This window comes from Nostoc sp. UHCC 0251, from assembly GCF_034932245.1.
Classification (GTDB): Bacteria; Cyanobacteriota; Cyanobacteriia; order Cyanobacteriales; family Nostocaceae; genus Nostoc.
This window is the reverse complement of the sequence record NZ_JAYGHD010000003.1, coordinates 1-57671: the sequence shown is the minus strand read 5'-3', so window position 1 is coordinate 57671 and position 57671 is coordinate 1. Positions and strand designations below refer to the sequence as shown.

Below are 57671 nucleotides of genomic sequence, written 5' to 3'. Positions count from 1 at the left end.
TGGGGACTAAAGCGCGTGTTACCCGTGCGCCTCTCCAGCTTCAGCATTACCGAAGAAGCTTACGATACGCACCTCAATCCCATCCGCGCCAGCCTTAATCTGACGCTGCAAGTTCTGAGTTACTACGATTTAGAACGCAATAGCAAAGGTGCAAACCTATTTATGGTTCATCAACTTGCCAAAGAAGTTATGGCGACAAGCAATGTGTTCAACAGCGTTGCCAATATCGGATTTTCATTACCGCTTTGAGGTCTGCCATGTTCAACACCACTAGTCGTTATTACGATATTGAAACTGCTAAATTTCTTACATCAGATGAACGAGAAATCGCCTATGTGCGCCGTCGCTTTTTACCGATTGCAAACCCTACTGTCCTCACTACCCATACAGTGGCTGAGGGGGAACGCTTAGACAATATCACCGCCCGTTACTTAGGCGATCCCGAACAATTCTGGCGTTTATGCGATGCCAATAACGCCATGCACCCTCAAGAATTGACTGCCAAAATCGCTCGGCAACTGATTATTCCGCTCAGTTAAATTCAGGAGTTTGATGTATAATGCCCGACCCTGGTATCCGCCTGCAATTATTAATTGGCCCCACTATCCCGAAACCCGCTCCTTATCAAGTAGTCGAATCGTTAATTGACATAGAAATTCAACAACAAGACCGCGATCGCAGTGGCTTTCAAATCACCTTTAGTATCGGCAAAAACTTAAAAAAATCGTTTAAAGATTATGGGTTATTACTAGATGGAATTTTAGACCCTCCAAATCGTGTTATTTTTATGATAAATCTGGGGGTTCAACCCTACATATTGATGGATGGAATTATTACTCACCATCAGGTTATACCTAGCAGCCAACCCGGTGAATCAAGGCTGATCGTTACGGGCGAAGATATTAGCCTGAAGCTGGATTTGGAAGAAAAAAGTGAAACCTATGAAAACCAATCTGATTCTGCGATTGTTACCCGTCTATTGAATAAATACCGCATTGACGGACTCAGACCCAAGGTAACATCAACCATTTCCACTTATAGACCTACAGTACAAGACAAGATAACAACTCAACAGGAGACTGATTTAACCTTTATCCAACGTCTGGCTGAACGTAATAGTTTTATTTTTTACATCCAACCTACGAAAATTACTACTCAGAATATTGCTTACTGGGGGGAAGAAGAGGAGCAGATGGAGCCTATCCAGCCAGCACTGACAATGAACATGGGAGCGTATACTAATGTAGATACGCCCATAACCTTTGCTTTTGATGCGTTGGAAGCTATTAAACCTCAGGTCGAAATTGTCAATCCCTCCACTGGGGTACAGATTCCTGTTGCTGTTCCCACTTCCTCCGGTCAGCGTCTAGCAAGTAAGCCAGCAAAACCATTACGTCAGACGGTACTACGCAATACCGATAAACTTGACAAAATCCCAGCCAAGCGACTGGCTGAATCAGTTGCCAGTCGCTCTCAGAAAGATACCGTGATAGCTAGCGGCGAAGTGGATACCTTACGCTACGGTCATATCCTGCAAGTACGTCGATTGGTAGGAGTCCGGGGTGTGGGCAATACCTATGACGGCAACTACTACGTCAAACAGGTAACGCATCGGATTAAGCGCGGGGAATACAAACAAAGCTTCACCCTAATCCGCGAGGGGCAAGGTACGACAACTCAGAGAGTCAAAGTATGAATAAACAAGGCCCTCCTTTTTACGGTAAATACCGAGGTGTTGTCACCAATAACAGCGATCCTTGGAAAATCGGTCGATTGCGAGCCAAAGTGGAAGATGTATATGGCGATCGCGAAGGCGGTTGGGCATTGCCTTGTGTTCCCTATGCAGGAAAAGGCGTTGGGGTGTTTCTGATTCCGCCAGTGAAGTCTTTAGTATGGATTGAATTTGAAAACGGCGATCCAGATTATCCTATTTGGAGCGGCTGCTTTTGGGCAGATGAAAAAGTAGGGACAGATGTACTACCCGCTAAACCAGCCAACCCCGAAATTAAAGTACTCAAAACCGATATCGGCAAAATTGAGATCAATGATGCAAAGGGTAAGGAAAGCATCACCATTGAAGCGAAGATCGGCAAACAAACCCTGCGTCTGGTGATGGATAATTCGGGAATTGAGATTGACAACGGGCGTGGTGCAACTGTAAAGCTCAGTTCTAAGACGGTATCGATTAACAAAGACGGCTTGGAGGTGACGTGATGCCAAAATATCTCGAATATTCTTTAACTGACGGGAATGTTACGAACCTTGACTTTCCATTCCGCTTCGATAGATGGGGTCGCACTGCAAGTACTGACTATGAAAATCACATCCGCGATTTAATCGAACAACTCTTGTTTACCAATCCTGGCGAACGGGTTAACCGACCGGAGTTTGGTAGTGGCTTGTTAACTTACATATTTTCACCGAACAGCCCAGAACTGGCAACAGCCATACAAGCCATCGTTGCAGCTGCGATCGATCGCTGGTTGGGTGACTTAATCGAGTTACGCACGCTGGAAGTAACAAGTGAAGATGCTACCCTGCGTGTCGTAGTGCAGTATGTGCTACGAACTACAGGTGAGGCACAGACAACTACTTTTAGTACGACGGTACCATGAACAAGCAAACCTTTACTTGCCAAAACGAACAGCGCCGCCACGAAGTCCGCAGACAGGGAAAAAACGGTCTAGATTATTTGGAAGTTGGTGAGGACTTGCGATCGCTCTACGTCTACTTTTTAGGTTCAGTTCCAGAAAACTTAAGAAAAGAAAATCTACGTCTTGAAGGCGGTCAGCGCATCCGTAATCTCCAGGTCAGTGGTTTGCAAGTTGAACATCCTCAAAACTTGGAAGCTTACCTCAAAGTTATTGTTAACCAACCGGGTGATTTTTCCCCCTACACTTTGCACCTGGTGTCATTGGATGAACAAGGCAATCCCACAAACGAACCCTATCCCAATTTTGACCCGCGCTACTCCCAATTACAATTTAAATTCCGGGATGGCGATTGTAGCAGCGACCTAGATTGCTTGCAACAACCGCAAACTTGTCCCCCACAGCAACTGGTTGAACCAGATATTAACTATCTCGCCAAGGATTACGCCAGTTTTCGCCAGTTGATTTTAGACCGCCTGTCCCTAATTATGCCGGACTGGCAAGAACGCCACGTCCCCGATTTGGGTATTACTCTAGTAGAAGTTTTAGCTTATGTTGGAGATAATCTCAGCTACTACCAGGATGCGGTTGCAACCGAAGCTTATCTAGAAACTGCCCGCCAGCGTATCTCCGTTCGCCGTCATGCCCGTCTCATCGATTATCCAATGCACGAGGGCTGTAATGCCCGTACTTGGTTGTGGCTTGAGATAAAAGGTATAGATAGTTTTATCCTTGAATCCAATAATTTTTATTTTATTACTAGCTATAAAAATTCTCCTGCCCTTGCTACCATCCTTGAAGATGACAATCACTTGGATGACGTACCTCCTAACAGTTATGAAGTTTTCAAAACTCTAACGCCACTACCGATTCATCTCTACAACGCTCACAACCAAATACTATTCTATACATGGGGCGAACGCTCCTGCTGCATACCCCGTGGTTCCACAACCGCTACATTAGTGGATGAATTTATAGAACCCATAGAGGCAGAGGGGGAAAGATTGCCTAGTACCCAATGTTTAGAACCACAGCGAAAATTGCACCTCAAAGCTGGTGACATCTTAATTTTTGAAGAAATTAAAGATCCCAAAACAGGGATTCCAGAAAATGCCGATATTAACCATCGTCATCCTGTACGTCTCACCAGTGTCAAACCTAGTGTAGATGAACTTTACAACCAACCGATTGTAGAAATCGAATGGGCACAAGAGGATGCACTACCTTTTCCCCTTTGCATTTCGGCAATAGTACCACCAGAATGCGATTTAGCTGATATTAGCGTTGCTAGAGGCAATGTCATTCTAGTCGATCATGGTCGCAGTATTAATGAGGATTTGGGAGCTGTGCCAGGAAAAGAGGTGATACAGGAGTGTCAAGAGGAAGGCGAACCCATACAAACTTTAGTTATAGGCGATCGCTTCCGTCCCAGTTTGCAAAAAACATCACTAACCTTTAGCCAACCCCTTTCCATCAAAAACCTCACCCAAGACCCAGCCACGAGTCTACTAACTCAATATCCCCATGAAGCACTACCCGCGATCCAACTCGCAAGCACCGTCGTAACATATGGTACTGTAGAAAGTTCCACATGGACTCCCCAGTATGACTTGATAGACAGCGAAAGTGAAGACCAACATTTTCTCGTAGAAATGGACAATGATGGAAAAGCTCACTTGCGCTTCGGAGACGATGAGTTAGGAATGCGTCCAGCAATTAATACTCACTTCCAAGCAACTTACCGAGTAGGTAACGGGTTATCAGGTAATATCGGTGCAGAAATGATTTCTTATATTGTCTTTCGCAATATCTCAAATAGCGGTTGGACTTTACAGCCGCACCAGCCCTTCTGCGCTCAAGGTGGAACAGCACCCGAACCCTTATCTCAGGTAAAATTATATGCACCGCACCTATTTCACCAAAAACTAGAGCGTGCGATCACAGCAGATGACTACGCTCAATTAGTGATGCAACATTTCCCTACTAAAGTGCAAAGAGCAGCTGCAACTTTACGCTGGACGGGCAGTTGGTATGAAGTTTGGGTGGTCGTAGATCCGCTAAACTATGAATTTGCAGACGACAAATTGCTTCAAGATATTGCAGCAGACTTGGAACTCTACCGCCGCATTGGTCATGATGTCATAGTTAAGCAAGCAGTGCGTGTCTCTCTAGACATGGTTATGACAGTCTACGTCAAATTTGACTATCTGCGCGGTCATGTCAAAGCAGCTTTGCTTGATATTTTCAGCAACCGCAATTTACCAGATGGACGGCGTGGTTTCTTCCATCCCGATAATTTGACTTTTGGCAAAGGAATTGCCCTAAGTCAACTCGTTGCGATCGCCCATGCTGTTCCAGGAGTGGAAAGCGTTTCTCTGACAAAGTTAGAACGTCTGTTTGAAGGTTCCAATCGCGAGATTGAAGAAGGTTTTCTCCCTATCGGTTCTTTGGAAATTGCCCGACTCGACAACGATCCCAACTTCCCTGAAAACGGTAAATTCACACTCGATATGCGAGGTGGACGATGAAATTAACTTGTAGCTGTAGCTGTCACTCTAACTATAAACCAAGCGATAACTCAACCTGTGGCTGCTGTGAAGGTGTAGAAATTCTGACTCCAAAGTTGGTAGCAAATCAACCTGGTTTGTATACCCTAGCTTATCGAGTGGGTACCCATGCTAGCTTTTTAGAGACAATGAAAGCGCGTTTGGGCGACAGTAAATTTCCACCACTGAGAAATCTAAAAACACGCGATCCTAACGATCCGTCTCTTGCTCTGTTAGATGCCTGGGCTACTGTAGCGGATGTTCTGACATTTTATCAGGAACGCATTGCTAATGAAGGCTATTTACGCACAGCCATTGAGCGTCGTTCTGTAGTGGAATTAGCCCGTTTAGTAGACTACGCACCTAGTCCTGGCGTGAGTGCCAGTGTTTATTTAGCGTTTACCCTTGAAGACGGTTACAATTTGGAAATTCCTATTGGTCTGGGTACGCAAAGCCTACCGACTTCCGGTGAACTACCTCAATATTTTGAAACCTCTGAAAGACTAGCAGCCCGTGCAGAGTTGAATCAGCTTCAACCCCGGATAAGCCAACCGCAGCAAGTTACAACAACCACCGCTACTCAAATTGACAAGCTTTATTTAGAGGGTGTAGGCACAAATCTCAAACCTAACGATCCGCTTTTACTTATCTTTGGTGACGCTGAAGATGAGCAAGTTGTTCGCCGAGTTCAGATTGTTGAGCCTCAACCTGCTGAGATACGCACAAAAGTTACATTACAACCACTTACAAAAGTTACACCACAGCTAACTGTTGATGATTTGCAAGAAGGCACTCCAGCAAACACAACAGAACAAAGAATAGAACAAGCCTTAAAACCTCCATCAAAACAACCTGCTAATGCTCTAGAAATGGAGCGTACAAACCAGCAAATCTTCGAGCCGAACAAAATTGATATTAAACCGCGATTAATCAAAACTTTAGAGCCTGCTTTAAACAGAACAGTACATCAGATTTTGGCAAGCGATAAAGGTAATTCTTCCAATCAATTGAAGCGGATTGAGTCTCTAAGTACAAAAGCTGCCCCTTTCGGACATGACGTACCATTAAAGCCAATTTTTAACGACGATGGGAGAATTACTGGATACGAGGAATGGCAAATTGCAGACATAGATGAGTCAATATCAAGCCCTGTCGTTGAACTGCCAACTTCTGCACAACCCACAGAAACAACTGTTTCTGGCACACTGCCACCAGAATTACGAAATATATTGGCATTAGATACTTTGTATGACGGAATTGTACCTGGTAGTTGGGTAGCAATTGAGCGTGTAAATGATAGTGAAATCCCTATTTATCGAGTAGAAAAAGTCGAAAATATATCTAAAACAGACTATAATGCAGTAGCAAGAATTACCCAACTTACCTTAGATAAACCTTGGTTAAAAGAGACCGATACATCTTTAGATGTCATGCGTAAAACCACGGTCTACCTTCCCAGTGAGGTGGTGAATTTGGTAGAAAAACCAATTGACCTCAAAGATGTACCCAGCAATCAAGATAAAGCGATCGCTGCTCAAGATTCTATATGCGATCAGATGGAAATTGAACTGGACAATCTCTACGAAGGTTTACAGCCCGGTCGCTGGTTGATTATCTCAGGCGAACGCAGCGATATACTCAATGTCAACGGTGTTTGGGCTAGCGAAGTTGTTATGCTTGCAGGGGTCAGGCAGGATACATGTAAGGGTATGCTTAACGATCAACCCCACACATTCCTAAGGTTTGCTAGACCTTTAGCTTACTTTTACAAACGCGAGACTGTTACTATTTATGGCAACGTAGTAAAAGCTACGCATGGAGAGACGCGCACTGAGATACTAGGTAGTGGCGACGGCACTCAGGCAAACCAACAATTTACACTTTTGCAACCGCCCATCACCTACTTACCAGCACCTATCCCTGGTGGTGTTGTTAGCACCTTGGAGGTGTACGTCAACGATGTCCGGTGGCGAGAAGTCGAAAATTTAATCCAGTTAGGCCCAACAGACCATGCCTTTGTCACCCAAACTGACAATGATGGCAACACAACTATTATCTTTGGCAACGGTGAAAACGGGGCTAGGTTGCCTAGTGGTATTGAAAATGTTAAGGCTGTCTACCGGACTGGCATTGGCAAAGGTGGTAATGTTGCAGCACAACAAATCAACCAATTGGCGATGCAGCCTCTAGGTTTGAGTGGCGTACTCAACCCAATAGGAGCAACAGGTGGCGCAGATCCAGAAAGCCCTGATGAAATACGCCGCAATGCACCTGTGGGAGTAATATCTCTAAACCGAGCAGTTTCCGTGCGGGACTATGCTGATTTTGCCCGTTCTTTTACCGGAATTGGCAAAGCAAGCGCTCAACGTCTTTCAAACGGAGCGCGCCAAATCCTTCATATCACCATCGCTGGTGCTGATGATATCCCTATTGATAAAAATTCAGATTTATACCGCAGTTTCTTTCAAGCGTTACACCAGTTTGGTGACCCGTATCAGACACTGCAAGTAGCTATACGCGAACTGATGCTGTTGATTATTAGTGCCCGCGTGCGGATTTTACCAAACTATCAATGGGCATCCGTAGCATTGAAAATTCGTACTGCTTTGTTCGATAAGTTTAGCTTTGAACGTCGGGAACTGGGACAAGATGTTGTTTTTAGCGAAGTCATCAGCATAATTCAACAAGTGCCTGGGGTAGACTATGTGGATGTGGATATTTTGGATAGCGCCTCCGAAACTGAAGCTAAAAACCCAGACATTTTAGATGAAAAACTTAAATATCTGGCAAGCTTAGGTACAACTCGTTGGGGTAAACAACCGCCATCACAACCAAAACAACTTATTCCTGTTAACTTAGCTCATTTCGGCTCAATGGCTAACCAAGGGTCTTCCCGCGTTCTTCCCGCTCAGTTAGCTATTCTCAGCCCTAAAGTACCAGATATGCTGATTCTTAAGGAGGTGAAGTCATGAACAATTCCCCAGATCACCTTTACGAACTCTTGCCAACTATATACCGTGTGCGTGATGCAGAACAAGGGTATCCACTGCGGGATTTATTACGTGTCATTGCCGAACAGGTAGACGTTGTTGAAGCAGATGTCACTCAACTCTATGAGAACTGGTTTATTGAGACTTGTCAGGATTGGGTAGTGCCATACATTGGCGAGTTAATTGGTTACCAAAGTGTTCATAGCGCTGGTCAGTTGGGAAACCCGACTACGGCTGAAGGGCAGCAGCGCAACAAAATTTTAATTAAGCGTCGTGAGGTGGCAAACACTATTCGTTATCGGCGGCGCAAGGGTACGCTAGCGTTACTAGAATTGCTAGCTTATAAGGTGGCTGGTTGGCAAGCACGAGTTGTAGAGTTTTATAAGTTACTTAGCAGAACGCAGCATATCAATCACCTGCATTCGCCCAGTCGAACAACAGTGGATTTGCGTAAGCTTGCTGCACTGTCCATGTTAGATAGCCCATTTAATGAATTATTAGCTCATACAGTAGATGTACACAGAATTGCTTCACACTATGGTCTGGGAAGCCACAATATCCCCAGTATTGGTATTTTTGTTTGGCGATTAAAAGCTTATTCGGCGACTCGAACACCAGCTTTCTGTTTGGAGGAAGTTAGTTCTAACTGCTATACCTTTAGCATTACAGGCAACGATACTTCTCTCTACACTCGTCCGGAACCAGAAGAAGATGCAACGCAAATTGCTCGTGAGTTAAACTTACCTATTCCCATTCAACGGCGAGTTTTGCAGTCTCACATAAGCGACTATTACAACTCCAACCCAAATTTAGAAAAACTCACCAAAAGTTTGGAAATCTGGAAAGGTGTTGGATCACAATTGCAACTAGTCTCTCCAGATAAAATTATTGTTGCTGACCTCAGCGATTGGAATTACCAACCACCATCAGACCATATAGCTGTTGACCCAGAACTGGGTCGCATGGTCTTTCCGCTACGTCAGTTACCTAAAAATGGTGTCTGGGTTTCTTATCATTATGGGTTCAGTGCTGATATTGGGGGTGGTGAATATAATCGACTCTTGTTAAATTCTCCAGAACACTTGTTACTTGATGCTGATGATATTAAAGAACTAGCAAGTTTGGTCTCTCAACTGCAAGATTTCTCGACGTTATCTCAGTTTTTGCGATCGCAATTTTCTCAACCTACCCGAGAACTTTTAGATGCCTACACTAGCTCCTACTCTCCCGAACGACCTCTACTTACAGCTTTGATTAAAGAACTGAATCAACTGCTTTTAGGTAAAAGTCTTTATGAGGAACAACGTTTTGCATCTATCAGGTTGACAGAGAAAACCAATAAGTTGCTTCAGCAAAACCTGCAAGGTAAAGAACTGATTCGCCTTAATAGGTTGTTGTTGGAAGACGCTTTTCCCCATGCAATAGGAAAGCACTATGCACATTACAAGGTAAGCCAAACTTCATTCGAGTATTATCAAACCATTACTGAGGCAATCTTACAGTGGCAGCGAGAAAAACCACGTGATGCTGTTATTGAAATTACCGATAGCGGTGTTTATGTAGAGCGAATTAATATTGAATTGGAAAAAAACCAAAGCCTGCAATTGCGTGCAGCAAACCGCAAGCGTCCGGTGATTCGGATTCTGGATTGGAGAACTGCTTTCGGAGATGCATTAAATGTCACAGTCAAGCCAGGAAGTTGCTTTATTCTCGACGGCTTGCTGATTACTGGTCGGGGAGTGCATGTAGAAGGAGACCAGTCTGAAGGTTATCTAACCACAGGTGTGCAAAAACCGGCTTCGGTGCTTATCCGCCATTCTACATTGGTACCGGGTTGGTCATTACATTGCGACTGCGAACCTCGGCGCTCAACCGAACCAAGTTTGGAGTTATTTAATATAAATGCGTGCATTGCTATTGAACACAGCATTATTGGTTCGATTCAGGTCAACCAAGATGAGGTGGAGACCGACCCTTTGCCCATACATATTAGCGATAGCATTGTAGATGCTACGACTATTGAAGGGGAAGCTATTGGTGCAGTGGGTTACTCCATCGCCCATGCCCGTTTGACTATTGTACGCTGTACTGTATTTGGTCAGATTCAAGTACATGCCATCGACCTAGCAGAAAACAGTATTTTCAACGGTAGGATATTCGTTGCTCGTCGTCAACAAGGTTGTATCCGTTTCTGCTATGTGACGCCCAACTCGCACACACCACGTCGGTTTCATTGCCAACCTGACTTAGTGGAACAGAGTGTTGCACAAGAAGCTGAACAGCAGGAGGAACAAAATCGGGTGCGACCTCAGTTCAACAGTACACGATATGGCACACCCACCTACTGTCAGTTAGCGCAAACCTGTGCTGAAGAAATCAAACGTGGTGCTGATGACGAATCAGAAATGGGTGTTTTTCACAATCTATATCAACCCCTAAGAGAAGCTAACCTACGCATCCGTTTAGATGAATATATACCAGCTGGCATGGAGGTTGGTATTCTTTACGCTACCTAATGAGGAGAATATTATGCAAGGAGAATTTAGAGGTGATTTTACCCGCAACACCTACGACAAGAGCAAGCAGTTCCTACGGGTTCTCATGCAGCAGGGGCGAGTCCAACTGGATGCAGACTGGAACGAGCAAGCCTCTATACTTTTGGATCGCTTACAAAGCTTGGCAAAGGATATCATTGGACTGCACGGTGGTTCAGAAGATAATTGCGGTTTTGAGTTTATTGCCAATGAGGAGCAAATTAATAATCTTAGCGGTCTTAGTGATGAGGAAAAGATAAAATTAAAAAATAGGCTGCGCTCTCAAGGTTATCTCATTGGAAAGGGTAACTATTATGTAGAGGGCATACTTTGTGAAAATGATGACTATATACCCTTTGTGGAGCAGCCAGACTTTATTTCTAAATTAAGATTAGACGCTTGTGAAGTAGAAGTTGAGGGGGGTATTTATCTTGCCTATCTTGATGTCTGGGAACGCCATATCACTTATATTGAAGATGATAACGAGTTAAAAGCAGGCATTCTTGAAGTAGCTCTGGGAGGGGCAGATACAGCAACTCGTTCAAAGTTAGTATGGCAGGTAAAACTTAAAAAAATTAGCAACGAGCAAAATTTTGAAACTGTTGGGCAACAGGTAAAAAACGACTATAACTATTTCCGTAACTTATTTGGTAATAACTTCCTAAAGCCAGGAAATGGAAAGCTTAAAGCCAGAACGATAAAGCCAATGGCTGCTAACTCAAATAATTCCTGCATCATTCCTTTTAATTCCAAATACCGTGGAGCAGAAAACCAGCTTTATCGAGTGGAAATTTTCGATGTTGCCTACAACGGAAATTCTCACAATATTACGTTTGTTTGGTCACGAGATAATAGCTCAGTTGTTTTTCCTATTATAGAATTTTCGAGTTTAGACAACTCAACCTTAACGCTGAGAATTGAACATTTAGGACGCGACAACCGTTTTAGTTTATCCGTGGGCGATTGGGTTGAAGTTGTAGATGACGATTATGTCCTTCATGAGTTGTCTAGAAAACTGCTAAAAGTTGATAAAATTGACAGCATCGAAAACCAAATCACTCTCATAGAAGATACAGACCATAACGAAAAGCCCTCTTTACTCCATCACTGGAATGCAATTGGGCTAGAACAGCATCCTCTACTGCGCCGTTGGGATTCCCGTAAAATATGTGTAGAACTATCTGATATAAAAGAGCAATGGATTCAACTAGAGGATGGTGTTGAGGTTCAATTTGAGGAGGGTTTTTATCAGGTAGGCGACTATTGGTTAATTCCTGCCCGCACTGCTACTGGAGATGTAGAATGGCCTAAACAAAGAAATGGAAACAAACTCATACCAGTTGCCCAAAAACCTCATGGAGTGGCTCATTACTATGCTCCACTTGCAGTTATTTCAGTTGCTCTAAACCAAGTGCAAGTTTATGATTGCCGACACTACATAAGCACTCAAAAAAACTCTGTTGCACCAATACAAGAATCCAATAGTGACATACCAGACCTTAACCATGTACTCAATGCCAGTTGGCATCACGATCAAGTCTTTGAGATTAGCACTCCAGAAGAAGGAGCGTCAGAAAGTCCATCAGAAATTCAATTATTTGCTATTCAGTCACAAGATTTAACAAATTTATTTACTAAGTTAGGATTAGTGATTGAATTTCAAAAACCAGTACGAGTTGATAGTCTGCACCAACGAAGTTTATTTATTTCAGGTCAAAAAATAAATGCAACTGGTGCCATAGAATCTTATACATTGCCAATAGAAATTCAAGCAGTACAGGTTAAAACAAAAGAAAAAAAAGCTATTCGTTGGTTGATTGGCAATGAAATAGTAGAAAACCAATTCAATTTAATTACAGAAGTGGAAACTTTACTCAATCAAGATTTTACTAATGCTGTCCGCTTGATTTTATCAGAAAATTGGTCTACAAAAGAGATTTTTACAACAAATGATTTCTTCCAATTTACAGTAACAATGCATGGTGATTGGATTTTGAACGAAAAAACCTTATTTTATATCACAAATCCACTCTTGAACGATTTTGATAACAGTATTATTCCGGTTTTATGTAAAGAGTTTATACAACAAGGAATTACACTTTCGCCAAATGCTTTTCTTTTTGAAGAAAAACCTAATTTTAGATGGCAATTAATTGATGGAGAAAAAAAATATATCCTTAGGCGAGAGAACAATAAGGTAAGTATTAATGAGTTTCACTCATTAGATGGTAACCATATTTGGCCAGGGGTACCCAATCGTTCTAGTGGAAATGGTTCTGAGGGTGGTGACTGGATCAGTGTTATTAACATCAGGCAAGCACAAAAGCTTGAAACTCAACAGCCTGAGGTACAACCAAGAAGAGGTAAACGGCAAACATCGTAAGCCTTCTTCTTAGAACTTACGCATTGACACAAAAGAATAACCTTTCTTGTTTTAATTGGAAAAGTCCTTGAGCATGACCGGGCTTGTGAAAGCAAGGGTTAATTTTGAATACATCTTGAGTCTGCGGTTTTATGGAATATAGCTCAATATTTTCCCTAGAAGCGAGTAAATTATGGGCTGTACCAGAATTTCGATTGCTACCAGTTACTGTTATATGATTCACCATTGTGTGCAGTTGTGAATCTGGCTTCTACTGTGCAATCAAAAACGGCCCTAGAACACTGATTCAGTAGTCAAAATCATGACCAAAAACTAGGTTTATTGAGGCTGAAACAAGGAATTATTGGTTGTATAAGACGTTAAAACAGGGTTTATTTGCCTCGTGTTTTATTAATGAATCGTTGTTCTAGACACAAGCCAGAGCAGTTTTTGATAAAAATAAATTGTATAGGTTCAAGGGGCGACAAGCGAGCTAAAGTGGAATGGCACTAAGAAAAACAGCCCAAAATTTTTCTTTCTTCCAGATGTGGAGGCGATCGCTCTTTGCTGATTTTGCTTAACCCGCTTAAAGACAGCATTTCATTGGCAAAAACGAATATATTCTTAAAATTGCAAAATATTGAGAAAAATAGGCAGTTTTGCCAATTTGGGCATCTAATCTGATAAATGATATTGCATTCTAGATGTTCCCTAACTTGCATTCCCACAGCATATGCAAGCAATGGGGGTACCGAATTTCCGATTTCTCTTTGGGCGTGGAGTATTGCCTCACTAAAATTAAACCAATCAGGATAACTGTGCAAACGAGCAGCTTCTCTAACTGAGATAACTCGTGGTTGTACTGGATGAAGGGGACGTAATGCGGTGCGGTTGCCACTCCCCGCTCTTAACGTCACGCAGAATCCATCCCATTGCAGCTTTTTTGATTTGGATTTAGCTTCTCTCGCACCTGGGGGAGTGTTGATGAATTGCTGAATTACTTCTGGTGTATGTGTTGTCGCGGCGAATCCCGTCCAAATGTTGGTTATTATACTAAGATTTGGGAATATTTTCTCAAGATACTTAGCATATTCTCCCTTTACCCAATCTGGATGCCATTCTTGAGTGTTTTGCTTGGGGAGTAGGGGGATTGGCGACAAGTCCGCGATCGCATCTCTAACTGTATGTTGAGGTTGATGCTCCGGTGGTATAATTTCTCCAAACTTAGATGCAACAAAAAATACCCTTTTTCTCGCCTGGGGAACCCCGTAATCTGAAGCGTTCAGGTTCCACTTTGAGAGAAAATAATGTTCTTCTAGCATTGCTTGGAGGTTAGCAGTAATGCAGCCAAACTTCTGATTTTCAATCCCCGGCACATTCTCCATGATTGCAGCTAGGGGATTGAGTTCCAACACCAGCCGTACAAACTCCCCTACCAATGAGTTTCTCTCATCTTCAACATTTTGCAGTCCAGCAACACTAAATCCTTGGCATGGTGGGCCACCAAAAACTGTATGAATTTCCCCGTCCCAATTTATGTACTTTGTCTGAATACAGGCGCGTATTTCTTCCCCTGTCACCTCCCGAATGTCTTTGCACAAAACTATGGTGTGCGGGAAATTATGTTGGTACGATGCTAGGGCGATGGGATTATTATCAATGGCGATCGCTATTTCAAATCCTGCTGCTTTAAATCCCAAGTCAAATCCACCCACCCCGGAGAATAGGCTAACAGCTATTTTTTTGTTTGTTGCTGTTGAGTTCATTGAGATTCTAATTAATGTTTATTTCTTGCACTTGGCTTTAAACACACATCAATTACAATCGGAGTTCTGCCTGACTTTCAAGTCTGCCAGCCATCTGTCTAACCGACTATTACTAACTGTTTCTTCTATTAGTGGGTAATCTGTAGTAAAGACTTTATATACTCCTCCTGACTCCATCTCATAAAAATTGATAATCAACCCTTCACGTTTGGCATTACTAAGCTTTTTGATTGCCTCTGGAAGCATCTGCCATACAGATTTCCTTTCCGAATCCGAGAGGAGGTTCCAAGCTTCTTCTTTAGCTTGTTGATATTGCCATAGCCCCCGGCGCACTGAGGAATAATCTGAAGCTTTCCGCAATATGTCTGCGAGGACTTCTGCATCATTTGCTGGGACTTCATTTGTACCGAACATCCCAGCCAATGTACTTTCTACTGCCTGAATCTGATCTTCTTCAAAGTCAATGTTTGACTCTTCAGGTTCTTCCAGGTATTCTTCGCAGTCATATTCTTCTGTATCCCTCTGCCACAAGGTTTCAAGTTCTCGCTGCATTACCTGAAGGTTTATTGGGTTGACGACACTTTCATCGTTGGCAGGAATCAATTCTTCTATGGTGTCAGTGGGTTGTTCACAAGGGATTAGTTCTTCAAAAGAGCCGATTTCATTCTTGGTTATCTCAGCTTGATGCTTTTCATATAGGTCAGCGATCGCCTTTCTGACAATTCGCTGCGGTGACAATCCCAATTCCTCTATTAACTTCTCGGTAAACACCCCTGTCTGGTGGTCATCCTCCATAATTTTGCCGAAGGTGTAATATCTATTTCCATCTGGTGTTGCTCGCCAGTTGCCATCTTTTTTTTCTTGATTCATGGCTTTGAGAAATAATCTTCTTTTCTCAATCAGTTCTAACACTAATCTACAAGTCAATCCACCAATAGGAATATCTTTCAATTCATCAATTAGGATTTTGTAGTTCACAGAACATAACCGAAGTAGTAGCGATATTGGTAAAACCGCCAAGTGTTCCGGGCAACTGATAAATGCTTGAAAATTCTCGGCAATTCGGAGCGATCGCCTTTCCTCAGTACTGCCCTTATCCCAACCGTACTCTTCTAACAGTGCGCGATATTCTTTTTTGGTGTAGGTCTGCTTGTACTCATAGAGTAGGAAAGCCGTATGGAGGTACTCTAGGGTACTTTGCTCTATGTGGGTGGTAGGATTGGAGTCTACCTGATGCTGCTCGACGTATAATTTATTTGAAAAAGTTGTTGTAGTCATGATATTGTTCATGCACTAATATGCGCGGTCTTATCTTTAAGACCAAGTTTCCTAATTCGACTAGTTGAATAAGTCACGCTGCTTTCTGCAAGTTTTTTGATGATGATTTGGAGATAGCAGCCAAGGCATAGCCCAAGGTGTGCTTGTGAATTTTGGGCATTTTGTGAAACGACATATCCTGACCCCAATCTTGAACTGACTTGGTGCCAATATGTAATACTTGCGTGAGAGTTTTGACACAAGTTGCGCGAAAATTCGCGTGAGAGACAGTTTGTAATACTTGTTGTTCGCTTAACCCTTCGAGGAGTATTTTTTCTAGAAACGTTTGAGCATCTACTTCCGGTGCGTTGTATTCTCCTCTCAAGATGCTCTTTAGCTGCTTTGGCACAATTTCGGCGGCATGAATGTAAGCAAGTGAAACTTTGGAGTAGTTGGGTATCCCATCAAAATTGAGATCACTTCCCCACTTGCGAACTGTTGGTCTTTGTACACCTAAGACTGCACATAGTACAGTGATACATTTTTTGCGGTATTGTGAGTCGGTTTCTTCTTCCAGCAGTTCGGGGGGACTAAGTTTGGCGATATCAAAACAGTGGCGTAGAAATTGTCTGGGTTCTAAGCCTTCTTTGGGTAAGTTTTTGAAGATTTCGCAGTATTTCATATTGGACTCGTGCAGAAATTTTGATTGAAACAGGTGTTTTTCTGCCATCTCAACTTTTTTGTGCTTTTGATTGAAGAATACCAAATCAACTAATTATGTATGTGTTTTATTTACATTTTGTAATTTTTTAGCAGTGTAAAAAGCAAATTACACTGCCAAATAGTTACGTTTATTAACGATTCAGCATACAAAGGCTTCAAATATGCTTTGTGGTTCCGATAGACTGAAGTAACATGAGTAAACAACAGCCCGAACAAAACCCGAAGCTACCTCCGAAGCGTGGTCGTCCTGTAGATGCAGAGAAAGACCGCGTGACAGTTCATATTAGTGTTGAAATGCGAGGTCAAATTGAGAAGCTAATACCTGACATGGGTAAAAGCTTGTCAATGGTAGTTAGGAACTTGGTAAATTTAGGTTTAGAGCTTGTTGGTTTATCTCAAAAGGGACTTACTGCTCCTCGGTCAGGTAATTTAGAGGAGTGGCTTGCAAGTTATACGTCTTTGGGAACTGAGCTGCTTATTGCTTGTGAAACTCTAAATTTGTCAGCTCCAAAATCAGGACAAATAGCTATTTGGCTTTTAGACAAAATGGCTTTTGGGTCAAATGACCCTCAAATTATTAATGATGAAGAAGATACTGGTACAAAGCTTTTAGAAAGAATTCGTTTAGGAAAGAAACTGCAAACTTTTAGCTTTGAACAAGGGATAGAATTACCTCCAAATGAGGAATTTGCTACTTGGTTGGGGCAGTTATATGTTAATGCTGCTATTGGACAAGAACTTTCAGCTGCTTGTCAGACGCTGGATTTGCAGTTACCAGAGACAGGAAAACTACAGGAGTGGTTGCAGGATTTGGTGGTGTGTTCGCATAGCGTCTCCGCAGTAGAATCACAATTATCAAACGAGTTATTAGAAGAATGCGATCAACTGGGGATAGAGCCGCCAAAACCTGGTGAGGTTGTAGCGTGGCTACAAAATACCCGCCCTGCGGTATTTGAGCAGTCAATGCACGAACATAGGTTACCTTTTACGGATGATGGTTTGCCTTTAGGGGGGTCGCAACCTTTTTTGGAGCATTTACTTACACTAAATGCACCGCCAACTGAAGATGAGGAGTATGACATTGCTCATAGGTTTGGTGTAGACCCAGCCCATCTTAAGGATTTGATATCCCGCATGAGGTTTGACAAGAACGGACAGACAAATAATTGTCATTAATTTGCTGAGGGGATAAATGCATGGATGCCATTGAAGATTCCTCAACGTTGTGGACTTTACTATGCAAGCCTGGATGGGAAATTAAACCCAACCCAGTAAAGCATCTACTCAAAATTAAAGCTCCTGACTACCAGGAAGCATTAATGCTTTATACCAACTATCGGAAATTTCTAGCAATGTGGGCGGCATCCCTCGATTGTACCTGTGCTTTGATTGGAATTCAGGGGATGCGTGGGTCTGCATTTAAAATTATTGCAGCAACGCCAGCATCGCAGCAGAAGTTATACGAAGACTTGATTTTTGCGAGCTTACGAAAGTCGGTTAGTTGTGATTCCGAAAGACTAGTTGATCGGGAATTTGAGAATGATATCAGCAAGTATTCAGGGTTTTACATTGCTGAAACTTGTTTGCATCCTGAGCTTAGACCAATTGTTGATGAAATATTCTCAAACCCAGACAAGAAACTTGCCTTAACGCGAATGTCTGACAATTTGCAATTGATCGTGTCCGCATCAGCAGCACGGGCGATGAGTTCTGACTCCCAAGATGTGGTGCGTCGCCGAACAACTGATTTTTGGCACGCTAGAGACTACGAATGTTTTTTGCGGATGTTCAAGCAATATGGGGGAGCGGGGTTTGAAATTACTTACCAAGCAACAACCAATCTCCCAAAAATTAATCCTTTGGCACCGTGGGCGCGGTTTACTACAAGCTATCGTTTTTTTGAAATTGATGTTGGCGATCGCACAGAAGTGTACCGTTTGGGCGAAGGTAAAGATATAACCCTAATCAGTCGTCCCAAGGTTATTTCATAATATAGCGAGGTTTTATGGCAGTAAGATTCCTAGAAAACAAGGGCAGTGGCAATATTCTAGAGATTAGTCGAGCTAGACTTTTGGAGCTTACCCCCAATGTTTATCCCCTGACTTGGGAAGCGATTCTTTCAGGTAACGGTGATAGTGCAGCTATCTTGGGTGCAGGTTTTGCCGAACGTGAAGTTTTTTTTGGTTTTGAGGGAGTTGACTTGACGCGCTACCAACTTCCGACAATCGACTGTTACGACATTGCTACTGAGCCGCCAGAAAAGTTTTTAGCTTTACGCAGCCAATACCCAAACCTACAGTTAAATTATTTTTGCGATCGCAATCTAGCAGAACTAGAATTGACAAAACTTTATGCTCCTAACAGCCTGCGGCTAGTTTCAGTTCATGGAGTATTAGATTACTTACAACCACATGCGGTTACAGCAACATTACTTGATATCGTGAAGGTGCAGCCAGAGGCAATATCGATAAGGCTATTTTTAATGGGCAACCCGTGGTCGCGGAATTTTGCGAGTATAGAGCAACTAGCGATGGAATTAGATTCAATTGAAATTACTACAAGTGGCTTAGTTGAGTCGATTGATTTTGATATATTTTTTCGTACAGGTGTTGTGCAATTAAATATTTTAGACCAGGATAAAATTGAACATAATTTGTTACCAAGTTACGGCACGTCTCATGTCATACCTGATAAATTAGTTGGTTATTTAAATAATCAAGGATATCAGCTTGTTGCAACTGATGTGTACTCACTTTCAAGTCAAGATTTGCAAGGGGATGAGTCGCAGAATCACAATAGTAATAAAGATGTATCTTTAGATAATCCACATGGAATGTTGTTATTTTTTAAACGATAGAATACTCATTTGAATCGAGCTAATCAACGAATCTGTGTTAGCGAAGCTCCTCCCTTTGAGAGGCTTGCATAAATTCCCGCCTTACGATTCAGATTTTCAAATCAGCACTCCATCACCAGAAGCTATATCTTTTAGATAGCAGAGGATTTAAATATATCTGCAAAATTTTTGTAAATAATTCTACTTGCAGTTAACAAAATTAGGACTTACACACTGTACAAATTGGCCATAGTATGGGTTACGATTCTTGGTCGTTTCAGGCGCTTTGCATAACCCCGATTTATTCCCATATTTGCGTAGGCGTAGCCCGTCGTAGACATCGCTGAGTGCTAAACACGGCTGAAATAGCCAAATTGCGTGTAGTACTTATGTACGATGCGTAAGTTCTAAAAATAACAATAATTCACATTGATTTTATCCCGTATTACTACGCAGGGCATTCTAAACGCTTCAAGTTAATGTGTATTGAATATTTTAGTGGATATTACTTATTAATCAATTGAAACTTTTCAGGAATTTAATACTATTTTGACTTTAATATCAACATTTGCAACAAGTAATGTTGTCAAAGTTGGTGAAGAAGCTTATGTCTAAATAGTTTCAAGTAAAACAGTAAAATTTTAAACTTTTATAATTCTAATGCTAGCTAATAAGGTTACTAAAGATACATTAGACAATATTTTGGCACTTCAAATAATAGTCGCTTGGGCTGGAGAAGGAGTTTGTGACCCCAAGCGTCTCGACTGGTGGCGTACAGACTTAATTGATGAAAATGGTGGTGGTGACTTATTTGGGCGGCTCTTTCCCAAGACGCATCAGTGGGCATCCTTACAAGCGGTACGACAGGCAGCAATCCAGCAAGATCGGCGTAAGCGCTTAGATATGGCGAAGCCTGATGCTGTAAGAACGCTGTTTTTTTGGGGGTTTACCGTTGATGAACAGTTGACAGAACGACTGGCTTTCCACAAGCAGAGCGGGGTCAAACCGGTAGATGTTTTACCTTTATCTCTGGATATCTATCAGCCTTTTTCTGCGGCTGACTTCGAGGAAGCCATCAGTATTCCGCAGCAAAAGGTGGATTTTAAAGTGGTTCCTAGTGGACGGGAAATTTTTGGTGAAATGCTCAAGGCATTAGACGAATGTGCTAGAAAGCTGGCGTTTGCACTTTTGCCAATTGTAGAGAGCTACCCCATGCCTTTTTACCGTTTGGAGGAGCGCTAAATTCGATGGCTACTAAAGTAATTCAGCGGCAACTCCTCCATCCAGTAGCAGCCCAATCTATGTTGTTTCATGGCAAAGAAGTCAGTCAATTCCATACCAGATTGCTACGTACATCTTTAGCGCTAGAAGAAAGCCGCGCCTACTGGGAACACTTCAGGATAGATATACCTAAAGAACAACGGGCAGTTGTTGCTTTTGAAGAACGTTGGTTTGGTAGTAAAAGCATGGCACGTGTTCGCAGCCTGCTATTAGAATTCAGCCATCGCTTTGAAGCCTATCCAATGTCGTTAGAAGTTCTTAAACATTGGCGACCTAACGATCCCACAACTCGCCAAAATATCTGCCACTGGCATATGCAATTGAGCGATCCCATCTACCGTAATTTTACTGGTGTTTTTTTAGAACAACGCCGTCTACAACCCAATTCTGGCATTGACCGGGACATAGTGGCACGTTGGGTAACTCAGCAGCTGGAAAGTGAGTGGTCTGCTGCAACAACCTTTCGTATGGCAACTGGCTTGATAGCCGCCTCTGCTGCTGCGGGACTTTGCTCGGAAAACTCAGGGATGCGTAGCCTCAAATATCCCAAGGTGACTGATGAAGCTCTAGCCTACTGGTTGTATTTTTTACGTGACTTATATTTTGAAGGTTCACTTCTCAGTAATCCTTATTTCAACTCTGTCGGTCTATTTGACAGCTTTTTAGAACAGAGGTTGAGCCGTCTACCAGGGTTATCATTTACCCGCATGGGCGATCTTTATGATTTTGGCTGGCATTATGTTGACCTGAAAGCTTGGGCGATGCAAATCCTCTCTGCGAGAGACTACGCCAAAGAAGCGAAGTGGGAGGAACAAGCATGATTGGATCTTTGCTTGACCTTCAAATGTCTGCGGTGCAGGCACTACGCAGCGACTTGCTCGATGAAGGTGGCCCCAAAATTAGCACAATGCGGAACTACCGATTTGCCATTCTACTTTACGATCCTCGTGAAGAATTTAAACTTCGCGCTCAAATCCGGGTACTAACAGATGACCTGAAGGGACAAGGTTGGAATGTCCTAGCAATCTCTCTTCAGCGCTTGTTTTTAGACAGACTCAAGCGAGAAGAACCAAGGGTTTTAGAAAGTATTATTCGCACAGAGCATCGTCTCTATGCCAAAGACCCAAACCGGGCGCTGAATCATTTAAAAGACAAAATTGCACTTTACATTGAAGGGGCTGAGGGGATTGCCAAAGATGTTATTGCCTTAATCGATGATTTTTCAGATAAACACCCAGGTGAAATCAACCGCACCTTGATTTTTTTGGGACGTGCTGGAGGGCTGTATCCATTTTTTCGCTCATCAGCACTTCTTAAGCATATCGATGGTAAGACAAGCAACTTGCCTGTTGTTCTCCTTTATCCAGGGGAGCGAAGGGATTTGAACGCTCTGTCTTTTATGGACGAACTGCCCTCTGACCGGGACTATCGACCTCGAATTTACTCATGACTGACTTTATTACTGCAACTATTAGAGAGGTGATGCCATGCTAATTAAGGAAATTTTTGCTGCTGATGTCACCCGTAATATTGCCCCAGTCATTTATTTCCATGAGCAAAAGCCTGCCAAGGTCTTAGAAGAAGTCTCTGAATACATTATCACAGGCGGCTATCCCGAAACTGACCCCCGCCACAAGCGTGTGCAGTCGGGAATTCACGAGCAGTTTGTGAAGCTGCTCAATTCTATGGCAGAAGAATTACAAAAACCGGGTGGGGCAGAACTTCCAGCATCCTGGATCTCAGGTTTTTATGGATCTGGGAAATCGAGTTTTGCCAAGCTTTTAGGACTGGCTCTCAATGACATGGTTTTACCCGATAATCGGACGGTAGCAAGTGCCTTACTAGCGCGGGATGATTCTCCCAAAACCCAAGAGTTTCAAGATGCTTGGAATCGAGTTCGTAGTCAGATCGATCCCCTAGCCGTGGTCTTTGATATTGGTGCAGTAGCACGGGATGACGAGCATATCCATTCAGCAGTCAAGCGGGAAGTACAAGCACATCTGGGCTACTGCACTATTAGTAATTATGTTGCCGAGCTAGAACTGAAGCTAGAACTGGATGGGAAATGGCAGGAGTTTTTAATCTGTGTAGAGCAGACTTTGGGACAACCTTGGTCAAAAGCGAAGAGCGATCAGTTGGCTGAGGAAGCTTTCTCTGAAGTTATGCACGCTATGTATCCTAGCCGTTACACTGACCCCATGAGTTGGTTTGATAGTCGTGCTGGTGCTCAAACGGGAATGGGAACCTCGCCCTCGGAAACGACTAAAGCCATCATTAATATGCTCAATCACCGCGCCTCTGGTAAAACCTTGTTCGTTGTAGTAGATGAGGTAAGCCAGTATATACACCAGAATACGGAGCGAATGCTCAAGCTTCAGTCGTTTGTTTCTGATTTGGGGCAAAAACTGAAAGGACAAGTATGGTTATTAGCCACAGGGCAGCAAAAGCTGGAAGACAGTGAGGATGAAAGCAACATTGGTAAGCTCAAGGATCGCTTTCCACCCAAGCTTAGAGTTCATCTTGCACCTACCAACATTCGAGATGTTGTGCATAAGCGGCTTTTGAAAAAAGCTTCCTCGAAAGAAGCCCAGTTGCGATCGCTTTTTGCCCAGCACCGTAGCGACCTCAAACTCTACGGCTACAAGTGCGATTCCATCACTGAAGAGGATTTTATTGAAGTATATCCCATGCTGCCCGGTTACGTAGATTTACTGATGCAAATCACATCAAACCTGCGTACCCGTTCCAGTCGTGCGAAGGGAGATGACCATGCCATTCGCGGGCTACTGCAACTGTTGGGGGAATTGTTCCGGGAACAGAAACTAGGAGAACAGGAACTAGGCGCGTTAGTTACTATCGATAGCATTTATGAAGTGCAACAGTCGGCTTTAGACGCTGATGTGCAAACTACGCTAGCACGTTTGTTCAGCCATGAAGAAGTTATTAAAGACGAGATGGCGATAAAAGTCGCAAAAGCAGTGGCACTTTTGGAGTTGATTCAAGAACAAGAAGCGACAACTGTTACTTTGATTAGCCAATGTCTTTATTCTCAGTTGGGAATGGGCAACAATGAGCCATCAAGTACAGCAGCCTTAGAGAAGTTGCGGGGATTAGGGCTACTTTCTTATTCTGATAAACTTGGCTATAAAATTCAAAGTTCTGCTGGGCAAGAATGGCAGCGCGAGCGAGATAATCACAGCGTGATTACTGATGCTATTAGTTTGATTGTGGCAGATAAGTTGAAGTCACTGTTAGGCACTGTAGAACGCCCCCGCTACAAAAACAAATCGTTTCCTTGGTTAGCTATTTATAGTGATGGTCGTCAGCGACAAGATGAGCGTATTCAAGGTTCAAACGACCCAGCTGTGCTGACTATTGATTTTCGCTATCTCACTAATAAAGAAGAGCGAAACCCTACAACTTGGATACAAACTAGCGATCGCTCAAACTTCCGCGATCGCTTAATTTGGGTAGTAGGCACTTGCGATAATGTTGCAGCCCAAGTACGAGAACTTGCCAAATCCCAGCACATCATCAGTAAGTATGAAAGTCGCAAACAATCTCTTACCAAAGATAAGAGAAACTTACTTGGAGAAGAAGAAAGTCGCCGTGACGTGTTAGAGAAAGAAGTGCAAAAAGCGATCGCTCAGTCCTTTATGGATGGTGAAATCTTCTTCCGGGGACGACAAATCGACAAGCAGCAACACGGTACAACTTTTACTACTGTGCTTGGACGCATAGGGGAAAACATTTTGCCGGATCTTTACAGCCATTATGTAGATGTGGCAGTTACTCCAGGTGAATTAGCGCAACTTTTAGAGCCGAACTTATCTGGCCCATCCCACAAATTTATGAAAGATGGGCTGGGCATACTCGAACTAGATGCAGGTAAATATATGCCAACCTGTAGCGGTGAAGTTCCCTCCCGAATTGGTCAGTACATTCAAGACCAAAATGGAGTTTCTGGTAATGTGCTGCTAACTCACTTTGGTGGGCCGCCCTACGGCTATCCCGCAGATGTGGTTAAGGCTTGCTTGGTGGGTTTACTTCGGGCTACTAAGGTGCGGATTCGACCCGAAACTGGCCCAGAAATTACATCGGTGCGTGACCCTGGCGCTAAGGATATGTTCACTAAAGACCGGGACATCAAACGTGCCGACTTGCTACCTCCCAATGAAACCAGCATTAGCCCTCGTGACAAAATTGCCATTTGTAAATTCTTCAAAGACTCATTAGATGTTGAACTGGATCGGGAAAATGATGCGATCGCTGATGCAGTTTTCCAACAGTTCCCCGGACAGGTCAAACGATTACAAGAATTAGAACGGCGGTACAATCGACTACCAAACCGACCAAATTTACCCCCAGCTTTAGTCAAGTTACGCGAGTCCCTGGAAAAGTGTACCCGTTCTCGCCAAGTTGAAGACACTGTGATTGCAGTTAAGAAAAATCTCGATGCACTGCGAGATGGGATTCAAGAACTTGGTATTTCCTTGACAGATTTGACCGATAGTGCAGTGGATGCCGTAACTAAGGCAATTAATATTCGGGATAACCAAGTAGCTCAACTCAAGCAGGTTGAGCGTTGGACAGAAATTACTGAAGCGATCGCAGCTTTAGAAGAACAGCTAAATAGCGATCGCTCTTGGCGGGACATTAACAGTTTAGAACCTCACCTACAAACAATTGAACAGCACTATAAAGCCGTGCGGTTGAACTTGATTGAGAGTCAAGAAAAGCAAGCCAAAGCAATTCAAGGACGACTCAAACAGCGCCAAAATTTTATCAAATTAAACGAAAAGCAAGGAGAATATGTGTTCCGTTCCGTTCAAGAAGCGACCTATGACACAACTCAGGATGCACTCTATCCCAGTTTGTTAGAACTCAAAGATTCAGCACTAATTAAGCTCCAGAAGGCTGAGACTACTGCTAATAACAGGCTTGATGATGTCTTGTCTGAAGTCACCGAAGATCAAGTAGTGCAGCTACCGCTAAATCTTAGTGGTCGTGAAGTCAGCACAGAAGCAGAAATTGATGCACTAGTTAACCAGTTAAAAGAGCGGCTGTTAGCTCAACTCAAACCCAATACTCGCATTCGCTTATCTTAAATGGGGCATGGGGAATAAGAAGCATAAATACTTAACTCCCAAGTCCCAATCCCTAACTCCTAACTCCTAACTCCCAAGTCCCAATCCCTAACTCCCAAGTCCCAACTCTTAACTCTTAACTCTTAACTCTTAACTCCCAAGTCCCAATCCCTAACTCCTAACTCCTAACTCCTAACTCCCAATCCCTAACTCCTAACTCCTAACTCCTAACTCCTAACTTTTAACTCCCAACTCTTAACTCTTAACTCTTAACTCTTAACTCCCAATTCCCAATTCCCAATCCCCAATTCCCCATTCCCCATTCCCTATTCCCAATGTCCTATCTCACCCCTGAAGCTAAATCCAAATTATCCAGTACAATTCGTGCTTTAAGAGAACGTTTGCTTACTGATTTGCAAAACGCCGTAGAAAGCACGTATCGATTGTCGATTACTGCTGTAAGTAAAGCCGGATTAGCAGAAGAACAACGGGTAAAGCGGCAACGTTTAGAACAATGGTTAGATGAGCAATCCCGTAGTCAGGGTAAAAGTAAGAATCAAGGAAATGAGATACGCGATCGCTATTTGAAAACGGCTGTCAAGCTCGCAGCTGCAACCTTGCTCAATCGGCTGATAGTAATTAAGCAGATGGAAGCACACGGATTAATTAAACCTGCTGTATTAACCGGAGGTTGGCAGAGTCGGGGTTATCGGGAGTTTCGAGATTTTGCACCGGACTTGTGCAAGGATGAAACTGAGGGATACGGAACACTACTGCAATTACTCTACGATGAACTGGCTCAGGAATTGCCTGGTTTGTTTGGTAATGTCGGAGTTACAGCACTATTCCCAGTTCCAGCCAGTACCTTGAGAGCAGCAATTGAGGCTTTGGATGCAGCTGAATTAAAGGATGTTTGGCTGGACGATACAACTTTGGGGTGGGTTTACCAATACTGGAACGACCCAGAACGAGAAGCCCTAGATGCCAAATTAAATGGGGGTGGGAAGGTAGAACCCCATGAAATTGCTAGCAAAACCCAAATGTTTACAGAGCGTTACATGGTGGAGTGGTTACTCCATAACAGTTTGGGGCAGATGTGGCTGGCAATGTGCAAAAAGCACGGTTGGACGGCTGAGGTTGAGGCTGATGGAACTTTAGCTCGTTTGGAAGCAAGGCGTAAAGAGTGGCGAGAAAAGCGCGAACAAGGAGAAGTGGCTTTAGACGCATTAATGCCAATTGAACCGGGAATTGAAGAAAATTGGAAATATTGGGTTCCCCAACCATTAACCGCAGATGCAGTCACTCATGCACCAGAGAGTGTGCGATCGCTAAAAATTCTTGATCCTGCCACCGGCTCGGCGCATTTTCTCGTAATTGCCTTTGGATTGTTATTTACACTTTATCAGGAAGAGGCGAGGCATCGGGGGGAAAATTGGAGCGATCGCCAAATTGTTGAGTCGATTTTAGAGAACAATTTATATGGTGTTGATATTGATCCCAGAGCAATACAAATTGGGGCGGCGGCGTTGATACTGAAGGCGCAGCTGCTTTCTCCTGACGCAAGTCCTAAACATCTGAATTTGGTTGCATCTAATCTCCAGTTGGCTTCTTTACCAGCAGATGATCCGGCGTTAGTGGAGTTGCGGCGAGAGGTGACGGAAGCTACGGGAATTCCTGAAAAGTTGACAAATCAGATTGTATATGCTTTGCAGGGAGCAGATTATTTAGGAACCCTGTTGAAGGTAGATACGGCAGTGGATGCAGCAATTAGTGAGTATGAAAGTCAGTTTCAGCAGGCGATTCAGGGGAATATTTTTGCAGGCTTTGGTGAGCAAAAACCAGATTTCAACTTTCAGCAGACGAAAGCTTCTTTACTCGATAAACTTGAGCAATTTCTCTCTCGGTGTACCAGTGGCGATGATTTGGGCTTGCGGTTGCGGGGTGAGCAGTTGGCAGCAGGTATCAGATTTATCCGCATAGTGCGTGAAAATAGTTATGATTTGGTGATTGGCAATCCGCCGTATCAGGGGACGGGTAAGATGGCGGATGCTGGGTATATTACGAAGAATTACCCAAAAGGAAAGGCGGATTTGTATGCAGTGTTTTTGGAACGGGGTTTGCAATTAGCAAAAGTTGGGGGTATCTCTGCCTTGTTGACAATGCGGAATTGGATGTTTATTCAGCAATACTCACAGATTCGGGAATATTTAGTAGAAAATTTTGATCTTCGATTGATAGGAGATTTAGAAACAGGAGCATTTACAGAAGTATCCGCAGCACAGGTAATTTTATCTGTTGCAATGAGTGTTTTTTATAAAGCTTCTCCCAATTTAGCTATTAGTATTGCATTTAGACCAACACCAGAAGACTTGAAAACAGCAGGAAATATAGAAAGAAAGCTGGCAGCACTATTATCTCAAGCAAAACGATTTGAATTTTGGAGCGATCGCTTTAATCTTATTAAAGAAAAGCCCCTCATTTATTGGTGGGATAATGATTTTCTTAAAAAATATACTAAGACTCCAAAGATAGAGGATTATTGTCCAGGTCGAGCTGCACAATCAACAGGTAATAACCCACGCTTTACTAGGCTTCCGTGGGAAGTTAAAGAAATAAACTTATGGAAAATAGACAACGAGTCAGATAGCCAAGTTTCCTACCATACTTATATAAGATGGCATCCATTAGTTCAGGGTTCTGCTGGGTATAAGTGGATAGAACCACTAAGATTAGTGATTAATTGGTGGAATAGAGCTATTGAAATCAAGTTATTAAAATCTAAACAGACAAACCGTGACGCATTTGTGTTGGCTAGTGAAAATTTCTTTTATAGAGAAGGTATTGCATATTCTACTATTGGCTCATCATTTTCTGCTCGAAAGCATCGTTTCCATAGTATTTTTAGCAATGCAAGTTCGTCTTTATTCCCATGTGATGTACCGAATGTAACAGCACTAATGAATAGCACTTTAAGTAAGCAAATAATGACGGCTCTGAACCCAACTGTCAATTTTGAAGTAGGGGATGTTAACCGTCTCCCTCTCTTTTCCATAGAATCAGCAGACGAAATATTCACCAAACTAGACCAAGCTTTCACCGAACACGAAGCCGTCCGCGAAACATCCGTAGAATTCAAAAAACCAGGTACATCCGCTTGGAACTATGCTCAAGAATGGGCACAAACATCAGTAGACCGTAAGCCTGGCATACCCTTACCAAAGTATGAACCCATCTATAAAGAGCCGCCTGCAACTAATTTTGTATCCTATGCCATCGGTGTAGCATTAGGACGATTTGGCGCAAATGGCGAAGGTATCCTCAACCAAGCCCCCACAACTGCACTCCCCCACGGTATCCTTTATCTCTCCGCCTACTCTGAAAAAGACAGCCTAGAACATCCAAGCTGTAAACCCATCCAAGAAACTTGGCACGAGTACGGCTCAATTATTGCCAAAGGAACCCAACTTCGCAAATGGTTGCGGTTATCCTTCTTTAAAGAAGTTCACTTAGGGATGTACGAAAGCCGCCCAATTTACTTTCCCCTTTCATCCCCGCGTAAAAACTTCGTTGCCTTTGTCAGCATTCATCGTTGGGCTGACAACACTTTGCAAACTTTATTAGCAGACTACCTCATCCCCGAACTCAGCCAACTAGAAGGCGAACTCAACGACCTGACCACAGCAAGACATCAAGACGATAAAAAAACACAAATAAAAGCCGAAGAACGCTACAGCGAAGTACAAAAACTCCACGAAGAATTCAAAGCATTTATCGACCTCGTGAGACAGTGCGCGGAACAAGGGCCACCCCCAGCCAATGCCAGAGATATCCCGCGCGAAGTTGATGCTCGTTTCAAAATGGATTTGGACGACGGTGTGATGGTCAATAGTGCAGCCCTCTGGCCCTTACTCGAACCCCAGTGGAACCAACCCAAGAAATGGTGGTCAGAACTCTGCAACGCCCAAGGTAAAAAAGATTATGATTGGTCACATTTAGCCGCCCGTTATTTTCCCAAACGAGTTGATGGTAAATGCAAACAAGATCCTTCCCTCGCCGTAGCCCACAGTTGCTTTTGGAAATATCACCCAGCTAAAGCTTACGAGTGGGAACTGCGGTTGCAAGATGAGATTTCTGAAGATTTTACTATTGAGGAAACCAACTCTGATACTTTGCGCCTAGCCTTTGCTAGAGAAAATCCCCAGCTAGTGCGGGAAATTATCGAGAAAGAAGAGAAGCGACGGGAACGCAAACGCAAAAAAGAAGAAACCAAAGAGGAAGATTACGGCCCTCTGTTTGAGCAAGAAGAGGAGGCCGCATGAGTCACTTAAATCCCATTACCGCAGTTTTGGAAGCAGAACTGAAGCGAGAACTGCGTCAACGCGGTATCGTTATTTGGCTAGATAAAGACGGGTACTACAACAGTTATGTTGATGAGTTAATAGCCCGCTATAACCGTGGTGACTTTTTTGCCCCAGTCGTTGGCTTTCGCGGCAGTTACTTAGAGATGGTACTTGCCCTCGAAACTTATGGCAATGGACTTGACCCCGAACCGTTGTTAATTCACATGCCCGGTCATACGGAAGAAACTATCCGCAAAACTCCTATTCTGGAACTTTACCGCGCCGGCTACCGTTTCCGCAAAGCCTTTGACACATTAATTCGGGAAGCAGTCACAGGGCGCATTAACCCTGCTAGTATCGAAAACTACCTTAACAATGGCATCACTGACTTACCATCTGCCGAGGAGTGGCTGCAAAATAACCTTTCCCAACCCCAGGACGGACTAGGGGCTTATTTAACAAGTCTCAGTTTGGAGTGGATTGTAGACGGTATCCTGGGCGAAGACAAAGTACTGCAATCGAGAATCAGCGACCAAACTGCTCTCAACACCTTAACAGAACATCTTTACCGTCACACAGGGATGAACACAGCTTTTGTGTGCTTCTTTCACGGCGACACACCCCTATCTTTCCTCGACCTGGGCGAAACATTTGCTGCTTGGCTGATGTGCGTTGAATATGTCCATGACCTCACTCGCCCTCCTCATCTTGAAGCACTTCAACCCCTGACCCAACTTTCTCTACCTTTGCGAAAGACCTGCAAGCAACTCGTCGAATATCTGCGAAAACGCCATCCAGATATTTATGCAGCCAAAGCAGCAATTGTAGAATCCCATCTAGAACAAGAACTTAATCAAATTAGCCCCGAAGACCTGGGACAATTTGAAACCTTCCAGTGGGAAGAAACCGCCATTTTACAGGGTGCTGTACAAGCACTGCTGACTGGGGAATTTCAGAAAGCCTTGCACTGGTCACAATCTCACACCGAGTCTGCTTCATTTTGGCTAGAACGCGATCGCACTCGCAGATTAGAATGGTCATTAATCAAAGATGCAGCCACTTTGGGTTACATGATTCAAGGTTCAGGGCAGCTTAAGGGCAAACAAACCCTCAGAGAAGCTTTAGAATACTATACACAAACTGGCTCTGAAGTAGACAAAGCACATCGCCGCTTTGAGCAGCAGAGGTTAAAACTCCTAGAACCCACCTTACCCCACTTCGCCCAACTCCTAGAAGCTGCCGATAAGCTTCGTTTTCAGTACCGCAATTGGGCTGATACGCTGGCGCAAGATTTTGCCGTCATCTGCACCACAGAAAGCTTTTTACCCGATGATGGCCTTCAACAACGCACTCTCTACGATCAAGTAGTACACCCCCTCACCCAAGGTAATAAAAAAGTTGCTTACTTTCTGATTGATGCCTTCCGCTACGAAATGGCAACAGAACTTATCCAAGAATTTGAAGGGGCTGGTACTACCGTAACGTTGAAAGGGAGATATGCCGAATTACCCAGCATCACTGCTGTCGGGATGAACATCCTCGCCCCCGTTAACCAAAATGGTCGGGTAGTATTAGCGGGTAATGATGGTTTCAAAGGTTTTAAAACAGGTGAGTATACTGTGCGAAAGCCTGATGAACGAGTCCGGGCTATGAGTGAGAAGAGTGTTGATAATATCAGTGCAGGTCGTAGAAAAGTTCGGGGTCTGACTCTGGCAGAAGTCTGCAATTGGTCAACCACCAGCCTCAAACAAAGCTGTGCTAATACCAATCTTGTTGTTGTTCACAGTAGAGAAATTGACGATGCAGGCGAAGCTAATGTAGGTTTAGCAACCTTTGAAACTTGGCTTCAACAAATCAAGTCAGCCTGGAACCACCTCAAAAGTATTGGTATAAATGAGTTTGTATTTACTGCTGACCACGGATTTCTCCTACAAGACCAAACCACCCAAGAAAAACCCTATCGTGACTCCAATCGCCGTTATATTCTTGCCAAAGAACCTCGCTCCGAAGAAGGAATGGTAACAGTTTCTTTAAATGCCCTTAAATACGAAGGACAAGAAGGTTACTTACTATTCCGTAAAGATACTGCTGTTTTTGCCACTGGCAATCCTGGCGCTACCTTTGTACATGGTGGGAATAGCCTTCAAGAGCGAGTTATTCCTGTACTAACAGTATCCCATCGTCATCAGTCTCATTTGGCAATGGTGAAATATCTCATTGAAGCCAAACCAGAGCCAAGTATTTTAGACTGTAGCCGGATTCGGGTTAGGGTTAAGCCCGCGCCTGTTGCCCAAGGCGTTCTCAGTTTTGTGGGAGCCAGGGAAATTAATGTCGCTTTGCGCGTACCAGAGCGACCTGATATCCAAGTTACGATTAAGGATGCTCCTGGTGCAGAAGTCAAAAACCAGCAACTCCAAATTGCCGTCGAAGGAGATTGGATTGAGGTGCTTTTTGACCTCAAGGGACAGCGAGATGAACGTGTCCGTCTGGAAATTTATCACCCAGATAATGTTGAAGATGTAGAGGCAATAGTTCCTCAAACTTATTTCAATGTCTCTGGGTCATTGATCCAGGGTGAGGTTTCTACAGCTACCGAATTACCTAAAAATACTGACTGGCAAGATAGTTTCGAGGATGAAACCGTTCGGCGTGTGTTCTTCCACCTCCAGCAACACGGTTCAATCACAGAACCGGAACTAAACCAAATCCTTGGTTCAGCCAGACTGGTGCGGCGTTTCTCCTTAGATTTTGAGGAACACCTGAAGAAGGTTCCTTTCTCAGTCAGGATTGAAACAACCAGCAACGGTAAACGCTATGTCAAGCAAAATTAACAGATTAATGTATAAAAGTAAACGTATTAATTAAAATCAACTATGGCAATCAGTGAACGAGATATTGAGCATATTTTTGAGCGTCTTCGCTCCGGCGTTGTTCCAGAACGAGGGTTAGAAGCCTTTGCTGTCGGTATTGACAAACAGCGAACAGAAATTCATCGCCAATTCCAACTAGCAGCTAATAGCGAAGGTGTCTTCAAGTTCTTACGCGGTGGCTACGGCTGTGGTAAAACTTTTATGTCCCGTCTAGCCATCCTTGATGCCCAAGCTCAAGGCTTTGCCACTAGTTTTGTTGTCGTTTCTGATAACGATTTGCACTTTTACAAATTCGATGATGTTTATCGCAAAGTCGTTCAGGAATTGGGAACTAGTTCTTGTCCTAGAGGTGCTTTAAGCGATATTATCGATCGCTGGATTGCGCGTGTGGAAGATGCACTGATTGCTGGTGGGGCAGATGAAAACAGCGATGAGTTCGATACTTTAGTACAGCAACGCATAGAAGAAGAACTTGCTTCTCTTACAGGCGGTAAAGCTCCAGAAGATATGGCACGAGTTCTCCGTGCTATTTTTACTTTTAAGCAGAAAGGTGAAATTGCTGAAGCTAGCGCCTTGCTTTCTTGGCTTTCTGGTAGTGAAAATGTGGCTGCTACCGCTAAAAAAGCCGCAGGCATTAAGGGAGATATTGCTAGCCGAGATGCCCTAGACTACCTGCATGGTATTCTCGAAATTGTCAAAGCCGCAGGCTACAAGGGACTGGTTATTGTCATTGATGAAGTAGAAACAGTACTGCGAATGCGGCATGATAGTCGAGGTAAATCTTTAAATGGAATTCGCCAAATCTGTGATGCCGCCGACCGTTACAGAGGATTATTATGGATTTATACGGGTACGCCTGAATTTTTTGATACTAAACGTGGAGTTGCTGGACTAGAACCTCTGCATGACCGTATCCAATTTCTGACTCTTGCTGGCTTTGCTAACCCCCGCCAACCCCAGTTAGAACTCAAACCCTTTGATGCACGCCGTCTAAAAGAGGTGGCACTCAAGTTGCGAGAAATTTACCCCACAGCCAATCGGACTGGAATCGTCAATAAAGTTACTTCAGAATTTATTGAACGGCTAGTTACCAAAGTTACTGCTGGCTTTAAGGGAGACGTGGGAGTGGTTCCTCGACAATTTCTGCGCCAGTTTGTCAACATCCTTGATTTAGCAGCAGAAAACGATGAATTTGACCCGATGAGCGCAGAAGGTTTTGAACCCACAGATTTAAACGAAGTAGAATTGCTCATCCGTGAAGGTCGTACTTATTTTGACGAAGAACCTGCGGATATTCAAGGTTACGCAGCCGTGGAGTTCTAGCCATGACTTCAGCCTTTGCTCGCTTTCCTCCCCGTTTGCAAGCTGCTATCGTCTCCAACTTAGGGTGGTCTTCTCTGCGCCCTGTCCAAGAACTGGCAGGACATACATTGCTCGACGGTAATAATGCAATTGTTCTAGCCCCTACCGCTGGTGGCAAAACGGAAGCTTCTATATTTCCATTATTAGCAACGCTAATGGAACGCGAGCCTGAAGGAGTTGGACTCATATACATTGCACCAATTAAAGCTTTGTTGAATAATCAAGCTGAACGTTTGGGGCATTACACCGAAATGGTAGGTCTAAGGCGCTTTCTTTGGCATGGGGATATTAAAGATAAGGATAAGCGTGCCTTTATTAAAGAGCCGACAGCACTATTGATGACCACTCCTGAGTCATTAGAAGTGATGCTGCTATCCGCCAAAGTCCCCCACACAAAAATTTTTGGCGATATGCGTGCTTTAGTAATTGATGAAGTTCATGCCCTAGCTGGTACAGACCGAGGTGCCCATCTCATGTCTGTTGTGGAACGGCTAGTTCGTTACACCAATAATGATGTGCAGCGCGTTGGACTTAGTGCCACCGTTGGTAATCCGGTAGATATTTTGCATTGGCTCCAAGGGACATCAAAACGTCCAGGTTGCGTTGTCGATCCGCCCAAAGTTCCCTCGAAGAAGGATTTGCGCGTTTATCTGCGTGATACACTAGGCGCGATCGCTCAAGATGCCAGCCAGATAACGCAGAGCAAGAAAAGCCTATTTTTTTGCCAAAGTCGCTCTTTGGCTGAAGAAATTGCCGAACGAATGCGTAACCGAGGTACAGATGTCTTTGTCCACCATAGTTCTGTCTCTCTCGAAGAACGAACAGCCGCAGAAGACCGTTTTCATCGAGGGACAAATGCCAGCATTATTTGCACCTCCACTCTAGAGTTGGGCATCGATGTTGGCGATCTTGATTTAGTATTGCAAGCTAATGCCCCTTCTACTGTCTCATCCTTCCTTCAGCGCTTGGGTCGCACTGGACGGAGAACAGGGCAACAAGCTAATACTACATTTTTCTGTGAAAATGTAGAGACAGTTTTGCAAGCGATCGCCATCATTGAACTAGCTAGGAAAGGCTGGGTCGAATCTATACCTACTCAGACACGCGCATGGCCTGTACTTGTACATCAGCTACTAGCACTCACTCTCCAATTTGGTGGCATTAGCCCAGAACTCTGCTGGGGGCAACTCTCAGTAGTTCCTGACTTTTCAGGCATAACCCACTCAGAATTTGAAATACTGATCAAACACATGATTCAGGAGGATTTCCTGTTTCTAGCTGGTGGGCTACTGTCAATGGGAGAAAAAGCAGAACGAGTGTTTGGGCGTAAAAACTTCATGGAACTCTACGCTGTTTTTAGTAGCCCAGTTCTCTATAAAGTTCAAACACCAGCAGGTTACACTGTAGGCTCTCTAGAGCAAGCTTTTGTCGATAAATTAGTTGCACAGATGAGTTCATTTCTTCTCGGCGGTCGGGCTTGGACAGTTATGCATGTTAGCCATGAGGAACGCACAGTTGGAGTTGTTCCAGCCCCCCGTGGTAAAAAACCAAGCTGGGGTGGCTTTGCTCCACAGCTACTAGGCTTTGAACTTTGTCAGCAAATTGCGGAAATATTGCAATCAGAAAGTACTATTCCTTACATTGATGCTAAGACGCAAGTTGTGTTAGATGAGTACCGTTCTGATCTCAGGCCATTAATAACAGAAGTTCAATCAAGCATCCAATTAGAAACAGATCGGGCGCTGTGGTGGACTTTCGCAGGTGGACAAATTAATCACACCCTCAAATACGGTCTGCAATTTCACCATGATTGGAAGATTACCTCTGACAACTTCAAGTTAAAAATTGAAGGCGATAGTGTTGGTTATGCAACTTTAAGTTTAGCGATCGCTCAGATGAGTACTTCTGCCTTTTGGGAAGCTCCAGCTACCCAGCGCTTCATCCTTTCGCAATTACCAGAATATCGTCTAAGTAAGTTTCAGAGAGCGTTGCCAGAAGTGTGTTCTCTCGAAATTGTTAGCAATTATTTGCTAGATATGCCAGGAGTAATTAAATTTTTGAATTTAAATAAACTTGAATAATTTTACCTCAGTAACAAAGCCACTTTGAGCGAGATACCTTAGATTGAACTAAAATCAAGTCAAAGTTTAAAAGACTGTGGGTTGCGCTCATCATCACCTACGCTTGTTATCAAAACTCCCTGTCTGCGAAAAATCCTTTCCAGTTTAATTTTGGGAATCAATGGTTCCTATGAGGCTAAAGAGTGCCCAAAACTTCTGTGTAAAATATTGTGGCATCTGCGCGAAAAAGAAATTTGTATCCAATTGATAAATTCCTTAGCAAGGGACTCGTATTTTCCATAGATTTGCTGTATCTTGTTTATTCCGTGCAATTATTAACACCCAATTTCTCCAAATTTTGCTGTCATCCAAATTTTCAGCCAATGCTTTTGGAGAGCAGTGAATGAAAACTTTTAATACATAGATATGAAGATCATCAAAAAATCCGACAAGCTGACTCTGAAGAAAATGATGGAAATCCAACACGCTGAAGACCAAAATCTTCAAGCTGATACCGTCAATTCTTCAGCCCCTGTGGTTGATGAGCAACCAGCAGCAATTCCAGTGGCTAGAGTTCCTGACTATATTCCATTCTTTGACAATCCTCCAGTACAGTCTGTTGGCAACTCTGGCTGGCAGATTTCTGACATTTGGCGGGATATCCGGGTGGATGATTTTTGTGGGTGATACTCCTGATAAACATAGGCAAAAAAGAATACGTTGCTCCTGTGGTGTACGTACTGTCACAAACAGGAGTTGCTCTTTGGTAAAGAAGCCTACCAAATAATCGACGATAGCATTAAAGTTGAGTGCGTAGACGTTTAGGCGGCAAGGCGATAGACATTGCAATAGCTCAATGGGTAAACGAAAGAGAAAACATCAGAAGACATCCTTCCCTTGGATGCTAGAAGAAGAGAATCTGTTCATTGCAAGGACTGGTAACGAAATAGTTACAGATGCAGGATGGGAGAAAATTTCATTTGAAGAAGCAAGAAAATTGTTTAGTCCCGAAACTTTTCAAGAGTGGTACGAACTGTTTCTAGAAAATACAGATATCTCGGAAATACTTTCAGAATCTAACGTAGATATAGATTTAGATGATGAATCAGCAATAGATAAGTTTTTACAAAGGAGCAACTGGACACCAAAACAAGTCAATTTAGTTGTAGCGAAGGCTATCTATAAAAATCATGCCTGGGTGAGAGGATTGCTGATTTCTACACCTGATGTTGAAGAACCCTACTTTCAAAATTATGAAATGGAGGCAATTCGTTTAGGAGTCCAATTGCGGAAATACATCAAAGAAGATATTCCAGTAATTAATGACTGCAAGAATGCTGTCAGACATTTACATGGGAGATATGCCCTCATTGGCTGGCAACCAAGAAATTGTGTGACAGCAGCTCACAACCTAAAAATATCTCAAGCAACTAAGGTTTACAATGAACTTCTCTGGGATGAAGATTGGGTAGATGAAGAAGACTGTTCAGGAGATTGACAGCTTTGATGATATCGTTGAAGTGACTTGGCTTTTGCTAGACAATGATTGCGTCTAGAAGCGATCGCAGCGCTGCAATTGGTAGAAGCTGGAAAAATTAACCTGGATGTCTCTGTAAAACAATATCTACCAGACTTCACTCTGGCTGATACCTAAACGGCTGATCAGATCACGAATCATTGTGAGGTCTGATTGAGACTTGCAAGTGCAGCTGCGATTCGCCCAGATGCCTTTGGTCGTTTGTACATTCGTTCCATGTAGTCCACCAGCGTGGGGAAAGTGGCGAGTAGCTGAACTTCGTTCGCCCAATCCAGTGTGTAAGCAAGCACAAAATCAGCCACTGTGACTTGTTCACCCACTACAAACTGCCGATCCAACAGATGGTTCTCTAAAACGACAGCCATACTGGTGAAGTCTTGCCGAGCGAGAGGTATTTCAGCAGGCAATCTCAACTCTTCTGGGTATATAAACGTGTGGCGAGCGATACGCCATAGCGGCTGCTCCAATTCGGTGGCAGTAAAGAGGAGCCAACGATAAAGCTGTGCTCGTAGAAGCAAGTCTGTAGGTACTAGGTTAGATTCTGGGTACTTCTCACCGAGGTACAAAGCAATGGCTACGGATTCAGTGATGATATGTTCGCCATCGATGAGCACAGGGAGCTTGCCAGTGGGATTGATGGTGAGAAAATCGGGTGTACGGTGTTCACCTGCCCGCATGTTGATGGAGATTGCTTCAAATTCCACCCCAAGTTCCTGGAGAACCCAACGAACCCGAATTGATCGTGTGGGAGCAAATTCATAGAGTTTCATGAATCAACCTCAGTGATGTGCAAATATCTTTCATCTTCTTGTATCAATGGGTGTGCTAATGTTTCGATGAGTTCGCTTTCTTTGTATTCCACTGGTTGTTCTGTTGTAGTTCACACTCCTGCTCCTTCCCTTTCAGCCTCAACTGGATGGGTTGCTTCGGGTTCCATGTAAATCAGTTCCCAAATGTGACCATCTAAATCCTGAAATCCATGCGCGTACATAAATCCGTGGTCTTGAGGTACATTGTAGGTTGTGCCACCAGCAGCAACGGCTTCACGAACCAGCTGATCCACTTTTTCTCGGCTCTCAACTGATAAGCACGTCAACACTTCGGTACTTTTTGTGGCATCGCAAATCGGGTTCGGCGTGAATGTTTTGAATTTCTCATGCGTCAAAAGCATCACAAAGATGGTTTTGGACACAATCATGCAGGTGGCCGTTTCATCGGTAAATTGGGGGTTGAACTGAAAGCCAAGTTTTGTAAAAAACTCGATGGATTGCTGGATATCTTTGACGGGTAGGTTGACGAAAATTTGAGTACTCATGGTTGGTTTCTCCTGGTGTAGTTAGTTGTTGGTCAGTGGTCAGTGGCTATTTACAAAGGACAAATGGCACGCTCGTTAACGCCAAACCAATTACCTATAAGGCTTTTGGGTGTCGGGTGTCGGGTGTAGTGAAGAAGGAAAATATTTATGTTCGTACTCGATATTTGGTTTTCTTAATTTGACCTGCAACCCCACACCCTACCCCCGACACCCTGCCTACACAAGCTTTCAGCTTTTCAAGCGTGCCATTCGGACAAAGGACAAAGGACGAATGACAGATGTTGGTATAGGCTCAGATGGTTTGTTCGCAGTTGATCATCCACGGTGTCCCAAACTGATCGGTCAACATGCCAAAGCGCGATGACCAGAAAGTTTGCGCGATCGCCATCTTCACCTTGCCGTTTTCTGCTAGAGCGTGAAAAAGCCGTTCTGCCTCAGCGATTTCAGGAACGCTAATTTGTACGTAGAAACCTTGCGGGGTTTCAAAGTATCCTGGTGGGCAGTCAGATCCCATCAGGAGGCGATCATCTAGTTCAAGGCAAGCGTGCATGATTTTGTCCTGCCATTCCGGTGAGACATTTTCGGGAGAAGGTGCTTCTTTGTGTGTCATCATCATAGTCATCTTGCCACCCAGACATTGTTCATAGAACTTGAACGCTGCCTCACAGTTGCCGTTGAACATCAGGTAAGAATTGAGTTTCATTGATTTCTCCTTTTGTAATCGATTCTGCGTTTTGATGAGCGGATCGTTCGCATATAAACATCATTTGCGCGGTTGTTGATGACGTTACTCTTGCTGCTGCGTTTCAAGTTGAGCGCGAATGCGGTCTGACTGCTCCCTTAAGGCGGGTGTCAGGACTTCACCAAAATCCTCTGCCTCGAATACGGGACGAATCTCAATCTCGGAGTCTCCTGGCATAGGGTTAGGGCAGCGCTTTACCCAAGCAACTGCCTCTTCCATTGAGTTCACCTGCCACAGCCAGTACCCTGCCACTAGCTCCTGCGCTGGAGTGAAAGGTCCCTGGGTGACGGTGCGATCGGTTCCTGAAAAGTGAACTCGCACCCCTTTTGAGCTAGGATGAAACCCCTCAGCGGCGAGCAAGATACCTGCCCTGGCTAATTCTTCGTTGTACTGCCCCATTTCAGTTAAAAGCTGTTCGCTCGGCATGACCCCAGTTTCGGAGTCTTGGGTTGCTTTGACAAAGACCATGACTTTCATTGTGAAATCTCCTGTTGAATGGTTTTGAGTTAGATTGCAAGGGGTTGGGTGTGCTGATTAGCGCAAAGCGCAACTCCGAAGGAACCGCTAATCAGCAGCGACACGCTTGAGTTCATCAATCTCGATCTTCTTCATTTGCAGCATGGTAGTGGTCACTTTTTGAGAGGTTGCCGCGTCGGGGTGGTTGAGTAACTCAATCAGAATGCGAGGAATAATTTGCCAGGAGACGCCGTATTTGTCTTTGAGCCAGCCGCATTGCTGTGCGGTTTCATCCCCATCGGCAGACAATTTTTGCCAGTAATCGTCCACGTCCGCCTGGGTATCGCAAAAGATTTGGAAGGAAATCGCCTCGTTAAATTTGAAGGTCGGACCACCGTTCAGTGCTGTAAACGGCTGACCATCAAGTTCAAAGCTGACAGTCATGACGGCTCCGGCTGGTTTCCCGTGAATTTCCTGTCCAGCGTCTCCATATCGACTGACGTGGACAATTTTGGAATTGCGAAAAATCGATGTATAAAACTGAGCGGCGGCTTCGGCTCGATCGTCAAACCATAAACAGGGAGTGATTTTGGAATTGTTTTGCATGAGGGTTCTCCTTGAGTTCAAGCGGTTAAGGACGGTCAGGGCTGTGCTGGTAGTCCCGCAACTTCGATGACAGGACGGATTTCGACGGTGCCGACTTTTGCACCTGGGATGCGGGTGGCGATCGCAATGGCTTCATCCAAATCCTGAGCATTAACGAGGAAGAATCCACCCAATTGTTCGCGGGTTTCGGCAAATGGTCCATCGGTCACGAGTGATTTGCCATCACGGACTTGGACACTGGTTGCGGTTGCAACAGGATGGAGTGGAGCCGTCGCCAGAAATTGTCCTTGAGTATGCAAGTCCTGAGCGAGTTGGGCAGATTCCCCATAGCAATGCTCCCGCTCGGTGTCGCTCATGGCGTTTTCGTCCATATAAATCAGCAGCAAATATTTCATTCGGTTGCCTCCTTTGTGATTAAGTCGAACGGGAATTGTCCAAATCGACACCTGAGTGCAAAAATTTTGTCTAGTACAATTGAACTTATCTCCCTTTATCAGTTAGTCGAACGGCAATTGCTCAAATCGACACCTTGCCCAAAATTCTTTATGTCTTTTTGTCAAAGGTATGGCTTCAACCCCAAAAACAGATGTGGCTCAAGCAATTGCTGCCCTTTATCGAACTGAATGGGGGCGCATTGTCGCTATTCTGATTCGGCTGGTCGGAGATTTTGATGTAGCTGAAGAAGCTGCACAGGCAGCATTTACAGCGGCAGTGAATCAGTGGGAAAGCGACGGTATTCCCGATCGTCCCCGTGCCTGGATTATCCGAACTGCTCGGTACAAGGCGATCGATCGCCTCCGACGACGCACGAAACTGACCGAAAAACTGGAGTGGTATGCGGCATCTGGCTTAATTCCATCCACTGAAGAACCAACTTATGACAGTGATGAAATTGGAGACGATCGCCTGCGATTAATCTTTACCTGCTGTCACCCGGCACTGGCAACGGAAACTCAAGTAGCGTTGACCCTGCGAATGTTGGGTGGACTGGAAACCGACGAAATTGCCCGCGCCTTTCTTATACCGACTGCAACAATGGCACAGCGGTTAGTTCGTGCTAAACGCAAAATTCGAGACGCAGGCATTCCTTACAAAGTACCTGAGACGACTGATCTCGCTCCCCGGATAGAGGCAGTCCTGACAGTCATCTATCTCATTTTCAACGAAGGCTATGCCGCAACCAAAGGAGATGCGATCGTGCGGGCTGACCTCTGCATCAAAGCGATTCGCTTGGGGCAACTGGTGCGGCAATTGCTGGCACCCCAACCCCCATCTGAAGTCACAGCACTGGTGGCGCTGATGTTATTGCACGATTCGCGGCGCAATGCGCGTCTAGATGAGTCAGGCGATTTGATTTTGCTAGAAGATCAGGATCGCAGTCGTTGGAACCATCTACAGATTGCTGAGGCGTTACCTCTGGTAGAGGAAGCGTTGCTCTTTGGAACCGGAGTGTATGCCCTGCAAGCGGCGATCGCAGCCCTCCATTGTCAGGCAACCCGCGCCGAAGAAACAGACTGGGCGCAGATCGTGCGGCTCTATGAGGTGTTGGAACGCTTGCAGCCCTCACCCATTGTTACCTTGAACCGAGCAGTGGCGATCGCAATGGCAGACAGTCCTCAAGCCGCATTTGGACTGATTGATCGCCTTGCTCTAGAACTGGACAGCTATCATCTCTTTCATGCTACCCGTGCAGATTTATTCCGGCGTGTTAGAGCATTAGAGGAAGCGACCCAGAGCTATACACGGGCACTAGAATTAGTGACAAATGACAGTGAGCGTCGTTTTCTGGAACGTCGGTTGCGCGAAGTTCAACCTAACATTCAGTCCGGCTAAGGGTTTACAACAGTTTAAAGCGCCAGGCATCCATGATGCCGTTGAAAAAGAAATGAAAAATCTTCTAACAGGGTGAACTTGTAACTTAACAAAAGGCAAAAGAAGACAAGTCGGCTTAGTACTTTAGTACTGTTATAATCCAATCGTTTCATCAAGTTGTGTTAGGGTGCAGCAAATCACCGATCGGCTCTCTAGCACATCCACATCAACTGATAGAGGATTCCGACATGGATAACAATCCCAGCATTCTCTCGCACGTTTCGATTGGTACTAATGATTTTGAACGAGCGATCGCCTTCTATGATGCTGTGTTGCCAACATTGGGCTGTAAGCGATTTATGGAGCATCCGGGGGCGATCGCCTATGGCAAACAGTATCCCGAATTTTGGGTGGGAACTCCCTTCGACGGGCAACCTGCAACGGTTGGCAATGGAACTCACATTGGTTTTATTGCTCCTACAAAAGAAGCAGTCCACGCCTTCTATGAGGCAGCATTAGCGGCAGGAGGCAAAGATGATGGTACCCCCGGTGGCAGACCCGACTATAGTGAGCCGTATTACGGCTGCTTTGTGCGCGATCCAGATGGACACAAAATAGAAGCCGCCTTCTGGGATGAGCAGCTTGAGCAGCAACTCAACCAGAACAATGGTTGACCAGAGAATGACTCATTTTTAGAGGCAAGATAACACTATGGAATTCCATCGAGGTCGCCTGATTGACCATGTTCATCTACGGGTTGCTGATGTTGCTGCCAGCAAACGGTTTTACCGGGCAGTGTTGCGATCGCTCTTTACGAGATATTGATGGCGAAGGGGACGGCTACTTTTTTGCCGATGAGTTGTTTGTCGAGCAGGCAGATAGTACACCATCAAAAGTTCATCTTGCCTTAATTGCGTCTAGAAGCGATGCCTACGGCGGGCTACGCCTACGCACTTAGGTGCGGTTTGCTTAAGTAATCAACGATAATAAATGTACTCCCGGCTCCTGCTCATCGCCCCACTAATTCTGTTAAAATCGCGTCTTCCAGCACGTAAATTTTGAGGCAGTGCCATGTGTGCAAAGGGATTTGGGCAATCTCAACCTACTAAAATCGATAAACTTATTGAATCTGCGGTGTGTTATTGCCATAAGCGACATCCAGAAGCCTTAGACAGCATCTTTGATTATCTCCCTGTCAACCTCAACCAACGAGTAGTAACGGGGATTTTGGCAGCATTGCAGAAAGATATTGACACTTTGAGTTGGTTTTGCGGCTACATGGCATCAGAAATCAACCGCACTGAGGACAACCAAAAGCCTCATCATCCCATCGCGGAACTTAGCAAAACTCTGATTGAATCGGGGATGGAACCCTTTACTGATTTTATGCCTTACCCAGGTTGCCGCATCGTTATACTCAATTCGGAAAAATTTGAATCATTGCCAGAGTCAGTTCAAGCTGTGGTGCAGCAGGCTTTTGACATCATGGAAAGTACTGGAAAAGAGGCACAAAGGATAAATGATGCCTTACTGCAAGAGTTGGTGGTTCAGGAATAAAAAATTGAATCACAGGAATTGTGGTAAGCGCCAGCCATGTCGCTCTTCATTGAAGCGAACGCGAGTAGCGTCTCGTAGAGACGAAAAAAGAATACAATAACTAACACAGAATCACCTATGAAACTCGCTAATTCACTCAATTTGGCAAATTTTGTTGGTTCTATTTTACTACCTAGAATCGCTAACAATCAAACAGCTACTTCTAACAAGAGTGAAACATCAATTACTTTACCCAGTAATCCCATAAATATCAATTCTCTGCAACCCTTTGATACTGCTGTTATTGCTTATTACATGATGGGTATTGGCAACTTTGAATAAAGCATAGTTTCAGTACAACCTTTGAAAAGCTACTTTACCTCTCCAACCTTGGAGGGGTTTTTAACTGGTGCATTAATCATTAAAATCAACATTATATTACTCCAGAAGGTAGAGACATATTAGAAAAGTTAAAGCACACTAGTAAGAGCAACTTTAACTATTCAATAATGGTATGACAATGTGGCTAAAATATGGTGTAAATGAAGAAGGTATCTTGATATGTATTGAAGATATCAATAGGGGGAAGACTTCACTTCAGTGTCCTTACTGTAATAGCAGTCTAACGGCTAAAAAAGGCAAGGTGAAAGAGCATCATTTTGCTCATAATGAAGAAACCTGCCGCCCCATAGCTAACCGAGAATTTCCTACTCTGCCACTCTATGACAATTTCAACGTTCAATTATCTGGCAAGGATTTGGCACAGTTAAAGCTGCTTTGGCAGGAGTACGGAGCCAAAAATTACCCTATTAGTTCCTACTTAATTACTTCTGGTTTACTCAAAGCAGGAGTGTTAAGAAAAAACCTATACTTAACCCCAACAGAATATGAATTTAGTGATTTGGGTAAAATTCCCGTTGGAGCGCTAGACTTTGCGCGGTTCAATGATGTCCAGGAGCCACTATTACTTAAAAAACTGCTGAAGCTAGAGCTAGCTTTTAAACACGCCGAGTACAAAAATGCTCCAGATTTAGCATATCGATTTACTGATTTCAAGCTGTATCGCGCTCAACTTCAACGTATTCTATCCTGTACACTATATTTTTTAGAAATACAAACTAATATTAGCACTTTGTACAAGATAGGAGTAACCCAAAGACCCGTTATCAAGCGAGTGGCAGAAGTAAAAATAGATTTACTTGCTCATTATTCGAGTGCTGCTATTAAAGTATTAGGAACTTGGGAACATAGGGGAAATATTGAATTATATTTCAAACACCGTTATCAAAGCTTTAATCATCCCATAGGGAGTTTAACTGAGTACTATAAATTTAATGCTGAGGATACCGAAATGGTACTGCGTGACCTACAACAAATGCAACCTAAAATACTATCTCAAGATGAAATAGATATTTTTGAGGAGAATTATAGCTGGGAGCAAATTGCTGTGTAGTATTCTCATAATCCCGTAGGAAAATATAATTAATTACCAAATAAAAATAATTATTTTATTGCTATATCTCTAAATACTCTACGGGAGCTATGCGGTTTTGTCAGATCCGGTAAACAAGGTGCGATCGCTAAATTATTTTCTCCGTAATATAAATAGAATTATACTTGATAAGGCGTATTAACACTTAAAAAGTCAAGATGAGTTTGAGTCACAAGTTGCAAGACTCTCTTTTTTGACCCTAAAAAAGCTAGGATTCCCTTTGAGCAATAATTTTGAGACAGGGATTATCTACCTTAATGGAAAAAAGTATATGTGCAACTCTAGATTTGAGCAAATCATTATCAAACTTTTCTTCCGAGGTGACAAAATGTTTAGAATTGACGAATATCACGGAGTGGAATGGGAAAATTCTTGAAGAAAGAGAAAGAAAAATTAGAGAACTTGCACTTATTTTAGCTGGTCAATGTATTGCAATTTTATTGTATAACCTTTCACAATCTCAGTCAGCCAATCAAACAGCGATGAATCAGACAAAAAGCTGGTGGGATGGCAATATGCAAAAACACGGTTATCGAAAGCGAGAAATATTAACAGTCGGAAATGTTTTAGTTACTCTAAAATTACCATATATGGTAAAAAAAGCTTCAACAGCTACGACCAAAAATAAAATCTCCACTCAGGGATTATACCCGTTATTAAAGTGGTTGGGAATGTCAGACGGCTTAACCCCATTAGTATGGTCAACAGTTGCCCAATACGGCGCAATCACTAGCTCATTTGAAGCCGCTTGTACAACTTTGACGGGTTGGGGAATTAACCTTAGCTTAAAACGAATTGAACGTTTAACATATAAATTTGGTCAAATTGGGATCAACTTACGTCAATCTAAAATCTTAAATCGGCAATTAGGGAATTTAGCTGAAGGTAATATTCTTAAAGGCCAAAGAGTTGTCATCGCCGTAGATGGTGGTCGGAGTAGAATCCGACTTAATAAAAAGGGTAGAAAAAATTCCAAAACCAAGCGGCACGGGTTTATCGGCAAATGGGTTGAGCCAAAATTATTCACAATTTATGTTGTTGATGAGCAAGGTAAAAAAATAAATAGTTCTGAGATTCCTATTACGAATGATGGCACTTATGAAGGATATAAAGCACTTTTGGAGATTTTAGAAGCAGATTTAGTTGAATTAGGAATTAGTCAAGCAAAACAAGTCTTATTAATCGGGGATGGGGCGGAGTGGATCTGGATACATATCCCCCCACTTTTGACAAGATTAGGATGCCCAGTCGAAACTTATCAGCTATTCGATTTTTATCATGTTACGGAAAATTTAAAAGTATTTGCGGACGCGGCTTTTAATGAAGAATCACAGTCTAAGGAATGGTTTATAAAAGTTAGAAAGAGTTTAAAAAAAGGTAAAGCTAAATCCTTAATCAGCCAGATGGATGAATTGATTGCTGTAGCTACTGGAGAGCGGTGTAAGATTATGGTAGTTAAGCGAAATTATATTTTAGATGCTTATCGGAAAGGACGTTTAAATTACGATAAAGCAATAAATAAAAAACTACCTATTGGCAGTGGTGCAATTGAGAGTTTAATCCGCCAAGTTGTCAATTTAAGAATCAAAGGAAACAGTAAATTTTGGTTGAAAGAAAATGCAGAAATTATGTTACATCTGCGTTGTCAATGGATAGCTAAAAGTTGGGATAATTTTTGTGCTTCCATCTTTAATTCCTTTATCAAACCAGAAACTGCTTGATAAATTTTATACCTTAGCTCTACTTTCAACTTGTTATTTAGTTTAATTAACACTAAGTATAAAAGGCTAATTGTAGATATTTTTGTTAATAATCGTCAAAAACCTTGCTAGTAATCTTTTTGAGATATCTCATCAAGATGAATTCACGTGGCTACCAGCGTATATTTAGTAAATAAAATTACTTCTTACTTAGATTTGATTTTTGCGATCGCTTGTTTTTTACTGGATCTGACTAAACCGCATTGCTCCCATACTCTACCACTGATGATAAGGCGACTGCCAACTCTTGATACAGCAGTATTTACCGAGGAGCGATGGCGTAACCGCCCAGCGTAGCTGATCGCAGTGGTCAAGTGCATTACTTGAGACTATGCACTCATAGATTCAGAAGCCAGCAAACCCGACATCTCCAATACTCGCTGTGACCAAGTAGACGCAACAGATGCAATATCCGTAATTTCCATTGATTTGTCCCAAACATTGATCCAGTTTTGTAATAAGTCTTGGAGTTGATTTAATTCAACATTATTTATTTCACTTTTTTGTTGTATTAAAGACACGTACAACAAACTTTCTGACAACAATATTGGAGCTAATTCATGAATTGCACTCTTTTGTGACCAAGAGTTAAGGCGTGCCAAACTAGCTGCCAATTCTCCTAATTGTTGCGCGTGGGGTTGACGTAAAAAACTCGCTTCAATTGCACTCCAGTTAGGCATTACAATCCTCCTAGCAATTGCTTGGTAATTTGGCTAACTTGTTCTCGAATTTGGTTAGACTGTATTATCATACTACGGTTATTCTGGCTTGGGCGAATGTTGATGATTGACTCAAACACGATTTCTTGAGTCAAAGGAGACCAATCCACACCCCAAATATCTCGTTGTCTGCTACCGTCTTTGAGTAACTCTTGTTCGCATTCGTAATGGCGAACGCCACCACCTGCAAGAACTTTGCGTTCGATGTCTACTGCTATTTTAATGAATACATCCCAAGTTTTCACCATTTCGTCTATTTCTTCACGACTAGCAGGCTCACGGATTATTAAAATCAATTGAATTTAGTCCCAAGTAGCAATTAACAAGATCATTCCATAGATTAGTGAATCACGCTAAACAATTGAACATAACCCAAGTGAGTAATTTTATTTGTGGTGTTGTGGCAAGACATGGAGAATACACTCTTGAAATCGACTACCTTAAGTTATTAAAGTACTTTGCAACACAACCGAAGCACTACCTCCAGCCTTGGACGATCGCGCCGCCGAAAATGCTACGATTCACCTCGCTGGTGAAGATGCTATAGGGAAAGGCGGGATCAAGGGCACTGCTCTCGTCCAGCGTCCGGATCTGTTCCGGGGTGAGGCGGATGTCCAATGATGCCAGATTGTCATGCAGTTGATCGAGCAAGCTTGCACCCAGAATCGGCGAGGTAATGCCAGACTGCACTGAAACCCAGGCAAGGGCGACCTGTGCCAAGGGGCGATCGACTTGGGTTGCCACCGTTCGCAGGGTATCAAGGACGCGCCAGTTACGATCGGTGAACATCTGGTTGCCGAAAGGATTGGGGCCAATCAGCCGTCCTTGACCGCTCGCCCCCGCCTCCTCGCGCTGGTACTTGCCAGTGAGGAAACCGGCAGCAAGCGGACTCCAGGCACAGATGCCGAGACCGCATTCACGGGCGGCGGGCAGATGTTCGCGCTCAATGCTGCGTTCAACGAGCGAATACGCCAGTTGCATGGCGATGGGCCCAGGAATGTTATGCGCTGTGGCGATTGCGGCTGCCTTGGCAGTGTACCAGGCTGGCACATTTGAGAAGCCGAAGTAGCGGATCTTGCCGACGCGCACCAGGTCGCCGAACGACTGTAGTACTTCTTCGACGGGCGTCACCATATCCCAGGTGTGCATCCAGTAGAGGTCAACGTAGTCGGTACGGAGGCGGCGCAGCGAACCCTCAAGCGCCCGATGCATGTTTTTGCGTCCGTTGCCGCCTGCATTCGCGTTGCCCGGTTCGCCGCCGTAAAAGCTGAACTTGGTTGCAAGCACTAGTTGGTCGCGTAGGCTGCGATCGGCGATATAGCTACCAATCAGTTCCTCGCTGCGACCCTTGGCATACACATCGGCGGTGTCGATGAAGTTGCCGCCAGCATCGACATAGGCATGGAAGATGGACTCAGAAACCTCGTCGGGTGCACCCCATCGCGGAGTCCCGAAGGTCATAGTGCCGAGGGTGAGCGGGCTGACGATCAAGCCGGAGTGTCCGAGAGTGCGGAAGGCGGTAAGGCTCATAGGTTTCTTTTCTGGCTGAAACAACAAAGTCGATGAAGAGTACTGAGTTAAAAGTGCTGAGTGCTGAGTAAGAAGAGGAGTACTGAGTACTCAGAATGGTAAAAGTGTCTTGTATGTGTCAATCAAGCTCATGACGCAAAGAAGGGACACAGAAGTGATGTCTTCAATACCTAGAAGGCGCTGGCTGTCGGGCGGACAATGATTTCGTTGACATCGACATCATCCGGTTGGGACACAGCAAATAAGACAGATTGGGCGATCGCCTGAGGAGTGAGGGCAGTTTTGCGGAGTTCTTTCAAGAAGCCTTTTACTGCATCGTCCGTGATATCAGAGCCGAGTTCGGTCTCAACGACACCGGGGGATATGATGGTCACGCGAATGTTCTTCGACTCCTGGCGCAGTCCATCAGATATCGCCCAAACAGCATATTTTGTCGCGGAATAGACTGCACTGGTTGGCCCTACCATGTGAGCAGCGATCGACGCAGTATTGATAAACTGTCCGCCGCCTTGTGCTTCCATGATCGGTAAACCAGCCGCAATGCCGTTCAATACGCCACGGATATTTACATCAATCATGGTGTCCCACTCCTCGACTTTCAGGGCATTCATTGGAGACAAGGGCATCACACCTGCATTGTTGAAGATCACATCGACGCGACCAAATTTTTCTTTAGCAAAATGAATGAATGCTTTCACATCCTCGTGATCGGTGACATCCACTGCTTTGAATTCTGCAATGTTTCCCTGGTCGCGGATCTCTTTGACAATAGCTTCTAGCTTTTCTGTACGCCGTGCCCCCAGAACTACATTTGCACCGTTTTGAGCAAGTAACTTCGCGGTGGCTTCACCGATGCCACTACTGGCTCCAGTGATCACAATAACTTTGTTTTCTACATTTAACATGATGACTGTCCTTGCTGTTGAGGTTGATTTGACTTAGAGAAATATGCCTCTAGAGACTTCAATTCTTTGGGTATTTACTCATCGGTTTCCGCGATGGGTGAATGCCCACCGGATACTGTTGGCGAATGTAATACATTATTGTCTTGTTAAGTATTACGTAAGCTCAAACCTTCAATCTGTAGTTGCGGCTTTGAGTTGTAACACTTTTGTCCGTGCGTTTGTAACACTTTCGCCAACAGTATCCCACCGTAGGCGATCGCAGAAACAACACTGTTCACTTTTGCCTCACTGCTGCGATCCGTCACGATTACACCAACCCCTTTTTTCGCCAGTCCTTGGCTCGCTCCTGTGACTAAAGCAATTTTTGCCTTGTTTCTCTTCATTGCCTCATCCTTTCAGCCTTGTCTTTCAGCATGGGTTCATCATAAGGTTGAAAAGCTTTTCCCTAAATACACAAACCTTGCAGATGATTGCCTAATCCTCTCAAGTCAGGCGTTGGCAAGGGAGAAATATTCTCTATAATGAGCGTATGAAGATGGTATCAGTCAGGAATGAGCGCGTGGTGATTGAAACACTGAACTATGAAGCGGCAATCAGCAAGTGTGACGAACTAGCAGCATTAGTCGCTCGGCACACTGACAGTAGGGGAAACGGTGTTCATCCAACAGCAATTAGTCAGTTAGAATTCATGCGGGAATCTGATACTTCAGCCGCAATGCAGGGGGTCACCGAACCGATTCTCGGCATTGTCGTTCAAGGTAAAAAAGAAGTGTTGCTGAATGAGGAAACCTATGGGTATGGCGTGGCTCAATATCTAGTGGTTTCGGTGGATTTGCCGCTCTGTGGATGTGCGATCGAGGCGACACCTGCGAAGCCGTATCTAGGATTTAAGCTAGATTTAGACCCCGTTCAACTCTGTGACATTATTGCTCAAACTAACCCAGGCATGGGTAAGAAAGAAAACTCGGTTAGAGGCTGGTTCATCAGCGATGCCGATCCATCGTTGATTGATTGTGCTATCAGGCTGACACGGCTTTTGGACACACCGCAGGATATTCCATTCCTAGCACCAATGATCGTCCGCGAAATCTACTACCGTTTGCTAATTGGTGAACAAGGTGAAGCAGTTCGCCAAATTGCCACATCGGGCAGCAATATGCAGCGCATTGCTGAAGTGATAAAACTTATCAAGGCTGATTTTACAAAGCCACTGCGGGTTGAGGATCTAGCTCTTCAAGCCAATATGTCTCCTTCCTCGTTCCATCGCCATTTCAAAGAAGTCACCTCCATGAGTCCCCTGCAATATCAAAAGCAATTAAGACTATTGAAAGCGCGTCACCTGATGCTTGCCGAGAATGCCGATGCGACCCATACTGCCTATCAGGTGGGGTACGAAAGTCCTTCACAGTTTAGTCGCGAATATTCTCGGATGTTTGGTGCGCCTCCTATGAAGGACATTGAACGATTACGAATAGCTTGAGCAAAGACTGTGAGTTCGCTACAGCAAACATCCAGACACATAGCTTTTAATTTATAAGAAGTAAGTTGATCAATATAAATTTGTGTATGAGAGCCAAATGTTAAAAGAACTTCACCTCCAACAAGTTGGTCCAGCTGCCCATTTTGATGTCGCATTTGCCGATAGGCTCAATATATTTACAGGTGATAATGGTTTAGGTAAAAGTTTTTTACTCGATATTGCATGGTGGGTGATGACTACAAATTGGGCGGAGCAACCAGCGTACCCACAGCGAGTCAGAGGTGAAAATCCACAAATTACAGCCGTAGTTAGCAATAAAAAAAATATAAGAGAGTATCAGAGCCAGTTTGACTTTTCTGAACAGCAATGGCGTAATTTACAAATGCCGCCTTTATTAAAAGAGGTAGTTATTTATGTGCGGGTTGATGGTAGTTTTTCTGTTTTTGACCCAGCTCGCCAACGCGATATTCCTTTTGACTTTAATCCAAATACACTTTGGAATGGATTAAAGTCAAAAGATAAAGTTATTTGTAATGGTCTAATTCAAGATTGGGTTACATGGCAGAATCAACCCAATAAATATCCATTTGAACTCTTTTCTAATGTTATTAAAAAACTTGCACCTCACCCTTCCGAATGGATAAAACTGGGAGAACCAACGCGAGTTTCTATTGAAGATGTGCGCGATATTCCTACAGTTAATCTGCCTTATGGGAATGTTCCTGTTACTCAAACATCAGCCGGAATGAAGCGTATTCTGGGACTAGCTTATTTACTAGTGTGGACTTGGTACGAACATAAAAAAGCTTCCGAACTGCGACAACAAAAGCCAGTAAATCAGATAGTTTTACTAGTTGATGAAATTGAATCTCATTTACATCCTCGTTGGCAGAGGGTGATTTTACCAGCTATTTTATCTGTGGTGACAGAGTTACAACCCAGGATGAAGATACAGGCTTTAGTAACTACTCATTCTCCACTTGTTCTTGCTTCCTTAGAGCCAAATTTTAATGAGCAAGAAGATCAACTATTTTTATTTAAATTACAAGATAGAGAGGTTAGCCTTGACGAAGTACCTTGGTCAAAACAAGGGGACATAGTTGGATGGTTAACCTCAGACATTTTTGGACTCAAACAAGCCCGTTCCAAAGAAGCAGAAATTGCAATTGAAGCAGCAGAGGCTTGGATGCGTGCTGATGATATGAATGCGTTTCCAGAAAATCTGAGAATACCAACACAAATTCATCAGGAACTTCAAAGAGTTTTACCAGGACATGACCCATTTTGGCCCCGTTGGATAGTTACAACGGAGAAAAGAAATTTTGGGTTATCAGAGGTATAACACAGATGATAAGTAAGAATTCAGAAGTCAGAATTCAGGAGCCAGAATAAATGAGACAACCAGCCAAGACATTCCAAGATTTGATAGTTTGGCAAAAAGCACACCAGTTTGTTTTATTGGTATATCAATTTACTGGTCAGTTCCCTAAATCGGAAATATATGGACTTGCTTCCCAATTTAGACGAGCAGCAATCTCTATTGCAGCAAATATAGCTGAGGGTTTTAAGAAAAAGGGAGCAGCAGATAAAGTTCGTTTTTTAAACATTGCACAAGGTTCTTTAGAAGAATGTCGCTACTATTTAATTCTTTCAAAAGACCTTGACTATGGTGACACATCAGGATTAATGCTTCAAATTGAGGAAGTTAGTAGGCTACTAACAAGCTATGCTAACTCCATTCTGAATTCTGACTCCTGACTCCTGAATTCTTACAATGATGCCATTTAACCCTCCTCAAGAACCGCCTGATTTTGATAAAAAAGTGCGACAACTAGGAAATGCTTGGTTGGCAAAAAACCCAGATCCCAAAAAAGGAACCAGAGATTATTGGTCGCCTTTCAAAAGTGATTTAGCTGATGGATTTAGTAATCTGTGTAGCTATAGCGTAATGTATGAACCAGTTGGTACAGTAGATCATTATCGCAGCCGTGAAAATTATCGCAATTTAGCTTATGAATGGAGCAATTTACGCTTTGCTTCTGCTTGGATAAACAGTAGTAAAGGTACGCTTGATGACCAGGTACTTGACCCTTTGGATTTGGGAGAAGATTGGTTTGAAATTTTGCTTCCTTCCCTACAATTAGTATTAACAGTTGACACCCCCCGCGCTAAAAGCGACGGGGATTCCTGATTCAGTGAGACAACTTACCAAGCAGACTTACATCAACTTGGCAGAGGTCGAACTCTCCACAGGCGTTAATTTGGGTATGCCCTACCCTATTTAGACCACTAGCTAAAATATTCAGAGCTGCGTTATGGTCACGGTCTAATACAGTGCCACAATGCAAACAGCAATGGGTTCTCTGGCTCAATGTTTTAATGACTTGCTTACCGCAATGTGAGCAGTTTTGACTTGTATAGTGAGGCGGCACGGCAACCGTGACTTTACCAAACACCTTACCAAAATACTCAACCCAATCTCGAAACATTGACCAACTTACATCACTGATTGACTTAGCTAATTTGTGATTTTTAACCATGTTCCGCACTTGCAAATCTTCATAGGCAATGAGGTCGTTAGACCAAACTACGCACCTTGCTGTCTTAACTGCAAAGTCTTTACGCTGCCTTGATACTTGCAAATGTTTTCTCGCTAACTGCTTTATAGTTTTTTTACGATTAGCAGATCCTTTCTTACGCTTAGAAACTTTGCGTTGCAACTTTTTTAGTTGCCGCTCTGATTTTCTAAGATAGCGAGGATTGTCTACAACTTGACCATTACTATCGGTATAGAAATGATTCAAACCAACATCTAAGCCAATCGTGGTTTTAGATGGTTCGATCTCTTCTCTACGATCAACATCTACACAGAACTGAGCATAGTAACCATCAGCCCGTCTAACCAGTCTGACTCGTTTAATCTGCTCAATCTGGTAGAAATTTAAGTCACGGCTACCAATTAACTTTAATCTGCCAATCTTGAACCCATCAGTTAAGGTAAGATATTTCCTGTCTTCAGAAAGTTTCCATCCAGTTTGCTTATATTCAACTGAATGACCACGTTTCTTAAATTGTGGATATCCTTTCTTTCCTGCTATTTTCTTTTTGCAGTTATCAAAGAATCTGGCAATACCTGACCACGCTCTTTCTGCACTTGACTGTCTTGCTTGTGAGTTCAATCTGTTGGCAAATTCAAACTCTTTTGCAAGCACAGCCATGAACTTATTAAGATCGTATCTGTCAGCGCCGCGATTATCCATCCAATACCTCAAAGCCTTATTACGGCAAAACAAAGCAGTACGAATCGCCTCGTCAATTAGGCTGCACTGTTCTGTTTTACCTTTTAATTTTGCTTCAAGAACTAGCATGGATTTAATCAATTTTATGTACTGTATTCTAACATGAATCTATTTTTATGATAAATGGATAAAAGTTCAATGAACTTGTCACAGACTATTAAGTAGCACATCGCGTTATATATTTCTGTTAGAGCAGTTTCTTACCAAAAGAGTTATTTTTCTATTTTTTTACTCATATATACAAACGTGCTTGCATTATCAATAGGCAGTATGTAACTTGGCTATTGTGCAGTTTATTAGGACATGAACTGAAATTGAGTTGTATTTGAGTTGAGCTATACCTGTACTAAACTGACATGATTTGTAAATTATTTTTTAATCTACAAACAGTTTTGCAAGGTGCTAGTTTAATTCGCTTTCAATTGATGAAGTCTTTCAGTTGGAATAGAGTTTAATGATATGTGAAAACGTTATCTACACCCAGAAAACACTTGCCGAAAGATACGGGATTTCCATTGCCGCTTTACAACGGTGGTATCCCTATGCCGGTATAGTCAAACCCCGAAAGCGGGGAGGATATTTTGATGCAACAACAGTCGAGATTGCGGATGTTTTCTACGTTGCTATCAAGATTCGGCGGTTGACTTGTGAGGAATATTTACAGCAGGTGATTCCTGCTGGTGGCTTAGATGCTTATTTGCAAAAAGTCAATGACGTAAGCCTTTATGACTTTTTGACTAAGCATATATCTGATGAAGAAAAAAATAACCCAATTGTGCAAGCAGTAATTAGGAGAATTGAGCGAAATGAAGCATATCAACAAAGTGGCAGAGACTTTGCAGGTGTCGCCTGATGTAGTACGTACCTGCTGTCGGTTGTTAGATTTAGCTTTGCAGCCAAATGATACGCTTGATGAAACAATTGAACAGCAATTAGTTCAACTTAAAGAGACAGCCTCCCGTGAAGGTATGTCCCTTGAAGAAGCTGCCCAGCACTTGATTGCAATGCGCGATCGCAAATCAGAAGTAGGCGAACATAAGTTTGACAAGCGCGAGTACATCAAACAGCGATTTGGCATAGACCCAGAACAAGCTTCACCCGACAGCTTTGTAGGAATACTTTACCGAGATGCAGATAGGGGTATTCAGTTAGGGGAATTACGCCATAAGGTGGTGCTTGAATCTTCGACACTTGCTCTAGAAGAATTTGTTTTTCATGGCAGCAGTTTACTTGGTGAAGGTGATACTTCCGTTCCTCCTGGTTACGATGAAGCGCAAGAGCGAATTAACTCGCGCATCGATAACGATTTTTTCGGCAAAGTGAACTGGGGGGAAGAGACTCATCCACTGTTGGTCGGTACATCGACACCGCAGCCGAGACAGTTGAAGTCCTCGCAGCCGAAAACCGGGCAATCTCCGAAGAAATAGTAGCTCAAATGCTACCCATCTGCTATCAAATACGGGATGAGAGTTTACTCAACTTGAGAAAGACATCTACCCAGGCAGTTGGTATAAATTTACTTTCGGTAGTAGCTGGGACTGTGATTGGGACGTGGGTAGCAGTCCCCCCAACTCAAGAGAGACAAGAAATTCCGAGTATTCAGCCAATTTTGATTGGTGTGGGTATAGGTGAATTAGTTGGTTTGATTCTGGCGCTAGTAATAATTTGGTTTACCAGGGACGAACAAAAAACCTAATCAACTTTTCAAAATCAAGGGAATTACTCATTTTAGTCGCATTATTGCCAGGGAGCAAGTATGAGTGGGGAGCAACGCGAAAAAGTGAGATCATCGTCTAATGAGCAGGGGGAGCAGGGGA

52 protein-coding genes (1 of these 52 running past the window's edge) are annotated in these 57671 nt (G+C 43.5%); 36 read left to right on the top strand and 16 right to left on the bottom strand.

Features of this window, described 5'->3' with window-relative positions:
* The 9 genes in view from VB740_RS00980 to VB740_RS00940 are tightly spaced (at most 20 nt apart) and all read left to right on the top strand, a layout consistent with a single transcriptional unit that may run on beyond the window.
* Positions 1-249: the 3' end of a hypothetical protein gene (locus VB740_RS00980; RefSeq protein WP_323198234.1), read on the top strand. Its footprint begins 405 nt before the window's first position; the window shows 249 of its 654 coding nt (coding positions 406-654); its start codon lies off the left edge, out of view; its stop codon occupies positions 247-249.
* Positions 250-257: 8 nt separating this feature from the next.
* Positions 258-539, top strand: a complete 282-nt coding sequence (locus tag VB740_RS00975; RefSeq protein ID WP_323198233.1) for a hypothetical protein — start codon at positions 258-260, stop codon at positions 537-539.
* Between the two features lie 20 nt (positions 540-559).
* Complete coding sequence (locus VB740_RS00970; RefSeq protein WP_323198232.1) at positions 560-1696, top strand: phage late control D family protein; 1137 nt, start codon at positions 560-562, stop codon at positions 1694-1696.
* Entirely contained in the window at positions 1693-2214 is a 522-nt protein-coding gene (locus VB740_RS00965; RefSeq protein WP_323198231.1) for a phage baseplate assembly protein V, read from the top strand. The genes VB740_RS00970 and VB740_RS00965 overlap by 4 nt, the downstream gene beginning before the upstream one ends.
* The gene (locus VB740_RS00960) at positions 2214-2615 is read left to right on the top strand and encodes a GPW/gp25 family protein (protein ID WP_323198230.1); all 402 of its coding nucleotides are present in this window, start codon (positions 2214-2216) and stop codon (positions 2613-2615) included. The genes VB740_RS00965 and VB740_RS00960 overlap by 1 nt, the downstream gene beginning before the upstream one ends.
* The gene (locus VB740_RS00955; RefSeq protein WP_323198229.1) at positions 2612-5179 is read left to right on the top strand and encodes a putative baseplate assembly protein; all 2568 of its coding nucleotides are present in this window, start codon (positions 2612-2614) and stop codon (positions 5177-5179) included. Before VB740_RS00960 ends, VB740_RS00955 begins: the two co-directional genes overlap by 4 nt.
* Positions 5176-8169 (top strand): putative baseplate assembly protein, encoded by a 2994-nt coding sequence (locus VB740_RS00950; RefSeq protein ID WP_323198228.1) that lies wholly within the window; start codon positions 5176-5178, stop codon positions 8167-8169. The genes VB740_RS00955 and VB740_RS00950 overlap by 4 nt, the downstream gene beginning before the upstream one ends.
* On the top strand, positions 8166-10703 hold the full coding sequence (locus VB740_RS00945; protein ID WP_323198227.1) for a hypothetical protein: 2538 nt from the start codon (positions 8166-8168) through the stop codon (positions 10701-10703). Before VB740_RS00950 ends, VB740_RS00945 begins: the two co-directional genes overlap by 4 nt.
* 13 nt (positions 10704-10716) lie before the next feature.
* Positions 10717-13104, top strand: coding sequence for a DUF6519 domain-containing protein (locus VB740_RS00940; RefSeq protein ID WP_323198226.1), 2388 nt, complete (start codon positions 10717-10719; stop codon positions 13102-13104).
* Between the two features lie 488 nt (positions 13105-13592).
* Here the strand turns inward: VB740_RS00940 and VB740_RS00935 are convergent, their stop codons facing one another.
* From VB740_RS00935 to VB740_RS00925, 3 genes are all read right to left on the bottom strand, one after another.
* Positions 13593-14849, bottom strand: a complete 1257-nt coding sequence (locus tag VB740_RS00935; protein ID WP_323198225.1) for a DNA cytosine methyltransferase — start codon at positions 14847-14849, stop codon at positions 13593-13595.
* Between the two features lie 48 nt (positions 14850-14897).
* The gene (locus VB740_RS00930) at positions 14898-16127 is read right to left on the bottom strand and encodes a hypothetical protein (protein ID WP_323198224.1); all 1230 of its coding nucleotides are present in this window, start codon (positions 16125-16127) and stop codon (positions 14898-14900) included.
* Positions 16128-16200: 73 nt separating this feature from the next.
* Positions 16201-16788: a hypothetical protein gene (locus VB740_RS00925; protein WP_323198223.1), complete on the bottom strand. Its 588-nt coding sequence runs from the start codon at positions 16786-16788 to the stop codon at positions 16201-16203.
* A gap of 233 nt (positions 16789-17021) precedes the next feature.
* Between VB740_RS00925 and VB740_RS00920 the strand changes: the two genes are divergently transcribed.
* From VB740_RS00920 to VB740_RS00860, 13 genes are all read left to right on the top strand, one after another.
* Positions 17022-18005 (top strand): hypothetical protein, encoded by a 984-nt coding sequence (locus VB740_RS00920; RefSeq protein ID WP_323198222.1) that lies wholly within the window; start codon positions 17022-17024, stop codon positions 18003-18005.
* Positions 18006-18025: 20 nt separating this feature from the next.
* Positions 18026-18820 carry a hypothetical protein gene (locus VB740_RS00915; protein ID WP_323198221.1) on the top strand — a complete coding sequence of 265 codons (795 nt, stop codon included), beginning with the start codon at positions 18026-18028 and terminating at the stop codon, positions 18818-18820.
* Positions 18821-18834: 14 nt separating this feature from the next.
* Complete coding sequence (locus tag VB740_RS00910; RefSeq protein WP_323198220.1) at positions 18835-19686, top strand: hypothetical protein; 852 nt, start codon at positions 18835-18837, stop codon at positions 19684-19686.
* A gap of 639 nt (positions 19687-20325) precedes the next feature.
* On the top strand, positions 20326-20907 hold the full coding sequence (gene brxE, locus VB740_RS00905; RefSeq protein WP_094344588.1) for a BREX-6 system BrxE protein: 582 nt from the start codon (positions 20326-20328) through the stop codon (positions 20905-20907).
* 5 nt (positions 20908-20912) lie between these two features.
* Positions 20913-21767 carry a hypothetical protein gene (locus VB740_RS00900; RefSeq protein ID WP_323198219.1) on the top strand — a complete coding sequence of 285 codons (855 nt, stop codon included), beginning with the start codon at positions 20913-20915 and terminating at the stop codon, positions 21765-21767.
* Positions 21764-22396 (top strand): BREX protein BrxB domain-containing protein, encoded by a 633-nt coding sequence (locus tag VB740_RS00895; RefSeq protein ID WP_094351989.1) that lies wholly within the window; start codon positions 21764-21766, stop codon positions 22394-22396. The genes VB740_RS00900 and VB740_RS00895 overlap by 4 nt, the downstream gene beginning before the upstream one ends.
* Positions 22397-22433: 37 nt before the next feature.
* Complete coding sequence (gene brxC / locus VB740_RS00890; protein ID WP_323198218.1) at positions 22434-26054, top strand: BREX system P-loop protein BrxC; 3621 nt, start codon at positions 22434-22436, stop codon at positions 26052-26054.
* A gap of 314 nt (positions 26055-26368) precedes the next feature.
* Complete coding sequence (gene pglX / locus VB740_RS00885) at positions 26369-30352, top strand: BREX-6 system adenine-specific DNA-methyltransferase PglX (protein WP_323198217.1); 3984 nt, start codon at positions 26369-26371, stop codon at positions 30350-30352.
* Positions 30349-33204 (top strand): BREX-6 system phosphatase PglZ, encoded by a 2856-nt coding sequence (pglZ, locus tag VB740_RS00880; protein ID WP_323198216.1) that lies wholly within the window; start codon positions 30349-30351, stop codon positions 33202-33204. Before pglX ends, pglZ begins: the two co-directional genes overlap by 4 nt.
* Positions 33205-33246: 42 nt before the next feature.
* Positions 33247-34566 carry a BREX system ATP-binding protein BrxD gene (gene brxD / locus VB740_RS00875; RefSeq protein WP_323198215.1) on the top strand — a complete coding sequence of 440 codons (1320 nt, stop codon included), beginning with the start codon at positions 33247-33249 and terminating at the stop codon, positions 34564-34566.
* Positions 34567-34568: 2 nt separating this feature from the next.
* Positions 34569-36686, top strand: a complete 2118-nt coding sequence (locus VB740_RS00870) for a DEAD/DEAH box helicase (protein WP_323198214.1) — start codon at positions 34569-34571, stop codon at positions 36684-36686.
* Positions 36687-37091: 405 nt separating this feature from the next.
* The gene (locus VB740_RS00865; RefSeq protein ID WP_194042444.1) at positions 37092-37352 is read left to right on the top strand and encodes a hypothetical protein; all 261 of its coding nucleotides are present in this window, start codon (positions 37092-37094) and stop codon (positions 37350-37352) included.
* 169 nt (positions 37353-37521) lie between these two features.
* On the top strand, positions 37522-38163 hold the full coding sequence (locus VB740_RS00860) for a hypothetical protein (protein WP_323198213.1): 642 nt from the start codon (positions 37522-37524) through the stop codon (positions 38161-38163).
* A 176-nt stretch (positions 38164-38339) separates the two neighbouring features.
* Here the strand turns inward: VB740_RS00860 and VB740_RS00855 are convergent, their stop codons facing one another.
* The 6 genes from VB740_RS00855 to VB740_RS00830 form a co-directional block, all read right to left on the bottom strand.
* A complete protein-coding gene (locus tag VB740_RS00855) occupies positions 38340-38972 on the bottom strand; it encodes a glutathione S-transferase family protein (protein ID WP_323198212.1) in 633 nt (210 codons plus the stop codon).
* Between the two features lie 110 nt (positions 38973-39082).
* On the bottom strand, positions 39083-39517 hold the full coding sequence (locus tag VB740_RS00850; protein WP_323198211.1) for a VOC family protein: 435 nt from the start codon (positions 39515-39517) through the stop codon (positions 39083-39085).
* Between the two features lie 292 nt (positions 39518-39809).
* On the bottom strand, positions 39810-40220 hold the full coding sequence (locus VB740_RS00845) for a VOC family protein (RefSeq protein ID WP_323198210.1): 411 nt from the start codon (positions 40218-40220) through the stop codon (positions 39810-39812).
* Positions 40221-40304: 84 nt separating this feature from the next.
* Positions 40305-40736 (bottom strand): YciI family protein, encoded by a 432-nt coding sequence (locus VB740_RS00840; RefSeq protein ID WP_323198209.1) that lies wholly within the window; start codon positions 40734-40736, stop codon positions 40305-40307.
* 87 nt (positions 40737-40823) lie between these two features.
* On the bottom strand, positions 40824-41321 hold the full coding sequence (locus tag VB740_RS00835) for a VOC family protein (RefSeq protein ID WP_323198208.1): 498 nt from the start codon (positions 41319-41321) through the stop codon (positions 40824-40826).
* Between the two features lie 35 nt (positions 41322-41356).
* Entirely contained in the window at positions 41357-41767 is a 411-nt protein-coding gene (locus VB740_RS00830; RefSeq protein WP_323198207.1) for a YciI family protein, read from the bottom strand.
* A gap of 118 nt (positions 41768-41885) precedes the next feature.
* On the opposite strand from VB740_RS00830, the gene VB740_RS00825 reads away from it, so the two are divergent.
* The 7 genes from VB740_RS00825 to VB740_RS00795 all read left to right on the top strand — a co-directional run bounded on the left by VB740_RS00825 (position 41886) and on the right by VB740_RS00795 (position 47882).
* Positions 41886-43154 (top strand): RNA polymerase sigma factor, encoded by a 1269-nt coding sequence (locus VB740_RS00825; protein ID WP_323198206.1) that lies wholly within the window; start codon positions 41886-41888, stop codon positions 43152-43154.
* A gap of 227 nt (positions 43155-43381) precedes the next feature.
* A complete protein-coding gene (locus VB740_RS00820) occupies positions 43382-43807 on the top strand; it encodes a VOC family protein (RefSeq protein WP_323198205.1) in 426 nt (141 codons plus the stop codon).
* Positions 43808-43869: 62 nt separating this feature from the next.
* Positions 43870-44091, top strand: coding sequence for a hypothetical protein (locus tag VB740_RS00815; protein ID WP_323198204.1), 222 nt, complete (start codon positions 43870-43872; stop codon positions 44089-44091).
* Between the two features lie 113 nt (positions 44092-44204).
* A complete protein-coding gene (locus VB740_RS00810; protein WP_323198203.1) occupies positions 44205-44690 on the top strand; it encodes a hypothetical protein in 486 nt (161 codons plus the stop codon).
* Between the two features lie 117 nt (positions 44691-44807).
* A complete protein-coding gene (locus VB740_RS00805; protein WP_323198202.1) occupies positions 44808-45011 on the top strand; it encodes a hypothetical protein in 204 nt (67 codons plus the stop codon).
* A 172-nt stretch (positions 45012-45183) separates the two neighbouring features.
* Positions 45184-46122: a GIY-YIG nuclease family protein gene (locus tag VB740_RS00800; RefSeq protein ID WP_323198201.1), complete on the top strand. Its 939-nt coding sequence runs from the start codon at positions 45184-45186 to the stop codon at positions 46120-46122.
* Between the two features lie 296 nt (positions 46123-46418).
* A complete protein-coding gene (locus VB740_RS00795) occupies positions 46419-47882 on the top strand; it encodes an ISLre2 family transposase (RefSeq protein WP_323198200.1) in 1464 nt (487 codons plus the stop codon).
* Between the two features lie 185 nt (positions 47883-48067).
* Here the strand turns inward: VB740_RS00795 and VB740_RS00790 are convergent, their stop codons facing one another.
* The 6 genes from VB740_RS00790 to VB740_RS00765 all read right to left on the bottom strand — a co-directional run bounded on the left by VB740_RS00790 (position 48068) and on the right by VB740_RS00765 (position 51458).
* Positions 48068-48241 carry a hypothetical protein gene (locus VB740_RS00790; protein WP_323198199.1) on the bottom strand — a complete coding sequence of 58 codons (174 nt, stop codon included), beginning with the start codon at positions 48239-48241 and terminating at the stop codon, positions 48068-48070.
* Positions 48242-48250: 9 nt separating this feature from the next.
* Positions 48251-48601, bottom strand: coding sequence for a hypothetical protein (locus tag VB740_RS00785; RefSeq protein ID WP_289794362.1), 351 nt, complete (start codon positions 48599-48601; stop codon positions 48251-48253).
* Positions 48601-48936 (bottom strand): DUF5674 family protein, encoded by a 336-nt coding sequence (locus VB740_RS00780; RefSeq protein WP_104899253.1) that lies wholly within the window; start codon positions 48934-48936, stop codon positions 48601-48603. The genes VB740_RS00785 and VB740_RS00780 overlap by 1 nt, the downstream gene beginning before the upstream one ends.
* A 181-nt stretch (positions 48937-49117) precedes the next feature.
* Complete coding sequence (locus VB740_RS00775; protein WP_323198198.1) at positions 49118-50170, bottom strand: aldo/keto reductase; 1053 nt, start codon at positions 50168-50170, stop codon at positions 49118-49120.
* A 170-nt stretch (positions 50171-50340) separates the two neighbouring features.
* On the bottom strand, positions 50341-51075 hold the full coding sequence (locus tag VB740_RS00770; RefSeq protein WP_323198197.1) for an SDR family oxidoreductase: 735 nt from the start codon (positions 51073-51075) through the stop codon (positions 50341-50343).
* Positions 51076-51221: 146 nt separating this feature from the next.
* Entirely contained in the window at positions 51222-51458 is a 237-nt protein-coding gene (locus VB740_RS00765) for a hypothetical protein (protein ID WP_323198196.1), read from the bottom strand.
* Positions 51459-51604: 146 nt separating this feature from the next.
* On the opposite strand from VB740_RS00765, the gene VB740_RS00760 reads away from it, so the two are divergent.
* The 4 genes from VB740_RS00760 to VB740_RS00745 all read left to right on the top strand — a co-directional run bounded on the left by VB740_RS00760 (position 51605) and on the right by VB740_RS00745 (position 54746).
* The gene (locus VB740_RS00760) at positions 51605-52555 is read left to right on the top strand and encodes an AraC family transcriptional regulator (protein WP_323198195.1); all 951 of its coding nucleotides are present in this window, start codon (positions 51605-51607) and stop codon (positions 52553-52555) included.
* Between the two features lie 97 nt (positions 52556-52652).
* Positions 52653-53897, top strand: a complete 1245-nt coding sequence (locus tag VB740_RS00755; RefSeq protein ID WP_323198194.1) for an AAA family ATPase — start codon at positions 52653-52655, stop codon at positions 53895-53897.
* A gap of 50 nt (positions 53898-53947) precedes the next feature.
* Positions 53948-54313, top strand: coding sequence for a four helix bundle protein (locus tag VB740_RS00750; protein WP_323198193.1), 366 nt, complete (start codon positions 53948-53950; stop codon positions 54311-54313).
* 16 nt (positions 54314-54329) lie between these two features.
* Entirely contained in the window at positions 54330-54746 is a 417-nt protein-coding gene (locus VB740_RS00745) for a hypothetical protein (RefSeq protein ID WP_323198192.1), read from the top strand.
* Position 54747: 1 nt separating this feature from the next.
* Here VB740_RS00745 and VB740_RS00740 read toward each other — a convergent pair whose 3' ends face one another.
* Entirely contained in the window at positions 54748-55923 is a 1176-nt protein-coding gene (locus VB740_RS00740) for an RNA-guided endonuclease TnpB family protein (RefSeq protein ID WP_323198191.1), read from the bottom strand.
* Positions 55924-56308: 385 nt separating this feature from the next.
* Between VB740_RS00740 and VB740_RS00735 the strand changes: the two genes are divergently transcribed.
* The 3 genes from VB740_RS00735 to VB740_RS00725 are packed head-to-tail and all read left to right on the top strand — an operon-like array spanning position 56309 to position 57550.
* A complete protein-coding gene (locus VB740_RS00735) occupies positions 56309-56707 on the top strand; it encodes a hypothetical protein (protein WP_029631351.1) in 399 nt (132 codons plus the stop codon).
* Positions 56708-56729: 22 nt separating this feature from the next.
* Positions 56730-57281, top strand: coding sequence for a hypothetical protein (locus VB740_RS00730; RefSeq protein ID WP_323198251.1), 552 nt, complete (start codon positions 56730-56732; stop codon positions 57279-57281).
* A gap of 8 nt (positions 57282-57289) precedes the next feature.
* Positions 57290-57550: a hypothetical protein gene (locus VB740_RS00725; protein ID WP_039744742.1), complete on the top strand. Its 261-nt coding sequence runs from the start codon at positions 57290-57292 to the stop codon at positions 57548-57550.
* Positions 57551-57671 lie beyond the last annotated feature (121 nt).

Coding starts and splice junctions, on each gene's coding strand:
- brxC (WP_323198218.1), top strand. CDS start 22,434: ATGCTAATTAAGGAAATTTTTGCTGCTGATGTCACCCGTAATATTGCC.
- VB740_RS00975 (WP_323198233.1), top strand. CDS start 258: ATGTTCAACACCACTAGTCGTTATTACGATATTGAAACTGCTAAATTT.
- VB740_RS00940 (WP_323198226.1), top strand. CDS start 10,717: ATGCAAGGAGAATTTAGAGGTGATTTTACCCGCAACACCTACGACAAG.
- VB740_RS00745 (WP_323198192.1), top strand. CDS start 54,330: ATGATGCCATTTAACCCTCCTCAAGAACCGCCTGATTTTGATAAAAAA.
- VB740_RS00895 (WP_094351989.1), top strand. CDS start 21,764: ATGATTGGATCTTTGCTTGACCTTCAAATGTCTGCGGTGCAGGCACTA.
- brxD (WP_323198215.1), top strand. CDS start 33,247: ATGGCAATCAGTGAACGAGATATTGAGCATATTTTTGAGCGTCTTCGC.
- VB740_RS00930 (WP_323198224.1), bottom strand. CDS start 16,127: ATGACTACAACAACTTTTTCAAATAAATTATACGTCGAGCAGCATCAG.
- VB740_RS00955 (WP_323198229.1), top strand. CDS start 2,612: ATGAACAAGCAAACCTTTACTTGCCAAAACGAACAGCGCCGCCACGAA.
- VB740_RS00790 (WP_323198199.1), bottom strand. CDS start 48,241: ATGCACTTGACCACTGCGATCAGCTACGCTGGGCGGTTACGCCATCGC.
- VB740_RS00840 (WP_323198209.1), bottom strand. CDS start 40,736: ATGAAAGTCATGGTCTTTGTCAAAGCAACCCAAGACTCCGAAACTGGG.
- VB740_RS00870 (WP_323198214.1), top strand. CDS start 34,569: ATGACTTCAGCCTTTGCTCGCTTTCCTCCCCGTTTGCAAGCTGCTATC.
- VB740_RS00970 (WP_323198232.1), top strand. CDS start 560: ATGCCCGACCCTGGTATCCGCCTGCAATTATTAATTGGCCCCACTATC.
- pglX (WP_323198217.1), top strand. CDS start 26,369: ATGTCCTATCTCACCCCTGAAGCTAAATCCAAATTATCCAGTACAATT.
- VB740_RS00775 (WP_323198198.1), bottom strand. CDS start 50,170: ATGAGCCTTACCGCCTTCCGCACTCTCGGACACTCCGGCTTGATCGTC.
- VB740_RS00765 (WP_323198196.1), bottom strand. CDS start 51,458: ATGAAGAGAAACAAGGCAAAAATTGCTTTAGTCACAGGAGCGAGCCAA.
- VB740_RS00860 (WP_323198213.1), top strand. CDS start 37,522: ATGGGTAAACGAAAGAGAAAACATCAGAAGACATCCTTCCCTTGGATG.
- VB740_RS00820 (WP_323198205.1), top strand. CDS start 43,382: ATGGATAACAATCCCAGCATTCTCTCGCACGTTTCGATTGGTACTAAT.
- VB740_RS00800 (WP_323198201.1), top strand. CDS start 45,184: ATGACAATGTGGCTAAAATATGGTGTAAATGAAGAAGGTATCTTGATA.
- VB740_RS00920 (WP_323198222.1), top strand. CDS start 17,022: ATGAGTAAACAACAGCCCGAACAAAACCCGAAGCTACCTCCGAAGCGT.
- VB740_RS00865 (WP_194042444.1), top strand. CDS start 37,092: ATGAAGATCATCAAAAAATCCGACAAGCTGACTCTGAAGAAAATGATG.
- brxE (WP_094344588.1), top strand. CDS start 20,326: ATGCTAGCTAATAAGGTTACTAAAGATACATTAGACAATATTTTGGCA.
- VB740_RS00945 (WP_323198227.1), top strand. CDS start 8,166: ATGAACAATTCCCCAGATCACCTTTACGAACTCTTGCCAACTATATAC.
- VB740_RS00825 (WP_323198206.1), top strand. CDS start 41,886: ATGGCTTCAACCCCAAAAACAGATGTGGCTCAAGCAATTGCTGCCCTT.
- VB740_RS00750 (WP_323198193.1), top strand. CDS start 53,948: ATGAGACAACCAGCCAAGACATTCCAAGATTTGATAGTTTGGCAAAAA.
- VB740_RS00740 (WP_323198191.1), bottom strand. CDS start 55,923: ATGCTAGTTCTTGAAGCAAAATTAAAAGGTAAAACAGAACAGTGCAGC.
- VB740_RS00935 (WP_323198225.1), bottom strand. CDS start 14,849: ATGAACTCAACAGCAACAAACAAAAAAATAGCTGTTAGCCTATTCTCC.
- VB740_RS00770 (WP_323198197.1), bottom strand. CDS start 51,075: ATGTTAAATGTAGAAAACAAAGTTATTGTGATCACTGGAGCCAGTAGT.
- pglZ (WP_323198216.1), top strand. CDS start 30,349: ATGAGTCACTTAAATCCCATTACCGCAGTTTTGGAAGCAGAACTGAAG.
- VB740_RS00900 (WP_323198219.1), top strand. CDS start 20,913: ATGGCTACTAAAGTAATTCAGCGGCAACTCCTCCATCCAGTAGCAGCC.
- VB740_RS00805 (WP_323198202.1), top strand. CDS start 44,808: ATGAAACTCGCTAATTCACTCAATTTGGCAAATTTTGTTGGTTCTATT.
- VB740_RS00755 (WP_323198194.1), top strand. CDS start 52,653: ATGTTAAAAGAACTTCACCTCCAACAAGTTGGTCCAGCTGCCCATTTT.
- VB740_RS00965 (WP_323198231.1), top strand. CDS start 1,693: ATGAATAAACAAGGCCCTCCTTTTTACGGTAAATACCGAGGTGTTGTC.
- VB740_RS00810 (WP_323198203.1), top strand. CDS start 44,205: ATGTGTGCAAAGGGATTTGGGCAATCTCAACCTACTAAAATCGATAAA.
- VB740_RS00795 (WP_323198200.1), top strand. CDS start 46,419: ATGGAAAAAAGTATATGTGCAACTCTAGATTTGAGCAAATCATTATCA.
- VB740_RS00960 (WP_323198230.1), top strand. CDS start 2,214: ATGCCAAAATATCTCGAATATTCTTTAACTGACGGGAATGTTACGAAC.
- VB740_RS00915 (WP_323198221.1), top strand. CDS start 18,026: ATGGATGCCATTGAAGATTCCTCAACGTTGTGGACTTTACTATGCAAG.
- VB740_RS00785 (WP_289794362.1), bottom strand. CDS start 48,601: ATGCCTAACTGGAGTGCAATTGAAGCGAGTTTTTTACGTCAACCCCAC.
- VB740_RS00735 (WP_029631351.1), top strand. CDS start 56,309: ATGATATGTGAAAACGTTATCTACACCCAGAAAACACTTGCCGAAAGA.
- VB740_RS00835 (WP_323198208.1), bottom strand. CDS start 41,321: ATGCAAAACAATTCCAAAATCACTCCCTGTTTATGGTTTGACGATCGA.
- VB740_RS00850 (WP_323198211.1), bottom strand. CDS start 39,517: ATGAGTACTCAAATTTTCGTCAACCTACCCGTCAAAGATATCCAGCAA.
- VB740_RS00760 (WP_323198195.1), top strand. CDS start 51,605: ATGAAGATGGTATCAGTCAGGAATGAGCGCGTGGTGATTGAAACACTG.
- VB740_RS00910 (WP_323198220.1), top strand. CDS start 18,835: ATGGCAGTAAGATTCCTAGAAAACAAGGGCAGTGGCAATATTCTAGAG.
- VB740_RS00855 (WP_323198212.1), bottom strand. CDS start 38,972: ATGAAACTCTATGAATTTGCTCCCACACGATCAATTCGGGTTCGTTGG.
- VB740_RS00725 (WP_039744742.1), top strand. CDS start 57,290: ATGCTACCCATCTGCTATCAAATACGGGATGAGAGTTTACTCAACTTG.
- VB740_RS00925 (WP_323198223.1), bottom strand. CDS start 16,788: ATGAAATACTGCGAAATCTTCAAAAACTTACCCAAAGAAGGCTTAGAA.
- VB740_RS00845 (WP_323198210.1), bottom strand. CDS start 40,220: ATGAAACTCAATTCTTACCTGATGTTCAACGGCAACTGTGAGGCAGCG.
- VB740_RS00950 (WP_323198228.1), top strand. CDS start 5,176: ATGAAATTAACTTGTAGCTGTAGCTGTCACTCTAACTATAAACCAAGC.